The sequence below is a fragment of the Paenibacillus sp. JT22N12 genome (assembly GCF_056269365.1).
This window is the reverse complement of sequence record NZ_JBWDNU010000009.1, coordinates 230,685-283,757: the sequence shown is the minus strand read 5'-3', so window position 1 is coordinate 283,757 and position 53,073 is coordinate 230,685. Positions and strand designations below refer to the sequence as shown.

Annotated in this window: 50 protein-coding genes, 1 rRNA gene, 1 pseudogene and 1 riboswitch (1 of these 53 cut by a window edge); of the genes and pseudogenes, 40 read left to right on the top strand and 12 right to left on the bottom strand. The window is 51.4% G+C overall.

Features of this window, described 5'->3' with window-relative positions:
• Positions 1-111: ribosomal RNA gene (locus AC0YOA_RS27655) — 23S ribosomal RNA — on the top strand; the annotation flags it as partial.
• Positions 112-617: 506 nt separating this feature from the next.
• Here the strand turns inward: AC0YOA_RS27655 and AC0YOA_RS27650 are convergent.
• On the bottom strand, positions 618-815 hold the full coding sequence (locus AC0YOA_RS27650) for a DUF6199 family natural product biosynthesis protein (protein WP_475789386.1): 198 nt from the start codon (positions 813-815) through the stop codon (positions 618-620).
• A 196-nt stretch (positions 816-1,011) separates the two neighbouring features.
• On the opposite strand from AC0YOA_RS27650, the gene AC0YOA_RS27645 reads away from it, so the two are divergent.
• Positions 1,012-1,359 carry a YojF family protein gene (locus AC0YOA_RS27645; RefSeq protein ID WP_475771750.1) on the top strand — a complete coding sequence of 116 codons (348 nt, stop codon included), beginning with the start codon at positions 1,012-1,014 and terminating at the stop codon, positions 1,357-1,359.
• A gap of 23 nt (positions 1,360-1,382) precedes the next feature.
• Positions 1,383-2,039, top strand: coding sequence for a bacillithiol biosynthesis deacetylase BshB2 (gene bshB2, locus AC0YOA_RS27640; RefSeq protein WP_475789385.1), 657 nt, complete (start codon positions 1,383-1,385; stop codon positions 2,037-2,039).
• Between the two features lie 198 nt (positions 2,040-2,237).
• On the opposite strand, the gene AC0YOA_RS27635 is transcribed toward bshB2, so the two are convergent.
• Positions 2,238-2,972 carry a hypothetical protein gene (locus AC0YOA_RS27635; RefSeq protein ID WP_475789384.1) on the bottom strand — a complete coding sequence of 245 codons (735 nt, stop codon included), beginning with the start codon at positions 2,970-2,972 and terminating at the stop codon, positions 2,238-2,240.
• A 286-nt stretch (positions 2,973-3,258) separates the two neighbouring features.
• Between AC0YOA_RS27635 and AC0YOA_RS27630 the strand changes: the two genes are divergently transcribed.
• From AC0YOA_RS27630 to nrdF, 8 genes are all read left to right on the top strand, one after another.
• On the top strand, positions 3,259-5,070 hold the full coding sequence (locus AC0YOA_RS27630; RefSeq protein WP_475789383.1) for a sensor histidine kinase: 1,812 nt from the start codon (positions 3,259-3,261) through the stop codon (positions 5,068-5,070).
• 30 nt (positions 5,071-5,100) lie between these two features.
• A complete protein-coding gene (locus AC0YOA_RS27625; protein WP_475789392.1) occupies positions 5,101-6,432 on the top strand; it encodes a response regulator transcription factor in 1,332 nt (443 codons plus the stop codon).
• Between the two features lie 98 nt (positions 6,433-6,530).
• A complete protein-coding gene (locus AC0YOA_RS27620; protein WP_475789382.1) occupies positions 6,531-7,457 on the top strand; it encodes a carbohydrate ABC transporter permease in 927 nt (308 codons plus the stop codon).
• A gap of 2 nt (positions 7,458-7,459) precedes the next feature.
• Positions 7,460-8,332: a carbohydrate ABC transporter permease gene (locus tag AC0YOA_RS27615; protein ID WP_475789381.1), complete on the top strand. Its 873-nt coding sequence runs from the start codon at positions 7,460-7,462 to the stop codon at positions 8,330-8,332.
• Positions 8,333-8,649: 317 nt separating this feature from the next.
• The gene (locus AC0YOA_RS27610; protein WP_475789380.1) at positions 8,650-10,131 is read left to right on the top strand and encodes an ABC transporter substrate-binding protein; all 1,482 of its coding nucleotides are present in this window, start codon (positions 8,650-8,652) and stop codon (positions 10,129-10,131) included.
• A 396-nt stretch (positions 10,132-10,527) separates the two neighbouring features.
• Positions 10,528-10,887 (top strand): class Ib ribonucleoside-diphosphate reductase assembly flavoprotein NrdI, encoded by a 360-nt coding sequence (nrdI, locus tag AC0YOA_RS27605; RefSeq protein ID WP_475789379.1) that lies wholly within the window; start codon positions 10,528-10,530, stop codon positions 10,885-10,887.
• Positions 10,874-12,958, top strand: coding sequence for a class 1b ribonucleoside-diphosphate reductase subunit alpha (gene nrdE, locus AC0YOA_RS27600; protein WP_475789378.1), 2,085 nt, complete (start codon positions 10,874-10,876; stop codon positions 12,956-12,958). The genes nrdI and nrdE overlap by 14 nt, the downstream gene beginning before the upstream one ends.
• A gap of 160 nt (positions 12,959-13,118) precedes the next feature.
• Positions 13,119-14,120 carry a class 1b ribonucleoside-diphosphate reductase subunit beta gene (gene nrdF, locus AC0YOA_RS27595; protein ID WP_475771758.1) on the top strand — a complete coding sequence of 334 codons (1,002 nt, stop codon included), beginning with the start codon at positions 13,119-13,121 and terminating at the stop codon, positions 14,118-14,120.
• 348 nt (positions 14,121-14,468) lie between these two features.
• Here nrdF and AC0YOA_RS27590 read toward each other — a convergent pair whose 3' ends face one another.
• Entirely contained in the window at positions 14,469-15,350 is an 882-nt protein-coding gene (locus AC0YOA_RS27590) for a helix-turn-helix domain-containing protein (RefSeq protein ID WP_475789377.1), read from the bottom strand.
• Positions 15,351-15,491: 141 nt separating this feature from the next.
• Here AC0YOA_RS27590 and AC0YOA_RS27585 point away from each other — a divergent pair, with 141 nt between their 5' ends.
• The gene (locus AC0YOA_RS27585) at positions 15,492-16,574 is read left to right on the top strand and encodes a glycoside hydrolase family 172 protein (RefSeq protein WP_475789376.1); all 1,083 of its coding nucleotides are present in this window, start codon (positions 15,492-15,494) and stop codon (positions 16,572-16,574) included.
• A gap of 58 nt (positions 16,575-16,632) precedes the next feature.
• Here AC0YOA_RS27585 and AC0YOA_RS27580 read toward each other — a convergent pair whose 3' ends face one another.
• Positions 16,633-17,604, bottom strand: a complete 972-nt coding sequence (locus AC0YOA_RS27580; protein ID WP_475789375.1) for an aldo/keto reductase — start codon at positions 17,602-17,604, stop codon at positions 16,633-16,635.
• Between the two features lie 349 nt (positions 17,605-17,953).
• Here AC0YOA_RS27580 and AC0YOA_RS27575 point away from each other — a divergent pair, with 349 nt between their 5' ends.
• The 8 genes from AC0YOA_RS27575 to AC0YOA_RS27540 all read left to right on the top strand — a co-directional run bounded on the left by AC0YOA_RS27575 (position 17,954) and on the right by AC0YOA_RS27540 (position 25,508).
• Complete coding sequence (locus tag AC0YOA_RS27575) at positions 17,954-18,559, top strand: sigma-70 family RNA polymerase sigma factor (RefSeq protein WP_475789374.1); 606 nt, start codon at positions 17,954-17,956, stop codon at positions 18,557-18,559.
• Between the two features lie 225 nt (positions 18,560-18,784).
• The gene (gene map, locus AC0YOA_RS27570; RefSeq protein ID WP_475789373.1) at positions 18,785-19,531 is read left to right on the top strand and encodes a type I methionyl aminopeptidase; all 747 of its coding nucleotides are present in this window, start codon (positions 18,785-18,787) and stop codon (positions 19,529-19,531) included.
• 104 nt (positions 19,532-19,635) lie between these two features.
• Positions 19,636-21,528, top strand: a complete 1,893-nt coding sequence (locus AC0YOA_RS27565) for a sensor histidine kinase (RefSeq protein ID WP_475789372.1) — start codon at positions 19,636-19,638, stop codon at positions 21,526-21,528.
• A 1-nt stretch (position 21,529) separates the two neighbouring features.
• Complete coding sequence (locus tag AC0YOA_RS27560) at positions 21,530-22,834, top strand: ABC transporter substrate-binding protein (RefSeq protein WP_475789371.1); 1,305 nt, start codon at positions 21,530-21,532, stop codon at positions 22,832-22,834.
• A 411-nt stretch (positions 22,835-23,245) separates the two neighbouring features.
• Positions 23,246-23,836 (top strand): CBO0543 family protein, encoded by a 591-nt coding sequence (locus tag AC0YOA_RS27555; RefSeq protein WP_475789370.1) that lies wholly within the window; start codon positions 23,246-23,248, stop codon positions 23,834-23,836.
• 149 nt (positions 23,837-23,985) lie between these two features.
• Complete coding sequence (locus tag AC0YOA_RS27550; protein WP_475789369.1) at positions 23,986-24,129, top strand: hypothetical protein; 144 nt, start codon at positions 23,986-23,988, stop codon at positions 24,127-24,129.
• A 451-nt stretch (positions 24,130-24,580) separates the two neighbouring features.
• A riboswitch (cyclic di-AMP (ydaO/yuaA leader) is annotated at positions 24,581-24,724 on the top strand.
• A gap of 167 nt (positions 24,725-24,891) precedes the next feature.
• Positions 24,892-25,068, top strand: coding sequence for a hypothetical protein (locus tag AC0YOA_RS27545; RefSeq protein ID WP_475789368.1), 177 nt, complete (start codon positions 24,892-24,894; stop codon positions 25,066-25,068).
• Positions 25,065-25,508: a hypothetical protein gene (locus AC0YOA_RS27540; protein WP_475789367.1), complete on the top strand. Its 444-nt coding sequence runs from the start codon at positions 25,065-25,067 to the stop codon at positions 25,506-25,508. Before AC0YOA_RS27545 ends, AC0YOA_RS27540 begins: the two co-directional genes overlap by 4 nt.
• A 99-nt stretch (positions 25,509-25,607) precedes the next feature.
• Here AC0YOA_RS27540 and AC0YOA_RS27535 read toward each other — a convergent pair whose 3' ends face one another.
• On the bottom strand, positions 25,608-25,853 hold the full coding sequence (locus AC0YOA_RS27535) for an SDR family oxidoreductase (protein WP_475789366.1): 246 nt from the start codon (positions 25,851-25,853) through the stop codon (positions 25,608-25,610).
• On the opposite strand from AC0YOA_RS27535, the pseudogene AC0YOA_RS27530 reads away from it, so the two are divergent.
• A pseudogene (locus AC0YOA_RS27530) lies at positions 25,839-26,054 on the top strand (hypothetical protein); the annotation flags it as partial. The gene AC0YOA_RS27535 and the pseudogene AC0YOA_RS27530 overlap by 15 nt on opposite strands.
• Here AC0YOA_RS27530 and AC0YOA_RS27525 read toward each other — a convergent pair.
• The gene (locus AC0YOA_RS27525; protein ID WP_475789365.1) at positions 26,043-26,912 is read right to left on the bottom strand and encodes a helix-turn-helix domain-containing protein; all 870 of its coding nucleotides are present in this window, start codon (positions 26,910-26,912) and stop codon (positions 26,043-26,045) included. The pseudogene AC0YOA_RS27530 and the gene AC0YOA_RS27525 overlap by 12 nt on opposite strands.
• A gap of 156 nt (positions 26,913-27,068) precedes the next feature.
• On the opposite strand from AC0YOA_RS27525, the gene AC0YOA_RS27520 reads away from it, so the two are divergent.
• Positions 27,069-28,418 carry a sulfatase-like hydrolase/transferase gene (locus tag AC0YOA_RS27520; RefSeq protein ID WP_475789364.1) on the top strand — a complete coding sequence of 450 codons (1,350 nt, stop codon included), beginning with the start codon at positions 27,069-27,071 and terminating at the stop codon, positions 28,416-28,418.
• Between the two features lie 163 nt (positions 28,419-28,581).
• Here AC0YOA_RS27520 and AC0YOA_RS27515 read toward each other — a convergent pair whose 3' ends face one another.
• The gene (locus AC0YOA_RS27515; RefSeq protein WP_475789363.1) at positions 28,582-28,737 is read right to left on the bottom strand and encodes a hypothetical protein; all 156 of its coding nucleotides are present in this window, start codon (positions 28,735-28,737) and stop codon (positions 28,582-28,584) included.
• Between the two features lie 413 nt (positions 28,738-29,150).
• Positions 29,151-30,047 carry an AraC family transcriptional regulator gene (locus tag AC0YOA_RS27510; RefSeq protein ID WP_475789362.1) on the bottom strand — a complete coding sequence of 299 codons (897 nt, stop codon included), beginning with the start codon at positions 30,045-30,047 and terminating at the stop codon, positions 29,151-29,153.
• A 129-nt stretch (positions 30,048-30,176) separates the two neighbouring features.
• On the opposite strand from AC0YOA_RS27510, the gene AC0YOA_RS27505 reads away from it, so the two are divergent.
• From AC0YOA_RS27505 to AC0YOA_RS27475, 7 genes are all read left to right on the top strand, one after another.
• Positions 30,177-30,953, top strand: coding sequence for a phytanoyl-CoA dioxygenase family protein (locus tag AC0YOA_RS27505; protein ID WP_475789361.1), 777 nt, complete (start codon positions 30,177-30,179; stop codon positions 30,951-30,953).
• A 301-nt stretch (positions 30,954-31,254) separates the two neighbouring features.
• On the top strand, positions 31,255-31,980 hold the full coding sequence (locus AC0YOA_RS27500) for a hypothetical protein (RefSeq protein ID WP_475789360.1): 726 nt from the start codon (positions 31,255-31,257) through the stop codon (positions 31,978-31,980).
• Complete coding sequence (locus AC0YOA_RS27495; RefSeq protein WP_475789359.1) at positions 31,977-33,668, top strand: efflux RND transporter periplasmic adaptor subunit; 1,692 nt, start codon at positions 31,977-31,979, stop codon at positions 33,666-33,668. The genes AC0YOA_RS27500 and AC0YOA_RS27495 overlap by 4 nt, the downstream gene beginning before the upstream one ends.
• A complete protein-coding gene (locus tag AC0YOA_RS27490) occupies positions 33,668-34,402 on the top strand; it encodes an ABC transporter ATP-binding protein (RefSeq protein ID WP_210046796.1) in 735 nt (244 codons plus the stop codon). The genes AC0YOA_RS27495 and AC0YOA_RS27490 overlap by 1 nt, the downstream gene beginning before the upstream one ends.
• Positions 34,368-35,540, top strand: coding sequence for an ABC transporter permease (locus AC0YOA_RS27485; protein WP_475789358.1), 1,173 nt, complete (start codon positions 34,368-34,370; stop codon positions 35,538-35,540). Before AC0YOA_RS27490 ends, AC0YOA_RS27485 begins: the two co-directional genes overlap by 35 nt.
• Positions 35,541-35,696: 156 nt before the next feature.
• On the top strand, positions 35,697-38,810 hold the full coding sequence (gene lacZ / locus AC0YOA_RS27480) for a beta-galactosidase, LacZ type (RefSeq protein ID WP_475789357.1): 3,114 nt from the start codon (positions 35,697-35,699) through the stop codon (positions 38,808-38,810).
• A gap of 165 nt (positions 38,811-38,975) precedes the next feature.
• Positions 38,976-39,278 (top strand): Dabb family protein, encoded by a 303-nt coding sequence (locus AC0YOA_RS27475; RefSeq protein WP_210046799.1) that lies wholly within the window; start codon positions 38,976-38,978, stop codon positions 39,276-39,278.
• A gap of 32 nt (positions 39,279-39,310) precedes the next feature.
• On the opposite strand, the gene AC0YOA_RS27470 is transcribed toward AC0YOA_RS27475, so the two are convergent.
• Positions 39,311-40,360: an efflux RND transporter periplasmic adaptor subunit gene (locus AC0YOA_RS27470; RefSeq protein WP_475789356.1), complete on the bottom strand. Its 1,050-nt coding sequence runs from the start codon at positions 40,358-40,360 to the stop codon at positions 39,311-39,313.
• 292 nt (positions 40,361-40,652) lie between these two features.
• Here AC0YOA_RS27470 and AC0YOA_RS27465 point away from each other — a divergent pair, with 292 nt between their 5' ends.
• Both AC0YOA_RS27465 and AC0YOA_RS27460 read left to right on the top strand, forming a co-directional pair.
• Entirely contained in the window at positions 40,653-41,852 is a 1,200-nt protein-coding gene (locus tag AC0YOA_RS27465) for an MFS transporter (RefSeq protein ID WP_475789391.1), read from the top strand.
• 149 nt (positions 41,853-42,001) lie between these two features.
• Positions 42,002-43,180: a glycerate kinase gene (locus AC0YOA_RS27460; protein WP_475789355.1), complete on the top strand. Its 1,179-nt coding sequence runs from the start codon at positions 42,002-42,004 to the stop codon at positions 43,178-43,180.
• Between the two features lie 429 nt (positions 43,181-43,609).
• Here AC0YOA_RS27460 and AC0YOA_RS27455 read toward each other — a convergent pair whose 3' ends face one another.
• The gene (locus AC0YOA_RS27455; RefSeq protein WP_475789354.1) at positions 43,610-44,080 is read right to left on the bottom strand and encodes a MarR family winged helix-turn-helix transcriptional regulator; all 471 of its coding nucleotides are present in this window, start codon (positions 44,078-44,080) and stop codon (positions 43,610-43,612) included.
• 83 nt (positions 44,081-44,163) lie between these two features.
• Positions 44,164-44,478, bottom strand: coding sequence for a hypothetical protein (locus tag AC0YOA_RS27450; RefSeq protein WP_475789353.1), 315 nt, complete (start codon positions 44,476-44,478; stop codon positions 44,164-44,166).
• A gap of 101 nt (positions 44,479-44,579) precedes the next feature.
• Here AC0YOA_RS27450 and AC0YOA_RS27445 point away from each other — a divergent pair, with 101 nt between their 5' ends.
• From AC0YOA_RS27445 to AC0YOA_RS27435, 3 genes are all read left to right on the top strand, one after another.
• Positions 44,580-45,020, top strand: a complete 441-nt coding sequence (locus AC0YOA_RS27445) for a hypothetical protein (RefSeq protein ID WP_475789352.1) — start codon at positions 44,580-44,582, stop codon at positions 45,018-45,020.
• A gap of 130 nt (positions 45,021-45,150) precedes the next feature.
• Positions 45,151-45,327, top strand: coding sequence for a hypothetical protein (locus AC0YOA_RS27440; RefSeq protein ID WP_475789351.1), 177 nt, complete (start codon positions 45,151-45,153; stop codon positions 45,325-45,327).
• A 61-nt stretch (positions 45,328-45,388) separates the two neighbouring features.
• Positions 45,389-46,393, top strand: coding sequence for a glycoside hydrolase family protein (locus AC0YOA_RS27435; RefSeq protein WP_475789350.1), 1,005 nt, complete (start codon positions 45,389-45,391; stop codon positions 46,391-46,393).
• 113 nt (positions 46,394-46,506) lie between these two features.
• On the opposite strand, the gene AC0YOA_RS27430 is transcribed toward AC0YOA_RS27435, so the two are convergent.
• Positions 46,507-47,580 (bottom strand): lactonase family protein, encoded by a 1,074-nt coding sequence (locus tag AC0YOA_RS27430; protein ID WP_475789349.1) that lies wholly within the window; start codon positions 47,578-47,580, stop codon positions 46,507-46,509.
• Positions 47,581-47,807: 227 nt separating this feature from the next.
• Between AC0YOA_RS27430 and AC0YOA_RS27425 the strand changes: the two genes are divergently transcribed.
• From AC0YOA_RS27425 to AC0YOA_RS27400, 6 genes are all read left to right on the top strand, one after another.
• Positions 47,808-48,572: a DUF2087 domain-containing protein gene (locus tag AC0YOA_RS27425; RefSeq protein ID WP_475789348.1), complete on the top strand. Its 765-nt coding sequence runs from the start codon at positions 47,808-47,810 to the stop codon at positions 48,570-48,572.
• 29 nt (positions 48,573-48,601) lie between these two features.
• The gene (locus AC0YOA_RS27420; RefSeq protein WP_475789347.1) at positions 48,602-49,021 is read left to right on the top strand and encodes a GIY-YIG nuclease family protein; all 420 of its coding nucleotides are present in this window, start codon (positions 48,602-48,604) and stop codon (positions 49,019-49,021) included.
• Positions 49,018-49,623: a hypothetical protein gene (locus AC0YOA_RS27415; protein ID WP_475789346.1), complete on the top strand. Its 606-nt coding sequence runs from the start codon at positions 49,018-49,020 to the stop codon at positions 49,621-49,623. Before AC0YOA_RS27420 ends, AC0YOA_RS27415 begins: the two co-directional genes overlap by 4 nt.
• A gap of 167 nt (positions 49,624-49,790) precedes the next feature.
• On the top strand, positions 49,791-50,342 hold the full coding sequence (locus AC0YOA_RS27410; protein WP_379114324.1) for an RNA polymerase sigma factor: 552 nt from the start codon (positions 49,791-49,793) through the stop codon (positions 50,340-50,342).
• Positions 50,339-51,853, top strand: coding sequence for an ABC transporter substrate-binding protein (locus AC0YOA_RS27405; RefSeq protein WP_475789345.1), 1,515 nt, complete (start codon positions 50,339-50,341; stop codon positions 51,851-51,853). Before AC0YOA_RS27410 ends, AC0YOA_RS27405 begins: the two co-directional genes overlap by 4 nt.
• A protein-coding gene (locus AC0YOA_RS27400) for an extracellular solute-binding protein (RefSeq protein WP_475789344.1) crosses the window boundary here: on the top strand, positions 51,850-53,073 show its 5' portion. Its footprint extends 186 nt past the window's final position; the window shows 1,224 of its 1,410 coding nt (coding positions 1-1,224); it begins with the start codon at positions 51,850-51,852; the stop codon falls past the right edge of the window. The genes AC0YOA_RS27405 and AC0YOA_RS27400 overlap by 4 nt, the downstream gene beginning before the upstream one ends.

Sequence of the window (53,073 nt, the reverse complement as noted above, 5' to 3'; positions counted from 1 at the left end):
AGATTTCCCAATTCGTAAGACCCCTGGTAGACGACCAGGTTGATAGGTTCGAGGTGGAAGCATCGCAAGATGTGCAGCTGACGAATACTAATCGGTCGAGGGCTTATCCTATAATGATTTATCCAACAACAGCTAAAGAATATACTTGTCCATTTCCTATCCAGTTTTCAGGGTGTAATGCTTATACAGAGTTAACTGAACTCACTATTGTGGGTTTTTTTGTTTTCATTGATAACAAATACAAAGACACCTCGGATGAATGAGTTTCATCCGAGGTGGGAATCTTGGTGTCTTAATAGATGGCGGAAAATGGTTTCGTTGTTGCAGCATCATCACCTCTTGGTGAAGGAGGTCTGGTGATATTCACGGACTTGGATATATAACCTGCTGTTAGGCTGTATAAACAAGGTTGGTTACCCGCCTTTTGGTCTTCGATTTCGTATAATCATTCCGACAACATTAAAACAGATGCCTACAATCATTAAAACTGCGCCTATTGATTTATAATCCTGAAGCATGAACAGGATTCCGGCGATAACAAACGCCATTGCAATCATTGGAAACATGAACTGTTTAATCATATGTATCTCCTCACTGCATGAATTAGGAATATTGTTTTAGAACAAAAAAGGGAGTCCGACAATAAGAAATACAATCAGAACGATAATGCTGCTGATTCTGCTCATTATTAGATAGGCATCGCTCGGCTCTGAATCACCCTTGACCATCCAGCCATATCTTAAATGCCAACCAAAGCTGGGATAAATAATATTCACGATGGCAACCGCAACAATGATAAACGCAAAAAAGATCATCGTATCAACCCCTGGTTCATATATACGCATGATTTCAATATATGTTTCATGGGAATAGCTCGGGGAACTGTGGAATGCGGCTTCAAAGTTTTTCTAACTTATTGATGCCGGGAAGATTGTCCATTTTATTTTTATATGTAGAAGGCGTATGATAGTGGAACAACACAACAACCTATGGTGGCAGATGGAGGGTAAGATGCAGCTCATTAATCAGATCAACGTCCAACAGAGGATAGATATTTTGAAGGATCAGGCGCTTTATGTTCATCTTGAAATGACATCGGGAGCGTATGCTGCTCATTTGGACAGCAACAAGCATCCGGCAGCCACCTTTATTTCGAACGCCAGCATTCAATATTCACAAGGCTCAATCGCCGGAGAAGGGCCCTATTACCGGGTTGGTTTGAAAACGGAGAACGGTTGGATCTATTCGGAAGGGCTCACGCATTGGGACGAGACAGATACAGAGAGGTTGATTCTTGCCGGGCATGATGGTCAAGGCAAGCTGATTGTGGCTCTGCAGCTCAGCAGAACGCCTTTCTAAGGAGAGAAAAGGAGGGGATTTAAATGGGACAGCATATTTTGATTATATTGCCGCATCCGGATGATGAGGCTTTCGGGGTTGCAGGAACCGCTGCCAAGTATTTGCAAGGCGGAGACAAGGTTACTTACGCTTGTCTGACCCTGGGAGAAATGGGCAGAAATATGGGGATACCGCCATTTGCTAACCGGGTGACACTGCCGGTTATCCGTAAGAAGGAGCTTGCGGCATCTTGTGCGGCAATCGGGATACAGGATCTGAGAATGCTGGGCTTTCACGATAAAATGATTGAGTTCGAGGATCAGGAGGAGCTGGACGGAAGTATCGGCAGTCTCCTGAAGGAGCTCCACCCCTCGCTGGTTATTACCTTTTATCCGGGCTACAGCGTTCATCCGGATCATGATGCATGCGGAGCGGCTGTGGTCCGTACGATTGCCAAGCTGCCCCCAAATGAGCGACCCGTTGTCCATGCCATGGCCTTTTCCAAAAATACCATAGAAGTACTGGGGCAGCCGGATGTTGTCCATAACGTTAAGCCGTTTTTGAAGCAAAAGATGGCATCCATTGAGGCTCATCGCTCACAGTTTCAAGCCGCGGAATTAGTGGGCAGCAAGAAACTGGGGGAAAAAGAAATAGAAGAGCGTTTTGGCATTGAACGCTTCTGGACCTATTCTTTTGAGTGATATTAATGCCTGTCCGCTTCAAAAGTGGACAGGCATTTGATGTGGATTAAATAAAAGGGTGCATTAGAAGGCTGCCGGGAAGTCGGGCAGCCTTTTTGAACCTAAAAGGATGTATAAGGTTCACTGCTAGAGTTCCGGGTAAAGAAACATGCTCCAGGCTGCAAAGGGTACCAATCCGAAGCTGCCCGCCAGTCAGTTTTATGCTTTCTGTATTTTAGCCGGATTGTTGATTTTATAGGGTACGGGGTGTTTTGTAAGCTTCTTCGCAACTATTTTTCCTTCAAAGGTGATTGTTTCTCCGACCTTCAAATCGTTTTTTTTCAACGTAGCGCTGTGGCTTGACCAAGCCATGCCGACTTCTTCCCCGGATTCTGCAAAGGATACAGCCTCATAGATGACAACCTCATCCTCGGTATCGGAGAAATGGTTCGGTACTGTAGTAAATTCCTGTACGGTCGCGACCATTTTGATCTTTTCTTCCGGGAGCTGAAGTTTAGGAGCTTTTTCTTTTTTGGTCTTCTCTTTAGGAGCTTTCTTGACCTCCGGCTCCGCCAGTATGTTTTCCACCGGCAGCGGGTCCGGAACAGGTCCAGCCTCATCCTGCGGGACTTCCAGCTCCGCAATCAAAGGATCCGGCGACTCCTCCACTGCGCCGGAAGGCTTCTGACCGTAGTTCGACGCCTGCATCTCCTTCAGGTACGCGGGATGGATGCAATGCTGCTGATCATTCTCGAATGCTATAACCGCGGTCATTTTATCGACATAGCCGATAATGCTGCAGGCCAGATTCATGCCATTGCTTTTATAGAAAAACACTTTTGATTTGGTGGCTTTCTCGGATAACAAGCCCCATTCTTTACACTTCTCAATTTGCTCGGCCTCGTCTTCGAAGGCGTTATACATATCGGGCCTGATGGTGAATGCATGTACCATTTGTTCTCCGCCTTTCTTTTCATTCATAAACATTTTAGCATTTTTTGCGCGTTTGATGAAATTCAAACTTTTTGAATTCTTGAATGAAGGTTAGATTCCGTCAAAATTCACTTTTTTTTGCAACAGAGAGCTGAATCTGCCTTGCCGCACAAATAGAAGACGTCAGCCGCTTTGATTCCAAGGGCCCGTAAAGTCCATAGATCTGCTCCTTAATATGGATAAAAATAGCCATACTGCATCTGGGCAATTCTGATATAGTTACAAGTAACAGGGTCTCTTGGGAGGTGTGCAGCTCATCCGGAACAGCATGACAAATCCGCTCACGAAAATAAGTGTCAAACAGCAGCTGCTCCTGTTATTGCTGGTTATGGTCAGTCCCATCCTGCTGCTGCACTGGTACGGGAATGTGCGGGCGGAGCAAATTTTGAAGCGTCACGTTACAAACGCTTACACTGAACTGAATAAGCAAAATTTTGCCCTCATTAACCGGGACATCGACTCGGTGAAAAATACGACCTATTCGATCATTCAAAACTCCATTACCCAAAAGTTTGCGCAAAAGCAGAACGAGTCCAGTTATGACCGGCTCAATAAATATACCGAAATGGAAAAGCTGCTCGCCGGCTATTCAACGGGTGTGAACGGCGGGGAAGCGATCTATTACAACTTTTATGTGTATGACCCCAATAATGATTTCTCTTTCGCAGCGCAGCTGCCTCTGGCGCAAAGCGGTGTGTATTTCCTGTCCGCATCAAACAAGCCCAACTGGTATGAAGAGGCCGTGCTGAACAAAGGAAGCGGCTCCCTGCAGGTCATCGACGCCTATGTGGGAATCAACAAGCAGAAGACGCTGGCTTATGTGAGGGCGGTCAACAGTATTTATCAGAGAAATGATCTGCTCGGCGTATTGGTGGTAACCAAGATGGATAAGAAGATCGGCGAATCGCTGAACTCGGTATCCCTGCCGGACGGGAAGATTTATTTTACCGATGACCATAATCAGGTGCTGACCTCAACGGAAAAAGGCCAGATCAACGAGGAAATCCTGCTGCCCCCCGAATATGCGAAATTAACGGATACGAGCGGAGTCACCAACTTCATCGATTCCGATCTGATCTATGTGGTCAATACGAATGAATCGCTTAAGCAGAAGCTGATTTATAAAATTCCGGTCCGCTCCCTGCTGCAGCAACAAAGCGAGCTCAAGCATGTCATCTTGTATATAACGGTTGTTTACACCGTTTTCGTATTGATGGGCATGGTTTATTTTTGGCGTTCCTTCATGACACCGCTTCAGAAACTCGCTACATTCGTCCGTTCCTACGAACCGGGGAAGCTGGTGCCGATGACACCTGGCAAGGGCAGAAACGATGAGGTGGGTGTGCTTATTTCCTCCATGTACGACATGGCGCGCCGCTTGAATACGTTCATCCATTACAAATACAAGATGGAGCTGAAGCAAAAGGAGACACAGCTGCAAATTCTCTATCAGCAGATCGATCCGCATCTGCTTTACAATACGCTGGAGAGCATTTACTGGAAGATATCGCTCGAGGGCAGCACCGAGTCGGCCGAGATGGTCAAGGAGCTCGCCAAGCTGATGAAAATCGGGCTCAGCCGCGGCAGGGAGCTTATCCGGCTGGAAGAGGAGCTGGAGCATGCGGCTGCCTATATTAAACTGCAGCAGCCGAGATATGAATATGAATTCCAGGTCATCTGGAACCTGGATGAGCGGATTCATGATGTACTCATTCCCAAGATTTCGCTTCAGCCTTTGATTGAGAACGCCATTATTCACGGCATCAAGAATATGGGAGAGGACGGGGAAATTATGATTTCAACATTCGACCGGGGAAACACAGTCATGATCCGGATTGAGGATAATGGCTACAAGGAAGTGAACTATGAGGCGATTGACCGGCTGCTCAATGAGGAAGAGGCACAGCCGTCCTTGGGATACGGCATACGTAATATTCACCAGCGCATTCAGCTTCATTTTGGGAGACCTTATGGACTGCACTATCAGCGAAGGGAGATTGAGGGAACAGCGGTGACCATCGTGTTTCCCAAAACTTACGAAGAAGGACAGCGGAACTAAGCGGCAGTGTAACCAATAAGGGGGCAAATGATGTACAACATATTAATCGTCGATGATGAACCATTGATCTGCAAGGGATTGACCAGCTTATTAGCCGCATCAGGCCTTAGCATCGACCACATCTATAATGCTTACAACGCATATGAAGCGCTTGACTATTTGCGGATGGAAGAAATTGATCTGCTGGTTACGGATATCCAGATGGGCGCGATGAACGGAATCGAGCTGATGCACGAGGCCAAGCTGATCAAGCCATGGGTGCAGACGATTATTGTATCCGCCCATGAAACGTTCCAATATGCCCAAAGGGCCATTAAGCTGGGGGCAAAGGACTATCTGATCAAGCCGCTGAACAGCGAGCAGTTTCTGGACTCCGTCCGCAATGTGCTGCTGAAGATGAACAAGCCCGCTGCAGCCTCGGAAGCCGTCATGTCCGAGCTTCGCGAGCAGTTCCGCATGGAGGAGCCGGCACCGGAGAAAGATGGACTGCTGGGGCAGCTGCTGGGGGGAGCCGGCGATCAGCAGGCGATCCTTGATGCGCTTGCGCAGCGTTACGGCATCTCCCTGTACGGGCCTCATTATTCAATCATTGTCGTTAACCTGAATCTGCCCTCCGGGATTAGAAAGCAGCAATTATTGCCTAAAGACAGCGAGCTGCTTCAGTATGCCGCGCTTAACATCATCTATGAGCTGATGGGAGAGGAATGGAATCATGTGATCTTCTCTTCGGACGATCAGGAAGTTACGGTGATGATTCAATGGGACGGGAAGAAAGCAGAAGAAATTAATGTCGATAAAATCAATCAGCTCGATATGATCGGACGAAGCCTGCATTTCAATCTTCACAAGTATTTGCGTCTTTCCTGTGTGGTCGGAATCAGTCAGATTCTCAAGGGAACGGAATTTTTGACTACGCTTAAGGAGCAGGCCCGCAGGGCGCTGCTGCGGCATGCGGATCATCCGGATCATTATGTGTTTTATTATGGGGATTTCGATTGGAGCCGGTATGCCGCGCAGGAACCGACAGCGGATGAGCTTAATGCCCAGAATAATGTCATCGTGGACCGGGCCAAGAGCTATATTGACCATAACTATGCACAGAAGGGGCTCACGCTGCATGAGGTGGCCCAGAGGAATCACGTCAGCCCCAATTATTTGAGCTATTTGTTCAAGAAGAAAACCGGATTCAATCTCTGGGAATATGTAATCAAGCTCCGGATGGAAGAAAGCCGCAGGCTGCTGACCACAACGGATTTGCGCCGCTATGAAATATCCGAGCAGGTGGGCTACGAATCGCCGGAGCATTTCAGCAAAATATTCAAGAAATATTTCGGCATGAGCCCAAGCGAGCTGAAGAAGTAAAATCGCCCATCATTCAGATAGAACTGCACATGTTCAGTCCTGCTCTCCTTCATTACAATTTAATTATCACGCATAGAGAAGGAATGAGGGAGACTAGGATGAGTCAAACAACGGTGCCCATACAGGCGGACGGCCCACAGGGTGTCCATAAATCCGGAATCTGCAAATTGCTGCGCAAAAATATGTGGGGCTACCTTTTTATTTTACCGGCGGCGCTTATATTCATCGCTTTTCTGTGGATGCCGATTATAAAAGGGTTCGTTTACAGCTTTCAGCATGTTGATTTTGTGAATGGCACGGAGTTTATCGGACTTGCAAACTATAAGACCGTCTTTCAAAATCCGGATGTAGGGAAGGCCGTCAAAAATACGCTTTACTATATGCTCCTGGGGCTTCTGATCGGCTACTGGATTCCGATCCTGTTTGCCATTGCGATATCGGAGCTGAAGAAGTTTCAGGGGTTTGCGCGCGTTGCGGCCTATCTGCCCAACGTTCTTCCTGTTGTCGTGCTCTATGGATTATGGCGCTGGTTCTATGATCCGGTTGGGCCGATCAATGCGACGCTTTCCCAGGCGGGGGCGGACCAGATCGCCTTCCTGACCGATACCAGATGGTCGATGATCTCTCTCGTTATTATGGAGTCGTGGCAGCAGTTCGGCTCAGCCATGCTGATTTATCTGGCGGCGGTGCTCAGCATTCCGCGCGACTGGTACGAAGCGGCTGAAATTGACGGCGCCGGGGTATGGAACCGGATTCGCTATATTACGCTGCCCTCCATCCGCAACCTGATCGTCCTGATGCTGATTCTGCAGCTGATCGCGACCTCGCAGGGGCTGCAATCCCAGCTTGCCATGCTGGACGGCGGACCTAACAACGCAACGCTCACCTATGCGCTGCTTATTGTAAAGTATGCCACAACCAGGCTGGATTACGGGGTGGCTGCCGCATTGGGCGTGCTCATGTTCCTTGCTCTTAGCAGCCTTGCGGTCGTTCAATACCGATTTCAGCGCAGGGAGGGCAACTAGCCATGAAGAGCTATGACCGCGGCATTCTATCCGTCTATGACTTGAAGAAAACATCGAACAAAATCTACTACGGTCTTATGATTCTCGTCATTCTCATAATGGTGTTCAGTATGCTGTACCCGATCGCCGTGACTTTCTTTAATGCGCTCAAGAGCAATGAAGAGGTCTATGCCTTTCCCCCGCATTTCCTGCCTGAGAAGTACAGCTGGGGCAATTTCCAGAAAGCCTGGGATTTTATCGATCTGCCGATATTCCTGCGGAATACAATGGCGATTTTCGCCGGAAATATGATTGTTACCGTGCTGGTTCTCGGCTTGGCGTCATTCAGCCTGTCGAGGCTGAACGTGCCCTATCAGCGCGGGATTACATTTTTCTTCCTGATTACCTTGTTCATTCCGCCGACGACTTATATCATCCCGAATTTTCTGAATCTGAAGGATTTGGGGCTGATTAATACCTTCTTCGCTTTCTGGCTGCCAGCGGGGGCCAATGCCTTCTATCTGCTGCTGCTCAAGAGCTTCTTCGACAGCATCTCGATGGAAATGTTCGAAGCGGCAAGGATAGACGGCGCATCGGAGGTCAAATGCTTCCTGCGGATCGCGCTGCCGCTGTCGGTTCCGATCTTCTCGACGCTGGCGATCTTCGTGTTCTCCAATGCCTGGAACGACTGGTTCTGGCCTTCGCTTGTCATGCACAGCGATCAGACGCGCCCGCTGGCGACGGCCATATACAAATATGTCATTAATGCGAAGAGACTGGATTTGAATATCAAATTCGCGATACTGGCGATGATTATGCTGCCGCCGATGGTTGTATTTCTTACTTTCCAGCGTTTTATAATGCGCGGCCTGCAGCTGGGCGGCATCAAGGGATAGGATGGCGAGAGCGTAAAGCTGCACACGATGAGAATAGGAATACACATCGTCAGTATGAAGCCGCCTCCATTAAGATTAAGAGGTAAGAAGAAACTAACTTCGCCGTTCTTTGGCGGCAAAGTTAGTTTCTTCCCTCAAGCCTTATAGGAAATTATAGGCGTGAAGCTTATAAATTCTATAAGGTCAAGGTGAAACGGCTGACGCCGTCCTTATGAAGGCGGGGCTCGTTTCATTCCGGTGAAATAGAAGCAGAGTATAGGCCACGGTATACTTTCTTCTATTTCAAATAAAATTTATGCGGAAGAAGGGGAGCTTCAATGCGCAAGTTAAGTCTTATCCTTGTATGTATGATGGTTTTCAGTGCGCTGCTGGCTGCCTGCGGCGGCACGGACAACAGCAAGAACAACGACACGGCCGCCAATGCGCCGGCTAACACACCGGCTGAGGACCCGCCGGCAGCTGCCAATGACAACGGCGCAGCAGCCAATAATACGCCGCCGGCGGAAGAGGACATCTCGACGAAGAAAATCACGATCAGCGTCTACTACCCGCTGCCTGACCAGGTGGAGAACCGGAAGCTTGAAGACGACAAGATCAAGCGTTTCACCGAGAAATATCCGAATGTAACCGTTGAGAAAAGCGACTGGCATTACAGCACCGATGAGATCGGCATCAAAATGGCGGCCAACGAAGCGCCTACCTTCTTCAATACCTTCGCGACGGAAGCCAAATTCCTCGTCGAGCGCGGCTGGGCTGCTGATATTACGGAGCTGTGGAATAATTATGAATTCAAGGATCAAATCAATCCGATCCTGCAAAATCAATTCCTGATTGACGGCAAAGTGTACGGCGTTACTCAAAAAGGGTATGTGACCAGCACCGTTATTAACAAAAAGCTGCTGGATGACAAGGGCGTGGCCGTTCCTTCCTATGACTGGACATGGGACGATATGCTCAGCACGGCCAAGGCGGCATCCGATACGAAGAAAGGCATCTCCGGCATCGCGCCGATGGGCAAAGGCAATGAGGCCGGCTGGAACTGGACGAATTTCCTGTTCGAGGCGGGCGGCGAGATCCAAACGATTGCAGACGGCAAAGTAACAGCGGCGTTTAACTCCGAAGCGGGCTTAAAAGCGCTGGAGTTCTATAACAAGCTCCGCTGGGAAGCCAATGCCATTCCGCAGGACTGGGCACTGGGCTGGGGCGATGCTGTAGGGGCTTTTGCACAAGGGCGCACGGCAATGGTTATTGCAGGAGCAGAAGGACCGATTGAGCAGGCCTTGAATCAAGGGAACATGAAGCAGGAGGATGTGCTCACTTATCCGATGCCGGCAGCAGAAGCGGGCGGCAAGCATTACGGGATTCTGGGCGGTGACTATCTGGTCATCAACCCGAATGCGACCAAAGACGAGCAGGAGATGGCGTTCCGCTATATTACCTTTGATTATTTCTCCGATGATTGGCTCAAATCGGTTGAAACCGACATTCAAGCGCGTAAAACAGAAGGCAAGTTCTTCATACCGCCGCAAATGAACTATTTTGGCGCCGACTCGGACTATGGCAAGAAGGTGCAAGCAATTTTCGACAAACACGACAATGTGTACAAATATAATGAGGAGTCAAATAAATTGCTTGATGGTCTGCCGGAAGCGCAGTACAATACGCAGGAATATTACGGAACGATGACCAATGTCATTCAAGAGGTATTCTCCAAGAAGGGCACAGACTTGAAGGCGCAGCTCGATGCCGCCGCCAAGGATGCGCAGACCAAATATTTCTATAAAATCAAAGCGCAATAAACGCCATACACAGCCTCCAGATCCATTTCTCATGTGGGTTTGGAGGTTTTTAACTGGAACAGAGCTGGAAAAAGGACTCATGAACGGCAAACCGCCGACACAATTCTGAAGCTGCCGATTACGCAGGCTTGGCAGAGGCGGCAATGCTCATCATGAAGAAGCTGCCTGTCATGAAATAATTTTATTTAGTAGAAACGGAAAATCCCCTGCAGCCCCCTGAACGTAACGGTTCAGGGGTTTTTTGTCGTATGAAAGCCTGGATGAATCCATTGAATATTACCTGGAGACTCATTGACATACACAATATATTGATATATATTCAATCTTACCAACTATATATAGATGAAGTTGCTGAAAAGAAAAATTGGAAATTCCTCAGGTCAGGAGTTGGCGCATTTGTTGATTGCTTATGATTCACGCACGGGCAATGTCGGCAGATTCATAGACAAGTTAGCGATGAGGGCGGTACGAATCGAAGGAAGCTCAGCGATACGGGAGCCGTTCGTGCTCGTAACCTATACAACAGGATTTGGTCAGGTACCGGATAGGGTACTGGAATTTTTGAAAAATAATTACAGTTATCTGAAAGGTGTTTCTGCGAGCGGCAACCGGAATTGGGGAGAAGGATTCGCCAAAAGCGCAGACCGGATCGCCCAGTTATTCGCTGTCCCGGTCATCAGCAAATTTGAGCTGTCAGGTACGTCAACGGATGTTGAATATTTTCGGAGAGCGGTGAGCATGTTTGCGGTACATTGAACTGAATAATCAATTGATGCAAAGAAATGAAGACGGCTTTTTCAAGCTGGAGAAGGATCATGAGGCTGTTGCCGAGTTTATGGACGATGTTCACAGCAGGAGCGAGACGTTCTCCGGCACGAAGCAAAAAATCGATTATATGATCGCCAACGATTATTACGAGAATGTCTATGACCGCTACACCTTGGAAGAAATCGAATCTGTCTATGAGACAGCGCAGCAGTACGGCTTTGAATTTCAATCCTATATGGCGGCGTCCAAATTCTATACGGATTATGCGCTCAAGACCAATGATCAATCCAAATATCTGGAGCATTACCCGGACCGGGTCAGTATTACGGCGCTCCATCTTGCGCAGGGAAACGCGGAAGTCGCCAGAATGCTCACCCGCTCCATGATGGAGCAGCGCCTTCAACCGGCTACGCCAACTTTCCTTAATGCGGGCAAAAGCCGCCGGGGCGAGCTGGTGTCCTGCTTCCTAATGGAGGTTGACGATTCTCTTAATTCGATCAACTACGGCCTTGGAACCTGCATGCAGCTGTCCAAAATCGGCGGCGGCGTTGCGGTCAACTTGTCCAAGCTTCGGGGACGCGGGGAGTCAATCAAAGGGGTTGAAGGCGCCGCCAAAGGGATTATGCCGATTCTGAAGCTGATGGAGGATGCATTCTCCTATGCGGATCAGATGGGTCAGCGCAAGGGCTCGGGAGCGGCCTATTATAATATTTTCGGCTGGGATGTGCTGGAGTTTCTGGATTGCAAGAAAATCAACGCCGATGAGAAGAACCGGATCAAGACCCTTTCCATTGGGCTGATTGTACCGAACCGCTTCTACACGCTGGCTGAGCAGAACCAGCCTCTTCATGTGTTCGCGCCCCACACCGTCTATCAGGCCTATGGCCAGCATCTGGACGATATCGATCTGGATGAGATGTACGATCAGCTGCTTGCGGACGACCGTGTGAAGAAAAAAGTGGTCATGAGCGCGCGCGACATGCTTGTCAAAATTGCGACAATCCAGCTGGAATCCGGCTATCCGTATATAATGAACAAATCCAATGCCAACAAGAATCATGCGCTGAAGGATATCGGCACTGTGAAAATGTCCAACCTGTGCACGGAGATTTTTCAGCTCCAGGAGGTATCGGAGATCGGCGACTACGGCCAGCCGGATCTGATCCGCCGCGATATCTGCTGCAATCTGGCTTCCCTTAACATCGTCAATGTGATGGAGCAGAAGAAAATCAGGGAATCCGTGTATGAAGGCATGACCGCCCTGACAGCAGTCAGCGATATGTCGCGTGTACCCAATGCGCCCGGCGTTGCCAAAGCCAATAACGAGCTTCATGCCGTCGGGCTCGGAGCGATGAATCTTCACGGCTATCTGGCCAAGAACCGGATCGCATACGACAGCGGCGAGGCGAAGGATTTTGCCCGGACCTTCTTTATGATGCTGAACTATTATTCCATCGAGAAGAGCATGCAGATTGCGAGAGACACGGGGACGGTCTTCCAGGACTTTGAACGCTCGGAGTATGCCAAAGGCACTTATTTCGCCAAATATGAAGATACCGATTACAGTCCGGCGACGGAAAAGGTGAAAGGGCTGTTCGAGGGAGTGGCGATTCCAACGCCTGCAGATTGGAGCAGCCTCAGGCAGCTGGTGAAGCAGCACGGTTTATATCATGCCTACCGGCTGGCCATCGCGCCTACGCAGAGCATTTCCTACATCCAGAACGCCACTTCAAGCGTTATGCCGATCGTGGAGCAAATTGAAACGCGCACTTATGCGAACTCAACGACCTACTACCCGATGCCTTACATGGCGGCGGACAATTACTTTTACTATAAATCAGCCTATCAAATGGATCAGTTCAAGGTGATGGACCTTATTGCCGAAATCAGCGAGCATGTGGATCAAGGCATTTCAACCATTCTTCATGTCAACAGCGATGTGAGCACAAGAGAACTCGCCAGGTATTATTTGTACGCGGCCAAGAAGGGCTTGAAGTCGCTGTATTACACCCGGACGAACCATCTTTCCGTGGAGGAATGCATTAGCTGCGCGGTTTAAACGGGGAAATCAGGTTAAACAACTGCTTCCTCGACAAGTGACAAGCGGCAAACTCACTTGTAGCACCTACGAATATCAGAGGAGGCTTTCCTCATGCACGCCAGTTTTTTTGCCTCACTTCCGGTACCGCCTGAAATCATCATGGAAGGGAAATGAAGTTATGAATGTAAAATTAGCCGAGCAGCCGGTCAAGAAGCCGGCGGTAACCTTTAAGGCTGTGAACTGGAACCGGCCTGATGACGATTATACAAGCACGTTCTGGAACCAGAACATCATGCAGTTCTGGACGGATGAAGAGATTCCGCTTTCCGATGACAAAATGTCCTGGATGAGATTAAGCAGCCCGGAACGGGATTTATATATGAAGGTGCTTGGCGGTTTGACTTTGCTGGATACGATTCAGGGCGGAGTCGGCATGCCGAAGCTGCTGGAGCATATCGATGGCCTGCAGCGCAAGGCGGTGCTTGGCTTCATGGGGATGATGGAGCAGATTCACGCCAAATCGTACAGCAGTATTTTTACAACGCTGGCGACTACCGAGGAAATAGACAAGCTGTTCAAATGGGTAGAGCAAAATCCGCTGCTGCAGTCGAAAGCGGAATGGATCTCGGAATGCTACCAGAACATCGATTCGGCGAAAAGCTTGTATCTGGCGATGGCAGCCTCCGTGCTGCTGGAAAGTTATCTGTTCTACAGCGGCTTTTTCTACCCCTTATACCTTGCCGGACAAGGGAAAATGACCAGCAGCGGCGAGGTTATCGACCTCATTCTGCGCGATGAGAGCATTCACGGCCTCTATGTCGGGGTGCTGGCGCAGGAGGTGTTCCGCGAGCTGGATGCGGCTGAGCAGTCCGAAGTCACGGCAGAGCTCTATGATCTCTTAAACCGTCTGCACGCCAATGAGGAGGCTTATACCGACGAGCTGTACAGCGTGCTTGGCCTGCAGGAGGAAGTGAGGCGATTCGTGCGGTACAATGCGAATAAGGCGCTGATGAATTTGGCGCTGGAGCCGGTTTTTCCCGAAGAAGAGGTGAATCCGATCGTGTTCAATGGGATCAGCACCCGGACGAAGCAGCATGATTTCTTCTCGAAAAAAGGCAACGGCTATGTACGGACAGTCCATGTAGAGACATTAAAGGATGAGGATTTTCTGTTCGATTAACGGCCGCTATCCGTTTGTTCACAACAGAATGGCCATTGTTCTCATAAAAACCGCTGAACGTTTGGTAACCAAGCGTTCAGCGGTTTTTTTAAACCTTATAGAATTTATAAGTTTCACTCCTGTAAATTTCTACAAGGTCTAAGGGAAGAAACTTGCTGTGCCACCAAAAGGACGGCGACAGCCGTTTCTTCTTGATTCATGAGATTAAATGGTGAAGCGAGTGGGAAAAGTCTGGAGAAACGGCATCAGCGGCCAAAGAGACGTTTCTGCATGGCAGCCATGGCAGCCTAACTTATTTACCGGATTTCTAACTGATATCAGTAAGGTTCGGGCTCTGACTGCTGTCCTTTATTTTCTCCCTTCCGCAAGAATGGCCCGGTAGGCGCTGGGGCTTACGCCTTCCTTGTTCTTGAAGGCTCTGCTGAAGCCGTGAATACTCGGGTAGCCAAGCGAATCCGCAATCTGCTGCATCGTCATCCTGGTGTGGCGCAGCAGGTTTTTGGCCCGGTCCAGACGCATCTGCTGATGGTATTGCATCGGTGTGATCTGGAAAGCCTGCTTGAACAACCCGATCAAATAATGCTTGTTCATATGAAACTGCTCGGAGAGCTCCATCAGCGTCAGCTCACGGCCTGCGTGAAGGTTCAGGTAATGCTGGATCTCCAGCAGGAGTGGGAGATGGCCGGGCTCTCGCAGCTTCTCCTCGAGCTGCGTTTCGCGAAGCAGGCACGCGAGCAGCTCAAGCATAAGCCCCTTCAGGCGGAATTGGTGGAATGGCATCTTCATTTCAAACTCCCGGATGATCGCGAACAGCAGCTCCTCGAACTTCAGCAAATCCGGCATACGGATGCGGCTTGGCAGCTTCCAGTCCGGTCCGGAGAGCAGATCCGGACGGAACCAGCTATTCTCCGTGCGGCTCATATGCCGCAGTGGCTTGAAGGACACCCAAACATCGGGGCTGTCGGCGGTTTCGGTTAAATCAAAATGGACATGAGGCTGCCTCGCCGCCTGCCCGCCCATGACCCGAATGGAGTGGGGCTGCTTCGGCTTGAAGAGAAACACGTCTCCGGCTTCCCCGGCGTATACGGCACCGTCAACCGTTATCTCCAGGCGTCCTTCTTTGAGAAGCAGCAGCTCATAATCCCAGATCACCCGTTCCTCGATGAAAGCACCGGAATCTAACCAGGAATCCATAGCTACCCGTATGTAAGGCGATAATTGCTCCAGCACGGAAAACCCTCATTTTCATTAAAGTATGAATGTTCTGAATGATTGATAAAAAGAACTAACCAATTGCTAAATCCAGCTGCGTAATGCCCGGCTTATAATGTCCTTGAACGCCATTATTCAAACGCACAGGAGGCTTATATAATGACAGCAGCATTCAATGGAATCGGCATGGGGCTTGGCAATTTGTCACGTTTGTCAAACGCGGTTACCCGATCGGTCAGTCCGGAGAACTTTACCGGCGGGAAAGGCAAGGGAGCCATGGCCACGGAAGGCACCGGGGCGGCCTGCGCCCGCGATTTGGGACAAGGCTGGAAAATATCGCCCTCTGTCATGGTGCCGGCGAATTCCTCGTTCACCATGGCCGACATTCAGGGGCCGGGCGTGATTCAGAATTTCTGGCTCACCTGTCCGGTAGAATCATGGCGGCATTTGATCCTGAACATTTATTGGGATGACGAAACGGAGCCCTCGGTGCGCGTTCCGGTCGGCGATTTTTTCTGCAACGGCTGGTGCGAGCGCAGTCTTGTGAATTCGCTTCCAATTGCCGTTAACCCGGCAAACGGCTTCAACAGCTATTGGGAAATGCCGTTTCGGGGCAAAGCCCGGTTCGTTATGGAGAATCTGGAAGACAAGGACACGGTGCTGTATTACCAAATTAATTATACGCTAACCGACGTACCGGCCGATATGGCTTATTTTCATGCCCAGTGGCGCCGCAGCAATCCCCTTGCCTACAAGGATGTGCATACGATTGTCGATGGCATCAAGGGCAAAGGGCATTTTGTCGGAACCTATCTGGCGTGGCAGGTGAACAGCAACAACTGGTGGGGCGAAGGCGAAGTGAAATTTTACATGGACGGGGACCGCGAGTTCCCGACAATCTGCTCGACAGGGCTGGAGGATTATTTTGGCGGAGCCTGGAACTGGGATATGGAGGGCAAGTATGTACCTTACAGCACGCCTTATCTGGGCATGCACCAGGCGATCAAGCCGGACGGCCTGTACAAGGCCAACCAGCGCTTCGGAATGTACCGCTGGCATATCATGGATCCTATCCGCTTCGAGGACGATCTTCATGTGACGGTGCAGGCTCTGGGGTGGCGGTCGAAAGGCAGATACCTGCCCTTGCAGGACGATATCTCATCCGTTGCATTCTGGTATCAGACAGAGCCGCATGCGGCGCACCCGCAGCTGCCGGACAAGGATGGCCTGGAGGTCATTTAACCGAATTTCATATAAAAAGAAGCGCTCCCGTCATTCTTGGCGGGGGCGCTTCCGATAGTTAAGGCATTTTCTTGCCGCGCGTGCTTTCATAAAGCGTGTACCATTCCTCGCGGGTCAGGCGAAGTGTGGCGGCATCCTTGCAAGCCAGGATGCGCTTCGGATTCACGGTGCCGATTACAGGCTGAATGGCAGCGGGATGCGTCATCAGCCAAGCCAGAACAATCGCTTCCGGCGTCGTGTTCTTTTCTTCTGCCAGCCGGCTGACAAGCTTGGCGGTTTGAACCACTGTATCCGGCTTGCCGTCGAGCGATGCGCCGGAGTATAACCCCTGCGCCAGCGGACCCCAGGATTGCAGCTGGATATTCTCCATACGGCAAAATTCCATCGTTCCTTCCGGGAAAATGCTGTCCTTCGCCGCATCCTGGTTAATGTGGATGCCGGTTTCTACGAAGCCTGTCCGCAGAAGGCTCATCTCCAGCTGGTTGGCGACGAAAGGCTCATCGCAATACGCCTGGAGCATCTTGATTTGTCCCTGGCTCATGTTGGAAACGCCGAAATGGCGGACCTTGCCGGAGGCGGTGAGCTTGCGGAATGCGCTTGCCACCTCTTCCGGATCAATGAGCGGGTCCGGACGATGGAGCAGCAAGATATCGAGGTATTCGGTTCCAAGCCGTTCAAGAATCCCGTCTACGCTTTTGAGAATATGAGCCTCGGTGAAGTCAAAGCGCTGTGGACCAACCCCGTCAGGAAAGCGGATGCCGCATTTGGATTGGATAATAATTTCCTTGCGGAGGCCCGGCATTTCCTTCAATACATGGGCAAATACCCGCTCCGCCTTGCCGAAGGCATAGACATCGGCATGGTCAAACATGTTGATGCCGATTTCCAGCGCGGCATTGACAGCTTCCATGCCCTGATTGTAATGCTCGCTTGTGATCGGATTATCGTTCCAGCCGCCTCCAAGCCTCATACATCCGAGGACGAGCTGGCTTGCCTCTATTCCGCGCTGCTTTAAGGGAATGGGTTTCATTCATTTACCTCCATCATCATGATTGTCACACGGTACAATCCCTATTATATAGGTCAAGCTATCGATAAAGAAAGTAGTGAATTGTCCGTTATGTAATGCTAAACGGTATACCTAGTGATGCCAAGTATAGTGCCGCAAGCAGGAAGCTCCATGACGCATGGATGCCGGATTCATGGTTCGAGGCGCGGATAATCGGGGAAGCAGGAGGGGGAACGTCAAGATTTTGCCATAAACCAAAAAGATTATGATCGGAATTTATTAAACGGCGCCATTAACAGATGCGTTTCTTTTTTTTCCTGTTATAATGGTAGGTAAAGGTGTTCACGACGGATGGCAAAGGAGAATTGCGATGAATGAGTCTCAGCTGGTAATGGCTTCCAGACAGGGCGATCAGCTTGCCTTCAACAAGCTTGTGGAAATGTACACGGACAAGATTTACAACATGGCGCATCGGATCCTCCGCAGCAAGACAGAGTGCGAGGATGTGGTTCAGGAAACCTTTCTCAAGGTATACCTCAATTTGAACCGCTTTGATGAGAACAAACGATTTTCCACCTGGATCTTTCACATCGGCAAGAACATTTGCCTGGATTTGCTTCGTCGTCGCAAGGCACCGTCACTTCCTCTGGATCAACCGGTTATGGCCCATTCCGATCAGCCTCTCTCGCTTCATGATGTCATTGCAAATACAGAACCGACACCTGAAGGCGAGGTTATCGAGCGCGAGCTGTCCGACAAGATGGCGGAGCTCATCGACAAGCTTCCGGTCAAGTACAAAAGCGTCGTTTATCAGCGCTATGTATTGGAAATGTCGCTTGAGGCGATCAGTCAGGCCAATAATATACCGGTTAATACCGTGAAGTCACGGATTCACCGCGGCAAGGATTTTATGAAAAAAAGATGGGGCAAGGCGCTCTTGATATATTCTCTGCTCATGCTGATTTTAAGTCCTTAAGCTGTACGGACAACGGCATGAATCCTGCATCCACTCTCACTCCCATAAGCGGATATCGCTCAGGGGCGGGAGTGGTTTTTTTGTGATGGCGGCAGCAGAACTAATTTTGCAGCAAAGGTAAAGGACGATGCCGGCTCTTCCTTCATACAATATTAATGCCATCGTTTGAAAAAGCGGGCGCAGAGCTTTACAATGAACATAATCATGATCATAAAGGAGATTGACATGCTCACTATAAAAACAAAAGATCAAATTCATAAAATGAAGCAGGCCGGAGAGGTGCTGGCCGCCTGTCATAGAGAAATCAGAAAGCTGATCAGCCCCGGCATCACAACGATCGAAATTGACGGGTTTGCCGAGAAGTTTATGAGAGATCACGGGGCAACGCCGGAGCAAAAAGGGTATAAAGGTTATCCATTCGCCACCTGCGCTTCCGTCAATGACGTGATTTGCCATGGCTTCCCGGGCCAGTACCGTCTGAAGGACGGAGATATTGTGACCATCGATATGGTTGTCAATCTGGAGGGATGGCTTGCGGATTCGGCCTGGTCCTATGCGGTCGGCAGTATTTCGGAAGAAGCCGCCCGTCTGCTGGATATAACGGAACAATCGCTCTACAAGGGGATCGAAATGGCGGTTCCGGGCAATCGGATCGGCGATGTGTCCCATGCGATCCAGGTATTCGCGGAAGCGCAAAATTTCTCGGTCGTGCGGCAGTTTATCGGCCACGGAATCGGGCAAATTATGCATGAGGAGCCTCAGGTTCCCCATTACGGGCCTGCAGGCCGCGGCACGCGCATCAAGGAAGGCATGGTATTCACCATTGAGCCGATGCTGAATGTGGGCGGGCCGAACTGCAAGATCGATGAAGACGGATGGACAGCAAGGACATTTGACGGCAGCCTGTCTGCCCAATACGAGCATACGATCGCGATAACAGAAGACGGACCGATTATTCTGACTCAGCAGTAAATGCTTGAACAAAGCAGTCCGGCACCTGCAAGCGAGGGGTTCGGGCTGTTTTGTTGAAACTACTTAAGAATGCGCTAATGATCACAGCTAAGGAGATATCCAGCATGAATTCCGGCAACCGATTGCGTCAGGCTTGGTCGAAAGTAAGCGATATGCGGATGGAGCGCAAGCTGCTGCTGGTGTTTCTGCTGCTCGTCATACTGCCGCTTACGTTTATTGGCTTTGTTTCCTACCGGAACTATTCCCATTCCATCGAGCATAATACGATCGTATACTCCACGAACATGCTCAGCAACATGATGGACCGGGTTGACGATTATATTGAAGATATGGTCCGGATCTCTTCCATTCCCGCTTATCAGGATGATATCCGGCAGAACCTGATCCGCTCCAACCGTTATTATGAGCAGCGCGCACAATCCTCCGGGGGCGGCGAAGGCAATTCGGTGCCGACCGATTTTGATCTGCTCCTGTCGATCCAGCGGGGAATTGAGGGCAATATTTCATATATCAATAACATCAAGCGAGGCGCGAATTCGGTCTATATTTTCGATCAATATGGAAACGGTTACTATTCGGCCAAATCCGGCATCCGCACCAATATAAAGGAAAGCTATGAGCTGTGGGAGCAAAGGATGCGGGATACGGCAGGCGAGGCTGTCCTGTTCAGCACGCAAAAATACACCAGCAATCTCAAAAGCGTGAAATATGCGTTTACCGTCGTCCGGAAAATCATTGATAAGTCCTTGAAGGATGTCGGGATGATTGCCGTTGACGCCAATATCAGCGTTATTGAGGATCAGGTGGTCAAGCTGGATCGGGTGACTCACGGTAAATCGCTTATTGTCGATGCGGATGGCAATGTCGTTTACGATTCCGGGAGGAAGCTGCTGACCGCCAATATTGCGGATCAGCCGATGCTGAAGCAGGCGACCGGGCAGAATGGAAGCTTTTATCTGAACGAGGGCGGAGAACGCCATCTGTACATCTATGCCACCTCTTCCCATAATGCCTGGAAAATGATTATTTCCATTCCCGCCAAGGAGCTGACCCGGGATTCGGTGGTGATCCGCAACGTGACGTGGATTGCAACTTTTCTGACCATCGGCATCGCGCTGCTTATCTCGATCTTCTTCTCCTTCGCATTGACCAGGCCGCTGCGCACGATGATTCGCCTGATGCGGCGTGTGCAGGGCGGGGACTTCAATGTCCAGTTCCAGGTCAGGCGCCGCGATGAAATCGGGCAGCTCGGCAGTCAGTTCAACCTGATGATTCTGCAGATCGATCAGCTGATTGCAGATATTTATGTGATGGAGACGAAGAAGAAGGAAGCGGAGCTGCATGCGCTGCAAAGCCAGATTAATCCGCATTTCATGTATAATACGTTGGAATCGATCCGCATGGCGGCCGAGCTCAATGACGACCGCGATGCGGCCAATATGCTGGCGATCCTCGGCAGGCTGCTGCGCTACAGCATCAGCGATTTGCATGAGGAAGTGACGCTGGCAAGCGAGCTGGATCATGTACGCCACTATGTGGAGCTGCTGAATTACCGCTATCCCGGCCGTTTTGAGCTGAGGATTGACGCTCCGCAGCAGCTCACCGGCTATTCCATCATCAAGCTTGTGCTTCAGCCGATAGTGGAGAATGCGATCTATCACGGCATGGACGACGATAAGCCGCTCATGCATATTAATGTTGCAGCGGAGATAGCGAAGGAGCATGTTATTCTGCGGATCAGCGATGACGGGCTGGGGATGACCTGGGAGACGCTGGAGCGGTTGAACCGTAATTTGTCGGGACAAGCCGTGGCGCTCGAGCGGGCTGGCGGGAATCCGACGGGCTCAAGCGGGAGCGGGATAGGGCTTGCGAATGTGAATGAAAGAATCAGGCTTCACTATGGAAGCGGCTTTGGCGTGAAGGTGTTCAGTGAATCCGGAAGAGGCACAGTGGTGGAGCTGCTGCTGCCGTTTGCCGGTGAAGGGGGAGGGGAATAGGATGAGCAGGCTCAGTTGGAAACTCGTAATCACAGCCATGACGATTCTGATTCTGTGTACCGGTCTGGCTGCGGGGTGCAAGCCGGAGGAAGGCGCGGTATCTGAACCCTCTCCCTCAAATCCGGATCAACCGCAGGCCGAGGGCAAGCAGACGCTTGTCGTTCTGACGAATCGGGTCGATCTGGTGGAGAATGGCGTCTTTCAGAAATACGCCGATCAGTTTCAGAAGTCCCATCCGGAAGCGGTTGTGGAATTTGATGCTCCTGCCAATTATACAAGCGATGTTCTCGTTCGCCTGTCCACCCGGACGATGGGAGATGTGCTGCTGCTGCCCAATAATATAACCAATGAAGAGCTCGCCAATTACTTTGAGCCGCTTGATGCGGAGATGTTCGAGGGAATGCGGTTCGCCGGTTACAAGGCCTATAATGGCGTTCGTTACGGTTTGACGACAGGGATTTCCACAGAAGGCATCGTCTATAACAAGAAGGCATTTGAGAAGGCGGGCATAACGGATATTCCCACGACGCTGGACGAGTTCTATATGGCTTGTCAGCAGCTGAAGCAGGCGGGAATCCTACCGATTTATTTGAATTACGGGGCCCAGTGGCCAATGCTGGAGTGGGGTGAGAATCTGGTTGGCAGTATGGCCGGCGATGCGGGCTATTTGAATAATATGGTTTATACCGATGCTCCGTGGCAGCTTGATAATCCCTGGGGCAAAGCGATCGGGATCGTCAAGACGCTGATTGGACGCGGCTATACCGAGAAGGACCTGATCGCGAACAACTGGGAAATGTCCAAAAGCCAAATTGCGGGCGGTCAGGCAGCGATGTATTTTCTGGGGAACTGGGTCATCAAGCAGGTCAACGATGCAGGAGCGGAATCATCCGAGATCGGTTTCTTTCCGTTTCCTTACGACAATAAAGCGGATAAACGATATGTGGCGCTCAGTCCGGACTGGTTTGTCGGCGTCAGCAAGTTCAGCGAGAACAAGGAGCTGGCCAAGGAATGGATTGAATTCTTCGTCAAGGAATCCGGCTACGTGAATGATTCCGGATTTCTGCCGGTCGAGCAGACCAAGACCTCGGAGCTTCCTCAGCTCAAGCAGTTTCAGACCTTCAATCCCATCTATCTCGAGCGGCAGTCGCCGAGCGACAATTTCCTGAAGCTTGGCGATAAAGCGCAGATCGCTTTCTGGTCAGGCGATTACATTCAGGAGTTTATCGCGGCAGCCGATTTGAAGCAGGCTTTTCGGAGCTACAACGAGAAATGGGCCGAAGCGAGAAAACTTGTTGCCCCCTAAATCCCCCGGAGGGGGACCCCAGAGGTTTCCGACCCTCTGGACACCCGGATGGGATAACGTTGGCGATGCAGAGGAGCGGATTAGCTGCTGCCAGCTGATAGCCGTTTTTCGTCCCCTGTGGGACCCGCTTTTACTTATACTGCGTTCTGGTCACCAGGGATTTTTTGGCGGATCAGGAACAACGATAAGGCAGTTGAGGTGTTTAGCCCGATCGATGGCGTGACATTAGTGGGCAATCACGCCGCTGCCGAGCTGATGGGAGGCGTGGTCTCGTTCGACGGTCAGACCAAAATAGTTTACCTGTATGATGAGGGGGGATGTGGTTTCGTAGCAGTCAAACAATAAGCGGATGATTATTTTCCAGATTATAGGGTATCCTTTTCTTATCGAAGAGAAGGGAGCTTTCAAATAATGACCAAAGAGCAACAAGACATTCTTGAACATATGAGACAATCTTATAAGGCAACTACGAGCGAGGGCCTGGAATATTGGAGAAACTTCTCAAGCGCAAGTACATGGCAATTCTGGTTTTGCCTTGCCATGCTCATAATTCCCTTGGTTATATTGTTTTTCTGTATAGATAAAAGAAAAGCCCTTCAAATCGGATTTTTTGGATTTAATATCCATATATGGTTTTCATACATCGACCAGTTTGCGGTCCTTCATGGTTTATGGGAATTTCCATACAAGATAATACCATTCTCACCTGTGGGATTTCTTTTAGATGTTTCTTTACTCCCTGTTTCATATATGTTGGTCTATCAATGGACAGTCAACAGTCAACGTAACCGATATCTATATTTAATTCTCCTCGGTGCCGTTATTGCTTTCATTTTCAAACCAATCTTGTCATGGCTTGATTTATTTAAAATGGAAGAATGGATGAATTTTGGTTATGTATTTATTGCAAATCTGATAGTAATTTTAATTTCGATATGGATCACAGCTTTCTTTTTACACATGCAAAAGTCAGTCGATATTCATCAAAAAAGAAAAATTTAAAACAAGTAAAACGAAACCCCGCTGGCCTTGTGGCTGGCGGGATTATTAATTATATATTAACTTTTTTTATGAACATGACATGAATGATGACATGGTTTGATATTTCCATCATCATTAAGTGTAAGGACTTAATGGAGAGGAGGTGTGCCATGTTGAATTTTTATTGTCTTGCCTGCGATGAAATTCATATTATGGAACTTGCTGGTGAGATTTATAAAACTGGACATATGACATTAGAAAATGGAACGGTTATTAAAATTGGGATATGCAAAGAAAAGATGAGTACCGAATAATGTTCCCCACTTCTCGCCTGGCTTATGGCTGGCGAGGTTTTTTGTCTTTACATAGAATTGCCAACCATATTCAATACATTTGTCCAAATAATTGCCTGACCAATCGGACAACCCAGGCTGCAAAATAGCGGGGAGTGGGTAATTTCCATCAAAGAAGCGAAGCTATGCGGCTTGGACCGTGCAGCTTCATTTTTAAAGGATGGGCAGTCATTCCTGTAATTGAAACTGACCTTACTACCGTTTATGATGCGGTCCTGATACATTATGTCCTATCCCGGGATTCTCAGGGAAATGCACAGGTTCACACGCTGCAGCCAGCAGGGTAAACGTCCGCTCAGTTTTCAAGGGGTCCCCATTACATAAAGTGCTCGTTGTCGCCTATATAAAATTCTTGATGTTGTTGAACCATATCAACCCTTATATATTTGACAATTCTCATTATTCTAATTACCATGGTTATACGCTTTATTTCCGGTTGCAATGTCCGGAAAACGGGGGAACCAGTCTTTTGGGGCGAATCATTCCGATCCGGAATGTAGGGTACCATCTTACCCGAGTCCGTCAGCTAACCTCGTCAGCAGTGGATGGGTCTTTATTTTTGCTTTTGTTTTCTTACGAAGCTAAGACCCTTTGAGAGGGTCTATTTGTGTTTCTGAGACCCAACTGCCTATGCTGTCCGACTGGTTCAATAAGAAGAGAGGAGGTGCAATCACATTGCCGATTTACATTATCCCCAGTAGAAAACGAAAAGGAGACAGGTAAATGGCAAACGCAAAATACCTAACCGATATTTGCAAGATTGCAATGAACTCGGAGCGCGAAGGTGAAGGATTACATATGAGTGAAAACCCCTGGAAAAAGGTCTGTGAAGCGGTTCTCGTCAAAGACATGATAAGTGCGAAAGAATCGACAAACAATATGACTGAGGCGACATTATGAGGTATGAACAAAAGCCTCATATCCTTATATCAGCTCCAAATCGCGAAGGCAGATTCTTTGCCAAACAGTTACTCAAACGTCAAATAGCCGTCGCTCTGATGACAAATAATAACAAAGAGCTTGAGAGGCTGCACCGATTCAAGGATAATCCCATCCATTTGCTAAATACGCTCAATCCGGAAACATGGGCCGCTCCCGCTTTTCAAGTAAGTCTTGTTGTTATCTTTGAGAACAGTCTGGCACTCACGTGGAGATATGTACAATATTGCCGGACGTGGACCGATAATCCGATACACCTTTTCTCAGAACGCTTCCATTCAATAGCTAAACGGCGTGAGCTTAATATAGTCCCTCATCATGGCATCAAAGAGTGTGACTCTGACAGGGTGGATAAGTACATCACCGATTTATTAAAGTCCGTAAACATCAAGCCTTTTTAAGGTCAGTATTAAATAGTCAAGATAGCAAAAATCGGAGGAGTCTGCCAAAGTAGACTCCTTTTTGTCAGCTATGGATATAATCAGGGAGATGGCTGATACTCAAAACATGTGGCGGCTTAGGAGGTCGCTGGAACTATCCGTTGCAAGAAAAATAATTGCAGCCGTGATCTCTTCAGGTGAAGCGACACGTCCAGCGGGGGCCTGAGCTGCTGATTGGTCAAGAAAATCACCCATTCGAGATGCACCCTCGGTACGCGCTGGTCCCGGACTGACTGTATTGACTCGAACCCCATGAGGGCCGAATTCTGCAGCCCATGATAGAAAACCTACGAACTTATTGGTCATCAAGTGGTCGCAATATTAAATGTTCCAGTTAGGAGAATTGCTGGTTTTGAATCTGAGGTGTTGGTGTTGGTGTTGGTAATTGGAGGAGTTCCAGAAGCTTCTGGAAGGGCTGTGCGAACAGCTTCACGCGCGCTTGAAGATTGTGACGTCTCCAAGACACGGCAACTCGCTGCGTTGCAGCCGAAGGCATTACAGCTTTAGCGAATTATCATGACCGCCGTGCTGCGAACGGCTGCGCTGCCGGAAGGCGCTCGGCGTGATTCCGTAATGTCGGGTAAACGAGCGCGAGAACGTAAACAGATCTGAATAACCCAGCGTCAAAGCGGCTTGTGTGATGTTGATTCCGTCTTCGGACAAAAGGCGAGCCGCTTTTTCCATGACGCATCGACGTTTGTATTCGGAAGGGGACACGCCGTATCGGCGAGTGAACATGCGCGTGAAGTGGCTGCGGTGAACGCCCGCCCAAGCGGATAAATCGTCTACTGTCAGATTCTCCGTGTAGTGAAGACGAATGTACTCCTGTACAGAGTCCAGCCAATGAGTGGATGGAGCGAGGGTATCCTGATCCTGAGGATCAATGCTCTGTAGCAGCCGATAGGCGAGAGACATCAGCGGGAAGCTGCGGTCGATTCGAGACGGCCTCAGCTTGTCCAGCGCCTCCTGTACAATATCGAGTGAAGAACGGCTGAACGCTCCGCAGCGATAGGGGCGATAGGGGGCGAGGCTGACGCGCGCCAAGATGTCCGGCATCTGATCGCCCTTGAAGGCCATCCACATGAGCTTGACGGGCGGGCTATCACCCTCTTCGACATACGTATAGACGGATCCGGGAAAGAGGCAGAAGAGATCGCCTTCCGATAGGATGACGGAGTTGCCGTCCCAACCGAATCTCACTTTTCCGAACGCAACAAAATGAATACTGTAGAATTCGACGGAACGGGGTCCGACCTGCTGGGCAAAATCGCATTGATAACCGGCTTTGAGCATCCACAAGCCCATCTTCTTCTCGAACGGTGCCGGATAGTTATAATATTCCTCTCTGTACTGATGTCGGTTCATGGCCGCGGATTCACCCCTTTCACTTCGTAATATCCTCCGATTATACGTCATTCGCGCAACAAATTGTATAAAAATTGCAAGATGCGGACATTCCCGATCGCTTCTGCGCAAGGTAACCTAAGAACGGGTGAACCGAAACCGAAAGGGGAATGGAAGATGCAAGAGAACAATCGGCAAAAGCCGAACATCCTGATCATTTACTGCGACGATTTGGGCTACGGGGATCTGGGCTGCTACGGCTCGGAGAAAGCCAAGACGCCCCATCTGGATCATTTGGCATCTGAAGGAATCCGATTTACGAATTGGTATTCCAATTCGCCGGTCTGCTCGCCGTCCCGTGCCGCTTTGTTGACGGGCCGTCATCCGGCGCGGGCCGGGGTGGATGAAATTTTGGGGGCAAAACGAGGGCTGCACGGGCTGCCGGCAACGGAGGTGACGCTGGCGAAGGCGCTTCAGACCGAAGGATACCGCACTGCCGTGCACGGGAAGTGGCACTTGGGCGTATCCGAGGAGACCGGACCCAACGCGCACGGGTTCGACGAATTTTTCGGCTTCAAGGCCGGCTGCATCGATTTCTACTCGCATATTTTCTACTGGGGTCAAGGAGCGGGATTGAATCCTCTTCACGACCTGTGGGAGGACGAGACGGAGGTATGGGAGAACGGTCGCTACATGACCGAGCTCATCACGGAGCGCTCCATCGAGTTCATCCGGCGTCAAGCGGAACGGGAGGAGCCTTTTCTCCTGTATGCCGCCTACAATGCCCCTCATTATCCGATGCATGCGCCGAAGGAATATATGGATCGGTTCGCACAGCTCCCATGGGACCGTCAGGTCATGAACGCGATGATCGCCGCCGTGGACGACGGAGTGGGAGCTATAGTAAAGGAATTGAAACGAACGGGCAGCTACGAAAACACGATCATCTTCTTCTCCAGCGATAACGGACCGTCTCCCGAGAGCCGGAATTGGCTGGACGGCACGGAGGACGCATACTACGGCGGCAGCGCGGGCATCTTCCGCGGGCACAAGTTCAGCCTGTTCGACGGCGGCATTCGCGAACCCGCCATACTCAGTTGGCCGGCAGGACTGACGGGCGGACGGGTGAGCGACGAGATGACGGCGATGATCGACATTTTGCCGACGTTCCTCGACCTGTCCGGAGTCGACGCCGCGGCCGGACCGCTGAAGGATGTCCGCATCGACGGCCGCAGCCTGAAGCCGATGCTGCTGGAAGGCGAGCCGTCACCGCACCGGCAGTTATTCTGGGAATATCAGGGGCAACTGGCCGTGAGGGAAGGCGGCTGGAAGCTCGTACTGGACGGAAAGCTGGACGGCAGCCTTCCTCAGCCGGATCGTGTGCATCTGTCGGACCTGTCGAAGGATCCGGGGGAGCGGGTCAATGAGGCCGGCAGGCTTCCAGAGCTGACGGAACGATTGACACGGGCGGCGCAGGATTGGCTCGCCTCCTTGCGGGCGGATTCGCAAGGCCGTTCCCGCGACTAGAGGGAATCGGCTAGATCGTCGATCGGTAGAACCCTTATATTCCGCCTCTATCTCAAAAATTAAAGAAGCTCGCCGTCCATTCTGCCTTTTTGGCCTGGTGAACGACGCGGCTAGCCGCCCTTTCACCAGGCTGGGCTTGCAAAAATGCAGGCTTTTCATTCGGCTAACTTGCCGTGAATGGGTCCAGCGGATCCAGCAGCTGCGGATTGCTCGAGGTGAACTGCCTTGCGTTCGCGCAGGTTGTCCCGATCTTAGCCGCCGATATTGCATTCATATTCTGGAGCGATTTCGAATACGCTTCACCGAATTCACTCCTCATCTCGTTCGTGATCCGTTAGCCGAACTGGTCCGTGACGCCGTTCAGCACGGAGAGCTCCTTCGCGAAGCGGCTCTCGCCGCAGAGGACGAACAGATTAAAGAAGATGAACAGGAGCGTCGGACACGATGACTAACGGCTAAGCAGCATGAAGAGCTGACCCTTCGGCGAATCGGGATGGAACTCCTCCTCCTTCACTATCTGCCGACGCAGGTGCAAAGTTACATTCGAAGAGTCACAGGGGGTTTGATTATCTTGTTCACCTCTATAATATAGTTACAAGCTATATTTTTAAAAAACTCAGATGAAACAACGACCTCCAGTTATAAGGTTTATATAGCGCAATCAACAACAGCCTTTTGATCAGGTCTTTTTTGTAATTGGCTTTTTTATGAACGATCGCACGCTTTATCCGGTTATGGATGAAGGGAATTTTGCTGTCCTGCGTAGGAATCCTCGCGATATTTGGCCGGTGTTGTGTTCATTAGCGCGCGGAAGGTTCGTGTATAGTAATGAACAGATCCGAAGCCGGTCATTTCTGCTATCACTTTGATGGACAGATCGGAATGAAGCAATAAATCAGCCGACTGCCGGACGCGCTGCAGACGGACGTATTGCGAATAGGATTCATGAATATTGGAAGAGAATATACGGGACAAATGGCGCGGTGACACATTCAGATGCGCAGCGACCTTCCCAAGAGAAAGGTCATCATCGGACAGGTTATCGCGGATGTACAGCTTGGCCTGCTTCAGAAGCAGCGCGGAGCTTCGATGGAGCGGGGTCCGCTCTCCCGAAGCTTTTAACACGAACAGCGGAACAAAGGAAAACAGCAGCGCGCGGGCCAGATCCGGCAGGGAGGATTCCGGAATGGCGGACTGTTGGTCCTCTCTTGTCAGAAGTGACCGCCAAAGCAGCGCGGAGGGCAGATTGTCCCCGTTATGTTTGCAGACGTCGGTGGTTTCGGCAAGTGTCTGAAACGCCACACGAACTTCCTCCGAGCATTCACTTTCATTCAGCTCGAAGGCAATAAAGATCAGCTGCATGCCTGCAGAAGACATAATTTGATGATTAATTTCCGGCCGGGAACAGAACAAGCTTCCCTTGCTCAACGGATAAAGAGTGCCATCATCCAAATAAGCGCCTTCGCCGCCCAGGACATAGCAGATTTCAAAATAGGAATGCTTGTGAAGAGAGTTGCTGAAATGCCGGGGCTCAAGCCCCCAGTAGTGGACGGTAAAGGAGGCGTCGGGCGACTTGATGCGGACTGCCTGCCGGTTCAGTCTGGTTTCGCTTTCAATCCAATGATACAAGGAGCTTCCTCCTAATCCAAGTTGGCGTAAAAAGACAAAAATATGACCCCATCGGCTAAAGATGCTAACGCGCTTGTAAGGCATAATGAGGGTATGAAAACGAGTTCATAGCAAACAGGAGGATCTAACATGATTAAAGCACAGGATGTCGATTTTTACAACGAACAGGGCTACTTGCTGGTTAAAGGTGTATTCAATAAATCTGAAGTTGAAGAGATGCGTGCGGCCGTCGGTAAAATCATCGATCGCGCAGCTCAGGCCCGCAAAGACGTGAACCATGCCTGGCAGGGGGACTATTTGCCCCCGGACGAGCTGAAGAAGCTTGTGCTTAAGGGCTTCCATGACGTGCAGTATCACGATGCTTCGTTCATGCGCGCTATTGTTCATCCCAACATGACATCGGTTCTGTCCCAGATTATCGGCCCCAATGTCCAGCTTCATCATTCCAAAATGCTGGTCAAGCCGCCCGAGAACGGCGCCGCATTCCCGATGCATCAGGATCATCCATATTTTCCGCATGAGCAGCATACGATGCTGGCGGCGAGCGTCCATCTGGACGATGCCAATGTTGAGAACGGCTGTCTGCATGTCATCCCGGGCTCGCATAAAGAAGGCACTCTGCCGCATGTGGGCAAGCATTATCTGAATGCCAAGGAATATCCGATTTCCATGGGAACGCCATGTCCGGCGGAGGCAGGGGATGTATTGTTCTTCAATTATCTGACCATTCATGGATCTCCAGCGAATCTTAGCGAACGGACACGCCGGAACGTGCTGTTCCAATACCGCAGCGCGACAGATTTCCCGGTAGAGAATACACACATCAATTGGGGCCAAGGCTTGATGGTCTGCGGAGAAAACCCGAACTTCGACCGGGTGAGCCCGAAATTCAAGGTCGAAGAATAAGCGGTTGGTTCAGAAATAAGCACAATATGGTTTGTTCAAAGAAGAGGGCGATGTCTGCTCTCTTCTTTTTTGTGACCGTATAAACATTTGTAGGTGCCACTCTTGCAAATGTCTGCAAGGTCTGGAGGGAAGAAATGAACTTGGCCGGAAGAGGACGGGGGAGCGGTTCTGCCTGTGTCTGGACCAGCCGAAATTTGCCGGATAGCAAAATGTTCCTGCTTCATTTTAAATTCATCTAGGAATGCTATTCTACCCGTGGAAGATTGAGAGAATGTTCATAGAGAGATGGGAGCAACGCATTATGGAAAATTGGAAAATAAAGCTTGCTGTTGGAACGCTGCTGCTGACTTTGCTGCTGACAGGCTGCGGCGCGGCAAACAATACGGCTGCCGGAGAAAATGCGTTGACCGGCAATGCGGCAGGTGTACAGTCAACCGGCACGGCATCCGCTCCGAACGGCCAGCAAGGAGAGGATGCGGCGAACATGCCGGATATGATTGCGAAGGTGGCTGCGGCCAGTGCCGATTCCATTGTTGTCATGAAATCGACTACACAGCCTTCGCAAATGCCGGGCAGCGGCGTGCGCGGCAGACAGGGAGCGGGTGGGCGAGCTCCCGCAGGTGATGGTCAATCTGCTCCCGGTGATGGAACGTCCGGAAGCGAGCAAACTCCTTCTGAGGTAGCAACGCCTGAAAATGGTCAAGCTGCATCTGGCGGTGCTCAGCGAGGTGACACCACAGGAGCCCAAGGGGACAGGCTTGGCAGCGGCAAGGGAGTCAGGCCTGCCGGCGGCTTTCAGATGGAATTTGCCGCAGACCAAACAACGATACCGTTAAATGCCGACACGACAATAAATGAAATGACAAGGAGAGAGGGCGGCCCAAGTGAAAGTCAGCTGCAGGCTTCCGATTTGAAGGAAGGCGATATCGTCATGATTTGGCTCGCAGACGACGGCAAGACGGCGCTGACAATCCGAAAGCAGCAGTTTGGTCAGGGGAATAGGGGAAAGGCGGGTAGCGATCAATGAGAAAGTGGTGGATATTAGGTATCGGAGTGCTGTTAGTTGCAGCGGCGGGTGTTGCTTATTTCAAGTGGGACAAGAAAGAAGTGGTCGTAGCTGCTCCAGTTGCGACTGCACAGGTTGTTAAAGGCACAATCGAAGTGAACGTCAGCGGGACAGGAAGCATTGCTCCTGCCGAGAAGGAGACCGTGAAGTCCGGCAAGCAGGGCGTCATTGGCGAAGTGAAGGTGAAGCAGGGCGACAAGGTGAAGAAAGGCGACGTGCTGGCAACGCTGGAAGGCGAAGACAACACGGATAAAATCAAGACCGAGGAGGTTAATCTGGAGAAGAAGCTGCTTCAGCTGGAAAGTACTCAGGACCAGTACAAGATGGAGACGGATGATAAAAACATCAGCAGCCTGAAGCTCAGCATGAAGCAGCAGCAGCTGGATATCGATCAATCCAGAGAGACGATAGCCGATCTGAAGGATGCAGTGGCGGAAGAGACGATTGTTGCGCCGGTGAGCGGGACGGTCACGACATTGTCCGTGGCTGACGGGGATACGCTTAACGGCTCTACAGAACTGATGGAGATTGCAGATTATGATCATTATGAAATTATCGTAGGCATCGATGAGCTTGATATTTCCAAGGTGAAGGTCGGTCAAAGCGCGAAAGTGACGGTAGAAGCGCTGGCTGATCAAACGTTCACAGGGAAGGTTTCAGAAATAGCCAATGAGGGAACGGCAAACAACGGCGTGGCCTCGTTCGACGTAACAGTGGCGCTGGATACGGCTGCAGGTCTGAAATCCGGCATGTCCGCGGAAGCGAGCATCCAGGTGGAGAAGAAGGAAAATACGTTGATGCTGCCTATCGATGCCGTCCAATCGCTTGGCGGAAGGTATATGGTAATTCTTCCTGCCTCGGCGCAAGCTGCGGGTGCTCAAGGAGCAGCAGGCGGCAGAGGAAGAACTGCTGAAGGCAGAGGATACTCAGGCGGCAAAGCTGGAGCCGGAACAGGTGGAACGGCTGGCGGCCAAGCTGGTACCGGAGCGAGTGGAGCGGCAGGAGGCCAAGGCGGTGCCGGAGCGAGTGGAGCGGCAGGAGGCCAAGGCGGTGCCGGAGCGAGTGGAGCGGCAGGAGGCCAAGCTGGCGCCGGAGCGAGTGGAGCGGCAGGAGGCCAGGCTGGCGCCGGAGCGAATGGAGCGGCAGGAGGCCAAGGCGCCGCCGGAGCGAGTGGAGCGGCAGGAGGCCAAGACGGTACCGGAGCGAGTGGAGCGGCAGGAGGCCAAGGCGGTGCTGGAGCGAGTGGAGCGGGAGGAGGCCAGGCCGGAGGATATGGCGGTCAGTTCCGGGGCACGGGAGGCGGTCAAGGCAGTAGAGGGCAGGCTGCTGCCGGAAGAAACGGTCAGAACGGCGCAGCCAGCCGATTGGGAGGAACCCCGCAGATGATCGAGGTGGGGATTCATAATGAAGATTATATTGAAGTTCTTTCCGGATTGACGGAAGGGGAGCGGGTCGTGTTACCGACAGTCATTACCCCATCGACTGGAGCTAACCAGCAGCAGGCGGCAATAGGCGCCTTGGGCGGTTTAGGCGGACTCGGCGGGGGAGGAGGCGCTACCCGATTCGGAGCAGGCGGAGGCGGTGGATTCCAGGGCGGAGGACAGCGTAGTGCCGGCGCTTCGGCCACCCGCGGCGGAGGGGCTGGATAATGGAAGCGAAACGTGAACCGCTCATTCGCATCGAGACCTTATCCAAACAGTACAAAATGGGCGGAGAAACCGTTCATGCACTCAGCGATATTTCGCTTCGCGTCGATTATGGTGATTTTATTGCCATTATCGGTCCGTCCGGCTCCGGCAAATCGACGCTGATGAATGTGATCGGCTGTCTGGATGCCCCCACCTCCGGAGCCTATTGGCTGGACGGGGAGGAAGTGAGCCGGCTTCGCGAAAGCCGGCTTGCGGAAATCCGCAATAAAAAAATCGGTTTTATTTTTCAGGGCTTCAACCTGCTTAATAAGCTGTCCGCGCTCGAGAATGTCGAGCTTCCGCTGATCTATAGGGGAGTTCCCGGCAAGCAGCGCAAGGAGCAGGCGATCGAAGCGCTGCGCAAGGTGGGTCTCGAGGGGCGCGTCGGGCACCGGCCAAGCGAGCTGTCGGGCGGTCAGCAGCAAAGGGTGGCGATCGCGAGGGCGCTTGCAGGCAACCCTCCTATCCTGCTTGCCGATGAGCCGACCGGCGCGCTGGATACGCGCACGGGCGTTGAGGTCATGTCGCTGATGAAGGAGCTTAATAAGGAAGGTCATACGATTGTCCTGATCACGCATGACCTGAAAATCTCCGAACAGGCAAGACGGGTGGTCCGCATACAGGACGGCCAAATCAGCGAGGAAGGCGGTGATTCGAGAAGTGAACGTCAGCCAAGCCTTCAAAATGGCAATTAAAAGTATATTATCCAACAAAATGCGATCGCTGCTTACCATGCTCGGCATTATTATTGGGGTTGCAGCCGTTATTGCGCTTGTCGGAGTCGGCCAGGGTACGACCAAATCGGTTACCGACCAGGTGGAGAGTCTGGGAACCAACCTTCTGACTGTTAATATAACGGGCCGCGGCTCACAAACCACAATAGATTATAAAGAAGCGGAAGAAATAACCGATCAGGATAACATCGAATTTGCCGCACCCCTTAATCAGTCCACGGGGAACGGCAAGAACGGGTCGGAGTCCGTCTCTGTCAGCGTGGTGGGGACGACGGCGGATTATCTGGATTTGAAGGATTACGGACTGGCGGCGGGGAGGTTCGTATCCCAAATCGATCTCGATTACTACCAGAAGATCGCGATTCTCGGGGCAACGACGGCAACGGACCTGTTTGGTTCGGACAATGCGGTCGGGCAGTCCTTTCTCCTCAATGGCGTGCGCTATAAAGTCGTCGGCGTGCTGGCTGCCAAGGGAAGCTCGCTCACCGGCTCCAATGACGAGGTGATCATCATTCCGATTACAACCTCCGAGCGCCTGTTCAAATCCAAGGGTGTGAAAACCATTAATGTCCAGGTCGCAGCCTCGGACCAGATGGACGCGGTTACGGCTGAGCTTGAGGCGGCGCTGACGAAGAAGTTCCGCGGCGATACGAACAGCTTCCGCGTCTTCAATCAGCAGGATCTGCTGGACTCGTTCAGCAGCATCTCGGGTACGCTCTCGCTCGCGCTGGGCGGGGTGGCGGCCATATCACTCTTGGTCGGCGGGATCGGAATCATGAATATTATGCTCGTATCGGTGACGGAGAGGACCCGGGAGATCGGCATCCGCAAAGCGATCGGCGCCAAGAAGAAGGATATTCTGATCCAGTTTCTGATCGAAGCCATCGCGCTCAGCGGCTTGGGTGGACTGCTCGGGGTGGGAATCGGTGTCGGCGTTGCCCAGATTTTGTCCAGGACGATGAGCATGACGGTGGTGATCTCCATGCCTGTGATCGGACTGGCGTTCGGCTTCTCGGTCTTCATCGGAGTCCTGTTCGGGCTGTTTCCGGCGAATAAGGCCTCCGGTCTGCGACCGATCGAGGCGCTGCGTTTTGAATAAGGCGGATTCTTCCAGGGGAGCATACCCATATCCGGTATGCTCTCTTTTTTCTATTCCTTTTTTCGATATTCCCTGCCTGATTATTGCATTTACTTGTACCGTCAAGATTCGCTAAAGTGAGGTTAAGCGTTTAATCTGCACAGAAGAGGTGTAAAGGTGAAAAAGAAATTCGTATACAGCCCTCCTGCCAACGGTTACCCGGAGTGGAACAACAATCCCGAAATCTTTCAACTAAACCGGATGAAGGCGCACACGGCGCTTATTCCTTTCGAAACGGTAGAAGATGCGCTTAAAGGCGACAGCCTGTCATCGCCAAATGTGAAGCTTCTAAACGGACAATGGAAGTTTGCCTGGGCGCCAACGCCTGATAAACGGATCGCAAATTTCTACGAACAAGGCTTCGACAGCAGCGCATGGGATGAAATTACGGTTCCCGCCCATTGGCAGCTGCAGGGCTATGATTATCCGCAGTATACGAATATCCGCTATCCATGGGAGGAAACAGAGGAGCTGATGCCTCCTTTTGCCCCGACAAAATATAATCCGGTAGGCTCGTATGTGCGAACCTTTACGGTTCCAAGCGACTGGCAGGGCCAGCCCGTTTACATCAGCTTTCAAGGGGTGGAATCGGCTTTTTATGTATGGGTGAACGGCGATCTTGTCGGTTACAGCGAGGATACGTTTACTCCGGCCGAATTTGATCTGACGCCTTATCTGATTGAAGGAGAGAACAAGCTGGCGGTTGAAGTGTACCGCTGGTGCGATGCAAGCTGGCTGGAGGATCAGGATTTCTGGCGGATGAGCGGCATTTTCCGCGATGTATATTTGTATACCACGCCTAAAGCGCATCTGTATGATTGCTATGTTACGACAGAGCTGGATGGGAATTACAAGGACGCCAAGCTTAACATCAGGGCGACCATAGGGAATGCTTTTGAGGAGAATCTGGGTGTGCTGACTGTCGAAGCGCAGCTGTATGATTCCAAGGGACAAACGGTTCTGGCCGAGCCGCTGACCCTATCCGCCGCGCTGAACGCAGCGCCGTCCATCGATATTGAGGCGGCTCAGGATATTATGGATCCGCTCAAATGGAGCGCTGAGCATCCTAATCTGTATTCGCTTGTGCTCAGCTTGAAGGACGAGGCGGGCCATCTGCTGGAGGCTGTAAGCTTCCGTATCGGCTTCCGCACGTTCGAGCTGAAGGATGGTTTGATGCTCATTAACGGCAAAAGGATCGTGTTCAAAGGCGTCAACCGCCATGAATTCTCCTGTCTTACGGGCAGAGCGATCAGCTATGAAGAAATGGTCACGGATGTGAAGCTGATGAAGGCTTATAATATTAATGCCGTCCGGACTTCTCATTATCCGAATCATCCAAAGTGGTATGATCTGTGCGATGAATACGGCTTGTACGTCATAGACGAAACCAATCTGGAGACGCATGGCAGCTGGACCTACCTGCAGGATGAATTCAGCGCTTCAACCGTTCCTGCGAGCCGTCCGGAATGGACAGCCAATGTGCTTGACCGTGCCAATTCCATGCTGCAGCGCGACAAGAATCACCCTTCGATCATCATCTGGTCCCTGGGAAATGAATCGCATGGCGGCGATAATTTTGTGAAAATGCATGATTTCCTGCGTGAGGCGGATCCTACACGACTGGTTCATTATGAAGGCGTCTTTCAGTGGCGCGCGTCAGAGGCGGCCTCCGACATGGAGAGCCAGATGTATACTAGACCAGCCAAAATCGAGGAATATGCGCTGAACAAGCCCAAGAAGCCTTTTATTCTCTGCGAGTACAGCCATGCGATGGGCAATTCATGCGGAGGCCTGCATCACTATACGGAGCTGTTCGACCGCTATCCTGTGCTGCAGGGCGGATTTATCTGGGATTGGGTCGATCAGGCGATATGGACCAGGAATGCGGATGGCGTCGAATTTATGGCGTACGGCGGGGACTTCGGCGAGAATCCGCATGACGGCAACTTCTGCGGCAACGGAATTATTTTCGCGGACCGTACGGTCTCTCCCAAGCTCTATGAGGTCAAGAAGTGCTATGAGAACATCCGCATAACCGCGGTTGATATGGAAAAAGGCGTTCTCAAGGTCGAGAATAAATTTCTCTTCACCAATCTGGGCGAATATACACTGCAGTGGGTTGTGACGGTGGACGGACATACTGAGAACCAAGGTACCGGACATGCTGCGATAGCGCCGGGTGAGGCTCAGGAAATAACAATCCCTCTGGAGGGGATTGCCTTCAAGAATGGCGAAGCCGTATTGACCGTAAGCTTCCTGACGAAGCAGGCTGCGGAATGGGCCGAGGCCGGACATGAAGTTGCCTTCCAGCAGTTCGTCCTTCCTGCACCGCGCATAGCTTCTGTGACTGGCGTCAAGAATCCGGGCTTATCGGCTGCACTCTCGACTGAGGAAAGTGCAGATTCCCTGACCGTTGCCGGTCAAGGCTTCTCTGCTAGCTTCGATAAAGCGACAGGAAGTCTCTCTTCCTTCATTGTGAAGGGCAATGAGCTGCTGAGCAGCGCCTTGATACCGAATTTCTGGCGTGCTTACACAGACAATGACCGCGGTAACAAACAGCATGAACGCAGCGCTACCTGGCGTTCTGCAGGAGAAGAGCGGATTTTGCGCGAGCTGACCTGGGAGGTGCTGCAGGACCGGGTTATCGTGCGTGGAAGCTGCTTCCTGCCGACCACAACAGCATCGGAATGCGAGCTGGTCTATACCGTGAAGGCAGCAGGTGAGATTGAAGTGTATGAACAGCTCACTCCAGGAGAAAATCTTCCGGAAATTCCGGAGATAGGCGTTATGCTCGTCATGGATGGCTCATACGAAAATCTCGAATGGTACGGCAAGGGACCGCATGAATCGTATTGGGACCGCCAATCGGGAGCGAAGCTTGGCCTATACAGGGGCAAAGTGGCTGATCAATTCGTACCTTATCTCCGTCCGCAGGAATGCGGGAATAAAATGGGCGTGAGGCATGCTTCCGTCACGAATGGTCAAGGATCGGGGCTTGCAGTCATTGGATCACCGGCAATCGAGCTGAACGTGCTGCCGTATACGCCATCGGAGCTGGAGAATCACGATCATGTCTATAAGCTGCCGCGCAGCAACAAGACGGTTGTACGCATCAATCACAAGCAGATGGGTGTCGGCGGAGATGACAGCTGGGGTGCTCAGGCACATCCCGAATATGTGCTGCATGCCAATAAAACCTATGCTTTCTCCTTTACCTTAAAAGGAATTTAAACACATGGATCGGGCCTGTCCAGCAGCCGGTGGATAAGATTCATCATATAAATGAACAGCCCCCGGACAAAGTTTCATGTGCGGGGGCTGCTCATTTTCAGGAAGATTGATATATAATAGGGACAGAAGTCTTCATCCAAACCATATAATGGAGGTTTACCAAGCATGTATGAGCATCTGGTTTCATTTAAATTCAAGGACTCCATCTCCGGAGAACAGGAGAAGCTGCTGCTGGACACCCTATACGCCTTCAAGGGGCAAATACCGGGACTTATTGAACTGACGGCCGGCTTGAATGTGACGGAGGAGACGGGGAATATTCACGGATATACGCTGGGTCTCCGCGTGACCTTTGACAGCCGCGAGGCGCTGCAGCAGTATGGTCCCCACCCGCTTCATCAACAGTTTGTAAAGCTGCTTGACGGTATATTGGACAATGTGGTTGTAATCGATTATCCGATACGATAGCGCCATAACGAACCAGGCAGGCGTCCGGTTAATTAATTGATAATGACTTTCTGTCCTTCTTCAAGACCTTTGACGATTTCCACCTCGGCAGAGGTCATAAGTCCGGTCTGGACGTCCAGCTCCTTGACGCGCTCGCCATCGATCACCTGCACAGTCGAACGGCCCAGGAAGGTCCGCAGACCTGAACGCGGAATGATAAGGACATTATCCTTCTTCTCAATAAACAGCTTGATACCGACATATTCGCCAATTTTTATTACGGGCTTGGGCGCGTTGAAGGCGATGATCAGAGCCTTGGCATTGCGTTTCTGAATATTGGGGTCACTGGACTTGGGCGCAGTGGATGGGATTTGTACGACTTTTCCCTGATAGGTCTTCCCGCTGTAGGTAATCGCAACCGGCGTATCCTTTTTGATTCCGGTAATGCTTTTGATGTCGGTGGCTTCATAAATCAGATCGATGGAATCCGGATTGGAAATGGTGGCGACGGTCTGGAAGGCCGTCACTCCCTCGCCTGGATCGGGAACCGACAGATACGTGATTTTACCGCTTACGGGAGCAAGCAGCAAAGATTTTTGATATTCGCTCTCAAGCGATTCCAGAATCAGCTTCTCCCGGTCAAGATCAATCTGGGTGAGGCGGGAATCCTTCTTGTCAGCTTCAGACTTTACCGTTGTGGAGAATACGATCTGCTTCTGCTCCACGCTCAGCTTCTGCAGCTTGATGCGCGTCTGCAAATCTCCTGTGTCCAGCTCCGCGATCGGTGAGCCGGCCGAGATGAGGTCGCCAGACTGAACAAACATCTGTTTGATTCGTCCGCCGGATTCGGGGAAGGAAACGGAAGTATTGCTGCTGGACAACGCCGTTGCGGTAGAATCCAGATACCGCTCGATACTCCCTTTTTTCACCAGGGCAGTTTCCTGATCGGTCTGTCTTTTCTGCTGAATCGGAGGCTGCAGCGCCTCTTCTTCCTCAGGCAGCAAAGAGCAGCCGGAGAGCAGTGCGGCGATGAGGCATGCAGCTGCAGCGAGGCGAAGCCCGCCAAAAATCTTATATTTATGAAGTCGAATACCCGGCATCATATTTCCCCCTTTGATATGGGCTTATCCTAATCAAAGTGTAACGACGATGGAGAATAGTGTCAACGTTTTCATTTCCAGAAATTAGCGGGATTGTTCTGCGATTGCCCGGGAAATATGTCGAGACTGTTCCAGGAATGGGCAGCAGCAGGTGTAGAAGAAAGATAATCGTTTGGAAATATAACAATAAAAAGATCCGGGAACGGCGGCAGCTGTTTCTTCTTAAGTTGCCAGCGGAAATGGGAATTTCTGTGCAACTGTGAAAGGCGGTAATGAATTGTCCACAGCAACGCAAATGCGCTCGACCACGGTTCAAACGGGAACCCTGTACGCCATTTTATTTGCCATCAGCTCTGTTCACATGCTTAATGATACGATGCAAGCCGTCGTGTCCGCCCTGTTTCCTATTTTGCAAAAATCGCTTCTGCTGTCATATGGCCAAATCGGCTGGATTGCTTTCACGCTTAACATGACCTCATCGGTGATGCAGCCGCTCGTCGGCTTCTTCTCGGATAAGCGTCCTTCTCCCTGGATGCTCCCGGTTGGAATGGGCATGAGTCTGCTGGGGATGGCTGGTCTGGCATATGCGCCGAGCTTCTGGCTCGTGCTGCTTGCCGTTGTTTTTGTCGGGATAGGCTCAGCCGTCTTTCATCCCGAAGGTTCGAGGGTTGTATTCTTCGCTGCCGGCGGCCGCCGCGCTCTGGCGCAATCGATCTATCAGGTTGGCGGGAACACGGGCAGCTCGCTGGCTCCGCTGATGACGATCTTCATATTCGTGCCGCTTGGCCAGAAGGGCGCTGTATGGGGAACGCTGCTTGCGGCAGCGGCAATCCTCGTTCTGCTGCGTGTTGTGCCATGGTACAAACAGCAGCTTGCGCTGTACGGCAAACCGGTCAAACGGGCGGTAAGCAAGGTCATGAACGAGGATGCCAAACGGGAGCGGTCAGTCATTGTTATGGCGCTTTCGATTCTGGTTCTGCTGGTGTTTGCACGATCCTGGTATGTCAGCGGCATTTCGACATTTTATCAGTTTTATGTAGAAACAAGTTACGGGCTTTCCGTTAAAGCCGCGCAGGTGCCGATTTTTCTGTTTATGGCTGCAGGTGTTCTCGGAACCTTCTTTGGTGGCGTAATGGCGGACAAAATCGGCCGTAAGAAAATGATTTTATTTTCCATAGGCGGCTCTGCCCCGTTTGCTTTATTGCTCCCGCATATGCCGCTAGGCTGGGTGTATCCCATTATATTTATATTGGGTTTTATTATTATGTCCGGCTTCTCGGTAAGCGTCGTCTATGCGCAGGAGCTGCTGCCGGGGAAGGTCGGCATGGCGTCGGGCCTGATTACCGGCTTTGCTTTTGGCATGGGCGCTCTTGGAGCGGTGGTGCTCGGCAAACTGGCTGAAGTATGGGGACTGGCGGATGTTATGACATACTCCAGCATCCTGCCGCTGATCGGCCTTCTGTCCATCCTGCTGCCGCCGGACCGGCGGGAGTGATGGGCGAAACAGGCGTCCGGGATGATCGGCGCTGTGCAGAGCTTCGTCTGGCACTGCCAGACGGCGCACCGGCCATTGTTGAGGATTGGTAGATGGATCGGGTTGGGAGAAACAGCAATAACCAAGCAGATCAATAAGGGGGAAGTACGATGAGCGATTCGGAACAACTGGACGGGAGTCGTCCATTCAAGGTTGTCATTGCTCCTGATTCATTCAAGGGAAGCCTGAGCAGCGCCGAGGTTGCCGCAGCAATGGGCGAGGGGGTTAAACGCGCCGCTCCTCATGCCGAGATAGTTTCTATTCCTGTAGCTGATGGAGGGGAAGGAACCATTGACGCTCTGCTGGCTTCCATAGAAGGAGAACGCTATAACGTAACCGTTACCGGTCCGCTGGGCAAACCTGTGGATGCCGCGTATGCGCTGCTGGCAAACGGCATGGCCGTCATCGAGATGGCAGCGGCATCGGGACTGCCGCTCATCACCTCTGATGAGCGGGACTCGCTTGGGGCTACGACCTACGGAACAGGTGAGTTGGTCCGCCACGCTCTTGATCAGGGCAGCCGGAAGATGATGATCACGCTTGGCGGCAGCGCCACGACCGATGGCGGCATGGGGATGGGACAAGCGCTTGGTTTCCGCTTTCTGGATGACGAAGGCCGCGAGCTCGGCTTCGGCGGGGGAGAGCTGGAGCGGCTGGCCGCCATTGACGCATCCGCAGCGGATCCCCGGCTGGCGGAAACGGAGGTAACGGTATGCTGCGACGTTACCAATCCTCTTTATGGTAAGCAGGGCGCGGCCTTTATATTCGCGCCGCAGAAAGGTGCCGACGAGGCCGCGGTTCTTCGGCTCGACCGCGGCCTGCGGCGTTATGCCGCCGTGCTGTACAGCTCGCTCGGCGTGCAGGTGGACAGCCTGCCGGGAGCCGGCGCGGCAGGCGGCATGGGCGCGGGCAGCGCGGCCTTGCTGCGCGCTGCGCTGCGCCCGGGTTTCACCCTCATTGCCGGGATTACCCGGCTGGAGGATGTGATTGCGGGAGCGGCCCTCGTCCTGACAGGCGAGGGCCGGACCGACGGGCAAACCGCCGGCGGCAAAGCGCCCGCCGGCGTTGCGGGCCTCGCCCGCAAGCATGGCGTGCCCGCCGTCTGCATCTCCGGCGGGCTTGGCCCCGGGGTTGACGCCTTGTATGCGCAAGGCGTCACGGCCATGATGAGCATCGTCGATGGCCCGATGGGCCTGGACGATGCAATAGCCGGCGCCCGGCCGCTGCTGGCGCGGGCCGCCGAGAATGCGGCGCGGATCTTTCTGGCTGGCGCACGATCGCGCGGCTAGCGCGGCATAAACGCGGGATGCCATGGTTAACAGGCATCCTGCGGACGATTACTATAACCAGAAAGCCCCTTCCGTAATCCGAAGGGGCTTTCTGGTTTTTATCTGTAATCCCTAACAGCCTGCTGCAAAGTTGATTTTTATTTGTGGACCGACCATGTCGAGGCAATTATAAGTGAGCTGTAAGACGCCATTTCCTCACTGCATTCGCGCAAGTGCTGCGGCGAGAAGCTGCAGTGAGGTTTTTCCTTACTGGAAGCTGTATTAGCCGTTGAAACACCAACACGAGAGGCTGTAAGACGTTTTTTCCTCGCTGCATGCGCGCAAGTGGTGCGGCGCGAGGCCGGAGTAAGGTTTTTCCTTACTGGAAGCTGTATAGCTGTCGGTTCCAACACGAAACATTCCCAAAACAAGGTGCGGCTTCGCGGTTAGTTAATCCGCAATAAGGCCGCGCTTGACCAGTGCCTGCTCAATCGGCATATGGCGTATGAGCTTCTCCATGGCATCCCCGGTCGCGATCAACTCCTCTTCCGTATAGAGCTGCCGGAACTGCTCATACATTCCGATTTCAATATGCTGGACAGACCCGGCAAGGGTCGTGCCTTTGGCTGTCAGTCTCAATAATACGTATCTCGAATCATTAGGATCACTCATTTTATCGATCAATCCGTCTGTGACCATCCGGTCGATTAGTCTCGAGGGGCTGCCCGTTTCACAAACTAACAAGCTTCCCAACTCCTTGAGCGAGATGGGCTGCCGCTCTTCGAGAACACGTATGACCTCCGCCTGTGAAGCCGTCAGATCATGCACTTTGAGCTGATCATTCAGCATGCGGACGCCTTGACGCTGTGCGGCAAGAATCAAATAACGAAACCGTTCCGCTTCATAATAAAGTTTGGACATAGACTCCTCCTGAATTTGTAGGCTGAAGCTTGCGCTCCCTAACGGCGGATTGCAGCTAAGATTGGCCGTGCAGATAGCCTATTCTAACCGATAACACGGGGTATGACATTCCCATCATGATTGGCGAGAACGGCGCAGCAGTCCGCTCTTTGCGCGAATTCGGCTATCCAGCGCAGGGGTTGTGCCGCTTCATTCTTGCTCGTTGTCAGGCATGGCAGGATGTGCTGCTTCCAGGACTTCTCGGCATAGCCGGCATCGCTTGCCAAGAGAACCCAGCCTTCCCCGGCTAGGACAAGAAAGGAAATATGGCCTTTGGAATGCCCGGGTGTATGGACTAAGTATAAGGAACCGTCATGGAATAGATCAAGTCCAAGCTTGAAAGGCCCATAAGGAACCATAATGCGCCCGGCACCGCTAAGGCTGCCTCAGGCCGCTCACATGATCGGAATGAAGATGGGCCAGAATCACATAATCCGATCCTTATCTCCCAGCCGCAGACTTGCGAGCCATTCGCGCACGGACTGAGCTTCAGGCAGTCTGCCTTGATAAATACTGTGGGCAAGACGCCCCAATTGCTTCTTTTGATCCAGACGCATATATCCTCAAGCCAGCCGATGTCCACCAGTATCCGGCCTTTCGGGTGCTCGATCAGATAGGCGGAAACCAGGACCCACATCTTCCTGGAGCGCGGGCGCAGCCAGCTGGTGAAGGGTGCGGGATGCCAAGTTTTTTCTTTAAAAGCAAGCGCCTGATCGATGAAGACCTCGCCGGTATGCTAAACATGAAGATTAACAGTCTTCATTCCTCTCACTCCATTAGCTTCATGGATGATATGTCATCTAATTACATGGTAGATGATATGTCACATATCCGCAACAACTATCGGAAGAAAAGTTACGTGAAGACAATGCATCAATTGTTTATCAATCAGTTTGCGTAAATAGAAATCCTCCAATCGATTCTGTTATGAAAATAATCTCTTCATGGTATACCCGCTTGAACAAAAGCGAGGAATAATCGTATACTACTCATAGCAACATACAATCAAATAACAGGAGTTGGGAAAAATTATGGCTAAAAGCGCTGCGCGAAAGAAAAGGGAGAAGCGGCTGCGGCGGGGTGAGATGGATCCGAGATTGCTGCGGGGGAATTGGAACGGAGTCATGCCGGTGACGAAGGTTAAACCGGACAAACGGAAATATGCATATGCGAAAAGTGACGATGATCGAGTCTTTAAGATTGCTTAAAGAATGGATCATCGTCACTTTTTTCTTTAATGGCCATTTTCCACAGAGAGGAGGAGTGGAATTGAAAAAGAATGTCCGTGCGAAACAGATTCCTGCGAGGAGGTATGAGCCTGACTACATCCATCCCGTACCTGTGCTTGAACATGGGGACCAAATGGATATGAACGGTGCGCGCGAGGCTTTTCTCTTTCAACATGAGGGTCTTTTCTATCTGCATTATGACGGCAATGGTGAGAACGGCTGGGGCTGCTGTCAGGCTGTTTCCAGGGATTTGATCCATTGGGACAAGCGCGGCGAGCAGCTGCAGGCCGGACTGGCCGGAGAACTGGACCATGGAGGAGCATGTTATGGACCGACGTTCTTCTTTGAAGGCAAATGGCATCTCTATTATGTATCGGTTGAAAATACTTCCGGCGCTCCTTTCTACATACCGGCCCTTCCTTATCGTACAGGTCTGGCCACAGCGGATCATCCGGATGGGCCCTGGACCAAGGTGTCGACCAATTTGTTTGCCCTTGGAGAGAAGGGCAGCTGGAACGAAGGCTGTATCTGTGCGCCTTATGTCCTTCAACTGGACGGCAGATATTTTGCTTTTTACAGCGCCAGCACGACAGGACCTGACTATTACCGGACAATCGGGCTGGCAGTATCGGATTCGCCGGGCGGGCCATGGGAGCTGTCTCCTGGGCCCTTGCTGCCTCCCGGGGAGCAGCTGGAAAATGCGAGTTTGTATTATGAGCCCGCATGCAGCCTCTGGTTCATGTTTGTCAATCATGTGGGACGCGATGAAGACGACAATGAATTTACCGAGGCGGTATGGGTCTATTGGAGCCGCAGCGTAACGGAGTGGGATCCGGAGGATAAAGCCATCGTTCTGGATGCGTCCAATATACCCTGGGTCAAACAGGCAGTTGGACTTCCGGCATGTTTGGTCGTGGGCAGTAAGCTGTGGATTGGCTTTGACGCCTGCAAGGAACCTGTGAATTCCGTTAATATCGGCAACGCGCACCGGGATATAGGGATGTGCAGCTTTGATCTGCCTCTGCGTGCGCCTGTATTGGAGTGATTGTCCTCATCGGCATGCAAATTCAATTTCACGTCGAAACAAAGAAATAACCTTGCTGCGTCGTTTTGGACGCTTGGCAAGGTTATTTTTTTGCAGCCATCAGCCGTACTGTTCTACAAATAAAAAGGCTGGACGCACACAGGCTTGGACACCTCGATGCTGTTGCCTGTGTAATGCAATTTGCCCGATTCACGGTCGACCTGGAAGGTTACGATATTGTTCGTGTCCCGGTTGGCGGCAATGAGATAGCGCCCTCCAGGAATCAGGGCAAAATGCCGCGGGTGGGCGCCCTGCACATCGGCATGCTCCACAAGCGTCAGCCTGCCAGATTCTTCATCAATGGCATAAACAACGATGCTGTCATGCCCGCGGTTGGAGCCGTAAAGAAACCGTCCGTCCTCCGAAACGGCGATTTCGGCGCATGTATTTTCTCCTTGAAAGCCATCCGGCAAAGTGGGGACCGTTTCAATGGAGGTTAACCGCCCTTTTTCCGCATCATAGGCAAAGCCAGTTATCGTTGAATCCACCTCATTGATGACATAGGCATATTTTCCGTCAGGGCGGAAAGCAAAATGCCTCGGACCCGCGCCCGGATGGAGGCTAGTCTCCTCATGGAGCACCAGCCGGCCTGCGTCTTCCTCAAGGACATAGCTGCTGATGCGGTCAAGACCCAGATCCTGCACAAACAGGAACCTGCCGTCCGGGCTGAAGATGGCGGAGTGGGGATGGGGCTGATTCTGACGTTCCGGATGCAGCCCATGGCCTTCATACTGCTTGACATCGGCAAGCTTTCCGACGTGCCCTTCAGCTGTTAATTCGACCAAACCAATCATGCCTCCATGATAGCTCGCCACGATCAGATATTTACCGCTGGGATCTCTCTGGATATGGCAGGTTGGCGCTTCAACGGTAGCCGCTTTGTTCAATAAGTTCAAAGCTCCGGTCGCGGCATCGATGGCAAAAGCGGCCGCTTCCCCGATTTTTTTGCCCGAGGCATCGGTACCCTCCGAGATTGCGTACAATCTGTGTTTGGCAGCATCGACATTCAGAAAAGTCGGATTCCTAAGTCCCTGGTATTCATAGGCAAGCGTCAGCGATCCCGTATTTTCCGCAAAGCGGTAAACATAGACCCCGCTGCTCTCCGGTTCCGCATAGGAACCTGCAAATATGTACAATGATTGACTCATCCGATAAATTCCTCCTCTTGCTCGATATTCACTTCCACGCTTCCATTATAAAGTGTGATGGGGATACAAACAATTCTCTTTCCCCTGCACCGCTTCATCCGGGAGGCCCAGCCGCCTGGATCCCAAGACGCGTGAGGGAGAGGCATATCTGTTTGCATATTGATATAAACCAAACATAATGATAATATATCTATAAATAAGACAAACAACATGTGGAGATGTTTAATATGAATGTGTCGGAGTATTTTTACAGCGCATCACTGCAGGATTTGAAAAATGGTTATGTGTTCGATCCGGCTGCGGCAAGCTATTATTGCCTGATCTGCGGAGAAGCCTTCGCAGACGGCGATGTATACCCTGCCGGGAACCGCTTCATGGAAGCGCGCAAATATGTCCTTTACCATATCGGGCAGGCGCATAGTTCCATGCTGGAATATTTGCTCGGACTGGATAAGAAAGCAACGGGCCTGACCGATTTGCAAAAGCAGCTGATCGGCGCCTTCGCTTCAGGTCAGACGGACGCGGAGACGGTCAAGCTGACAGGAGCAGGCAGCGCTTCGACGATCCGGAATCACCGATTCGCCCTTAAGGAGAAGGCCAGGCAGGCCAAATTATTTCTGGCCACGATGGAGCTGATGGAAGCTGCGCTCCCCGGCGGGGCGAAGTTCATGCCGGTTCACCGCGCTGCGCCGCAGGTCGATGAGCGGTATGCCTTGACCCAGGAGGAGTATACGAAGCTTTTGGCCAAGTATTTGCCGGATGGACTGAATGGGCCGCTCACGGGGATGCCGCGCAAAGAGAAGCAAAGAGCCGCACTGCTGCGTCATATTTCCACAAGCTTCAAGAAAGGCAGCAAGTATTCGGAGGCGGCGGTTAATGACATTTTACGGCGCTTTCTAAGCAAAGACTACGCCACGCTCCGCAGACAGCTCATCGATTATCGTTTTCTGAGCCGTGAGAGCGATGGCAGCGCATATTGGCTGACGGTTTAATATAGGAATCATTCAGGAGGATTTCAGACATGGATCGAAGAAAAGAATTGCAAAATGAATTTGCCATGAAGAAGAGAACGATGGGTGTTTTTCAAATCAGGAATCTCGGCAGTGGAAAACGCTATATCGCCTCGACATCGACGCTCGATTCGGCCTGGCATCGTGAACGCTTTATGCTGAATATGGGTTCGCATATCAATTCCCTGCTGCAGGCGGACTGGAAGCAGGATGGTGAAAAACAATTTGAGTTCGAGGTGCTGGAGTCGCTCAAGCTGGGCGATGAGGTCAGAAACGATTATAAGGATATCAAAGTTCCCGGCGGGGGCGTTCAGCGGAATGTCGTCATGGCTTACAGGGATGAACTGAAGAAGTTGGAGAAGAAATGGATGGATCAGCTTATGCCCTACGATCCGCAGGGCTATCACAAACCGCCTAAAGGAGGATCATGATGAAACGGATGCCACTTGAACGTCCAACCGAGCATTATGATGAACGAATTTTTAATATCGATGAGCAAATTTGCGTACTGCTAAAGCAGCGAAAGGAATCTTCGGACCATAATCCAGGTTTTCCGCCATTTGAGCATATCTCTGGATGGGCAAATTCTTTTGAACTTTACGAAGATTTCTTGAAAGCGGTATTTAGCGTTTTGAGGAATGAAGAATATTTTAAACCTATAGTAGATCCATCTGGATTCCGAAAGCATATCCCGATTCTGAAATCGATTGAACAGGGAGAGCTTTTTTATTCGTTAACTTCCATACGGCAATATAACAATGCAAGTGTAATAACGTTTAGTATAGATCAGGACATTATAATTGACCTTCCGGAAAACCAATACAAACACAGTTATTTTGAGCTCTATTTAGGAGAAGAATACGACAGTCGAATGACTAATGGTGGACATTCATCAGGGCATTCTTCCTATAGCTACGTAATAACTCCGCCTTTACCGGACGATCTTTCAGGAATTGAATTCAAGTTCAGGGAATATGGTGCCCCTTTTAACAACAAACCGACAGGTATAGAGGTAGTTTTTCAGGTGGAATGACTTTTCAAGACAATACCATGCCGGCAATCGGTCCCGATTGCCGGTTCTTTCTGTTTTTATCTCCGCAGATATTTCTTTCATTGTATAATCGTGGAAATAGATAGGGAACCATTTTCCTTTCCGATTCGTCTACTTTTGCGAGGTGAACACAGTTGCAGTTCGATTACTTGAAACATGTTAAAGGCGGCTTGGACCGTCATGCCGTGCTCGACGAACTGATGCAGGCTTACGGCAAAGACGTCTGGAACTTCGCCTTCTTCATGACGCATCGAAGAGAGCTGGCCGACGATATTACCCAGGATGTATTCATCAAGGTGTTCGAGCATCTGTATAATTTCCGGGGTCAATCGTCGGTGAAAACATGGCTGCTGGCCATTACCCGCAATACGGCGCGCGACGTGCTGCGGTCGGCCTGGATTCGCCGTGTGACGCTCATGCCCAGCCGTCATGCGCAGCAGCAGACTCATGCTTCAGCGGAACAGGAGACAATCGACAAGCTCATGACCGAGCAGGTCTGGGGTGTCGTATTGAAGCTGCCTGCCAAGCTGCGTGAGGTAATGCTGCTGAGCAGTCATTACGGATTGTCGATGAATGAAATGGCGGACATGCTTGGAGTATCGACGGGCACCGTGAAATCAAGACTTCACCGGGGAAGGGCGGCGGTTAACCGCAAGCTGTCCGAGGATGCCATGCTGACCGGGGAGGAAAAGTGGACATGAAGGATCCGGGAAATCAATGGGAGCGCCGGCTGGCGGAGAAGCCTCCAATCCGAAATGGGTTCACCTCAGATCTTGAACGCAAAGTGAGGGAACGCATCCGCATGAGAGAGAAGAAACGAAAATCGCCGTTTCGGGCTGCAGCGGCTCTGATGAGCGTGGTTGTGCTGCTTGGCTGCGGCTGGTGGTTCCGCGACGATTTGATGCAAATTCTACAGCCAGGCCATGCCGAAGACGGCATGTCTGCGCTTTTGAACGACTCCCTGGAGGATGAAGGGGATCTTATCCTTAAAGTCCAGGACTCCAAATACAGCAATTTCATGAATGATATCGGACGGCCGTTTGTTCTGCGCCATCCATCGGTGGAATTCCGTTTGTCATTGCCTTCGGACGCTTCAATGAAGAATCTTGCGCAATGGGTTGATCAGGAAATGCCTGATGTGCTCCGCTTGACGCCGGCTCAGTTCCAGGACCTTGCGGGACAAGGGAAATTGAAGTCTCTCGATATTCTGGCGGACAAGGATGGTGTAAAGCTGGATTCTATGTACGATCCGGTAGTCAAGACTATCCGTCAGCTTGGCGGAGGGGAACTGTATGGTTTTGCGCCAATCTTCAGCACGGAAGCCGTATATGTCAACAAGCAATTATTTGAGAAATACAAAATTGAGCAGCCAAAAGACGGAGTAACGACCGATGAGCTGCTGCAGATTGCCATGAAATTCAATGGCACCGGAGCTGCCGGACTATCCACCTCAACAGGCAGAAACGGATTCAGTTTGTTCAGCCAGTTAGGGAGCATCTCGGGACTGCGTTCGCTAAGTCCCGACGGCAGCCAATTGACGCTGGATACTCCGGCATGGAACAGCCTTTGGAGCAAAGTGACGGAGGGGCTGAAGGCTGGCTGGATCTTAGACAATGTGATTAATTGGGCAGAACATCCGGGCGGACTATCGATGGAGCAATTGAGAAAGCTTGATGCCTTCGCCAATGGCAAGGCGGCGATGTCCATTAATACCTATTCTTACGGGAATCAGCTGGCCCAGTATAAGGTAAAGCCGTCGGATGTCGAGTGGATGGCGGTTGCCCCGGCTGCGGCTGATGCATCGGCTGGTTTTTATCTGGATATGATCTATGCGGTCAATGCGCAGACGACCCAAGAGAAAGCGGCATGGGAGCTGGTGAAATTCGCAGGAGGGCCGGATTATGCCAAAAAACTGCTCACTCAGACAGGCTCCTTGCCCGTTTATATGGATTCCAGGCAGTTAGCCTCGCTGCCCGCCGAGCAGTGGAAAGCCTTTTACCCGCCTGGGCTGGATCCGGAGCAAATTACGGCTTCCATCAAGCGCTCCGGCAATGAGGAGCAGGCAAAGGCGCAGGGGCAAATCTATCAGATCGGCTCTGAGACGATGAAGATGGTGCTGGACGGCAAGCTGCAGGCAGACAAAGCGCTGGCCAGCATGGAGGAGAAGCTGCAGAGCGCGAATCCCGATCTTCGAAAGGGGACTTCTCCATGATTAGCAGCTGCTTGATTACCATATTCGCAGCCCGCCGGAACAAGCGATTCCTGATGAATATGACGGGCAGCTGGCTGCCCGTCTTTGCAGGCTTGATCCTTCTCTTGCTGATATCGGGCTGTACGGATAGTTCCTCTGCGCAGAAGCCTGCAAGTGTGCTCAAGGTGGCCGGGATAGACGAAACGACATTTGAATTCTATTATCAGGATTATTTTGATCTGGTTTACCCTGACCTTCCGGTTGAATTGGTTGCCATGGGAGATATTTATCAGGATAAAGACCCCATAAAGGCCTACAGGCGGCTGATTGAAAAGGAGAAGCCGGACATTGTTATTTTGCCGTCGGCTTATTACAGCCCGCTCGCAGATCAAGGCCTATTGGAGGATTTGACCGGCTGGATGAGCCGCTCGGACATGGCGGAGACGGATTATCAGCCGGGAGTTATAGCCATGCTGAAGGATAATGAAGAGAACAAAATATATGGCCTGGCTCCCTCATACGATTCTTCGCTGCTGTATTATAACGCCGATTTGTTCAAGCAGTACGGTATTGATCCCCCGACAAGCGGGATGACCTGGAAAGAGGTGCTTCAGCTGTCTTACCGCTTCAAGCAAGCGGGAGGCGGCATTGTCGGCTATCATGATCCATGGATGCAGGACCTGAATGCCCTTATATTCGATACGCTGAATGGCACCGAAGGCCTGCAGCTTGTAGATTGGAAGCGCGGCCAGCATCTGATGGATACGCCCGCCTGGCATGATCTGCTGCAGACAGCCGTTGAAGCGGTTCGCAACGGGTCCATCGCCATTAAGGGTGTGGAGGTTCGCGTGGAGGACGGCGGCAGCTGGATCGACGAGGGGGCGATAGAGAAGCAGGATCTCTTCGCCAAGGGAAAAGCTGCGATGACCATCGATATGTATGGCAACAGGAGCCGATTTGATCAATCCAAGTTTGCCTGGAGCGCAGTCCTGCCTCCGGTGAACAGCGCTACCCGGGAGTCGGGCGGCTTCATGCGGATGGATGGGGTTTTCAGCATATCCGCAAGCTCCGCGTTCAAGGAGGAGGCCTGGAAAATAATCCAGTTCATTGGCGGCGAGCGTGCTGCCAAGGTGATTTCCAAAACCGATGGCGGATTGTCGATCCGCCGCTCAGGACTTCAATTCAACGCCAATCCGCTTGCGGCTATTGCCTTCGAGCAGAAGCCGACTCTTAATGCGATT

Excerpts from the sequence above, each read along its gene's own strand:
- AC0YOA_RS27500 (WP_475789360.1), top strand. The coding sequence starts at position 31,255 with ATGGAAAATTGGAAAATAAAGCTTGCTGTTGGAACGCTGCTGCTGACT.
- AC0YOA_RS27645 (WP_475771750.1), top strand. The coding sequence starts at position 1,012 with ATGCAGCTCATTAATCAGATCAACGTCCAACAGAGGATAGATATTTTG.
- AC0YOA_RS27615 (WP_475789381.1), top strand. The coding sequence starts at position 7,460 with ATGAAGAGCTATGACCGCGGCATTCTATCCGTCTATGACTTGAAGAAA.
- AC0YOA_RS27650 (WP_475789386.1), bottom strand. The coding sequence starts at position 815 with ATGATCTTTTTTGCGTTTATCATTGTTGCGGTTGCCATCGTGAATATT.
- AC0YOA_RS27620 (WP_475789382.1), top strand. The coding sequence starts at position 6,531 with ATGAGTCAAACAACGGTGCCCATACAGGCGGACGGCCCACAGGGTGTC.
- AC0YOA_RS27430 (WP_475789349.1), bottom strand. The coding sequence starts at position 47,580 with ATGAGTCAATCATTGTACATATTTGCAGGTTCCTATGCGGAACCGGAG.
- AC0YOA_RS27440 (WP_475789351.1), top strand. The coding sequence starts at position 45,151 with ATGGCTAAAAGCGCTGCGCGAAAGAAAAGGGAGAAGCGGCTGCGGCGG.
- AC0YOA_RS27610 (WP_475789380.1), top strand. The coding sequence starts at position 8,650 with ATGCGCAAGTTAAGTCTTATCCTTGTATGTATGATGGTTTTCAGTGCG.
- AC0YOA_RS27425 (WP_475789348.1), top strand. The coding sequence starts at position 47,808 with ATGAATGTGTCGGAGTATTTTTACAGCGCATCACTGCAGGATTTGAAA.
- AC0YOA_RS27450 (WP_475789353.1), bottom strand. The coding sequence starts at position 44,478 with ATGGTTCCTTATGGGCCTTTCAAGCTTGGACTTGATCTATTCCATGAC.
- AC0YOA_RS27460 (WP_475789355.1), top strand. The coding sequence starts at position 42,002 with ATGAGCGATTCGGAACAACTGGACGGGAGTCGTCCATTCAAGGTTGTC.
- AC0YOA_RS27545 (WP_475789368.1), top strand. The coding sequence starts at position 24,892 with ATGGCAAACGCAAAATACCTAACCGATATTTGCAAGATTGCAATGAAC.
- AC0YOA_RS27420 (WP_475789347.1), top strand. The coding sequence starts at position 48,602 with ATGGATCGAAGAAAAGAATTGCAAAATGAATTTGCCATGAAGAAGAGA.
- AC0YOA_RS27540 (WP_475789367.1), top strand. The coding sequence starts at position 25,065 with ATGAGGTATGAACAAAAGCCTCATATCCTTATATCAGCTCCAAATCGC.
- AC0YOA_RS27565 (WP_475789372.1), top strand. The coding sequence starts at position 19,636 with ATGAATTCCGGCAACCGATTGCGTCAGGCTTGGTCGAAAGTAAGCGAT.
- AC0YOA_RS27415 (WP_475789346.1), top strand. The coding sequence starts at position 49,018 with ATGATGAAACGGATGCCACTTGAACGTCCAACCGAGCATTATGATGAA.
- AC0YOA_RS27555 (WP_475789370.1), top strand. The coding sequence starts at position 23,246 with ATGACCAAAGAGCAACAAGACATTCTTGAACATATGAGACAATCTTAT.
- AC0YOA_RS27580 (WP_475789375.1), bottom strand. The coding sequence starts at position 17,604 with ATGAAACCCATTCCCTTAAAGCAGCGCGGAATAGAGGCAAGCCAGCTC.
- bshB2 (WP_475789385.1), top strand. The coding sequence starts at position 1,383 with ATGGGACAGCATATTTTGATTATATTGCCGCATCCGGATGATGAGGCT.
- AC0YOA_RS27470 (WP_475789356.1), bottom strand. The coding sequence starts at position 40,360 with ATGATGCCGGGTATTCGACTTCATAAATATAAGATTTTTGGCGGGCTT.
- AC0YOA_RS27585 (WP_475789376.1), top strand. The coding sequence starts at position 15,492 with ATGACAGCAGCATTCAATGGAATCGGCATGGGGCTTGGCAATTTGTCA.
- AC0YOA_RS27560 (WP_475789371.1), top strand. The coding sequence starts at position 21,530 with ATGAGCAGGCTCAGTTGGAAACTCGTAATCACAGCCATGACGATTCTG.
- map (WP_475789373.1), top strand. The coding sequence starts at position 18,785 with ATGCTCACTATAAAAACAAAAGATCAAATTCATAAAATGAAGCAGGCC.
- AC0YOA_RS27515 (WP_475789363.1), bottom strand. The coding sequence starts at position 28,737 with ATGAGGAGTGAATTCGGTGAAGCGTATTCGAAATCGCTCCAGAATATG.
- AC0YOA_RS27525 (WP_475789365.1), bottom strand. The coding sequence starts at position 26,912 with ATGAACCGACATCAGTACAGAGAGGAATATTATAACTATCCGGCACCG.
- AC0YOA_RS27520 (WP_475789364.1), top strand. The coding sequence starts at position 27,069 with ATGCAAGAGAACAATCGGCAAAAGCCGAACATCCTGATCATTTACTGC.
- AC0YOA_RS27455 (WP_475789354.1), bottom strand. The coding sequence starts at position 44,080 with ATGTCCAAACTTTATTATGAAGCGGAACGGTTTCGTTATTTGATTCTT.
- AC0YOA_RS27475 (WP_210046799.1), top strand. The coding sequence starts at position 38,976 with ATGTATGAGCATCTGGTTTCATTTAAATTCAAGGACTCCATCTCCGGA.
- AC0YOA_RS27635 (WP_475789384.1), bottom strand. The coding sequence starts at position 2,972 with ATGGTACATGCATTCACCATCAGGCCCGATATGTATAACGCCTTCGAA.
- AC0YOA_RS27535 (WP_475789366.1), bottom strand. The coding sequence starts at position 25,853 with ATGACCAATAAGTTCGTAGGTTTTCTATCATGGGCTGCAGAATTCGGC.
- nrdF (WP_475771758.1), top strand. The coding sequence starts at position 13,119 with ATGAATGTAAAATTAGCCGAGCAGCCGGTCAAGAAGCCGGCGGTAACC.
- AC0YOA_RS27405 (WP_475789345.1), top strand. The coding sequence starts at position 50,339 with ATGAAGGATCCGGGAAATCAATGGGAGCGCCGGCTGGCGGAGAAGCCT.
- AC0YOA_RS27505 (WP_475789361.1), top strand. The coding sequence starts at position 30,177 with ATGATTAAAGCACAGGATGTCGATTTTTACAACGAACAGGGCTACTTG.
- AC0YOA_RS27550 (WP_475789369.1), top strand. The coding sequence starts at position 23,986 with ATGTTGAATTTTTATTGTCTTGCCTGCGATGAAATTCATATTATGGAA.
- AC0YOA_RS27575 (WP_475789374.1), top strand. The coding sequence starts at position 17,954 with ATGAATGAGTCTCAGCTGGTAATGGCTTCCAGACAGGGCGATCAGCTT.
- AC0YOA_RS27625 (WP_475789392.1), top strand. The coding sequence starts at position 5,101 with ATGTACAACATATTAATCGTCGATGATGAACCATTGATCTGCAAGGGA.
- AC0YOA_RS27465 (WP_475789391.1), top strand. The coding sequence starts at position 40,653 with ATGCGCTCGACCACGGTTCAAACGGGAACCCTGTACGCCATTTTATTT.
- AC0YOA_RS27490 (WP_210046796.1), top strand. The coding sequence starts at position 33,668 with ATGGAAGCGAAACGTGAACCGCTCATTCGCATCGAGACCTTATCCAAA.
- AC0YOA_RS27495 (WP_475789359.1), top strand. The coding sequence starts at position 31,977 with ATGAGAAAGTGGTGGATATTAGGTATCGGAGTGCTGTTAGTTGCAGCG.